Origin of the sequence: Nostoc sp., assembly GCF_036916985.1 — a bacterium.
Taxonomy (GTDB): domain Bacteria; phylum Cyanobacteriota; class Cyanobacteriia; order Cyanobacteriales; family Nostocaceae; genus Nostoc.
This window is the reverse complement of sequence record NZ_JBALFD010000027.1, coordinates 288357-346027: the sequence shown is the minus strand read 5'-3', so window position 1 is coordinate 346027 and position 57671 is coordinate 288357. Positions and strand designations below refer to the sequence as shown.

Annotated in this window: 51 protein-coding genes and 1 other RNA gene (2 of these 52 cut by a window edge); 27 read left to right on the top strand and 25 right to left on the bottom strand. The window is 42.1% G+C overall.

The genetic code is table 11. The features are described 5' to 3' along the window. The 3 genes from V7L07_RS11650 to groL all read left to right on the top strand — a co-directional run. A protein-coding gene (locus V7L07_RS11650; protein WP_335057876.1) for a HEAT repeat domain-containing protein crosses the window boundary here: on the top strand, positions 1–677 show its 3' portion. 52 nt of this gene lie to the left of the window's left edge; 677 of the gene's 729 nt are visible here — the last part of the coding sequence; its start codon lies beyond the left edge, outside the window; the stop codon is at positions 675–677. A 746-nt stretch (positions 678–1423) separates the two neighbouring features. Then, on the top strand, positions 1424–1735 hold the full coding sequence (groES, locus tag V7L07_RS11645) for a co-chaperone GroES (RefSeq protein WP_179063948.1): 312 nt from the start codon (positions 1424–1426) through the stop codon (positions 1733–1735). Between the two features lie 104 nt (positions 1736–1839). Further along, positions 1840–3483: a chaperonin GroEL gene (gene groL, locus V7L07_RS11640; RefSeq protein ID WP_335057874.1), complete on the top strand. Its 1644-nt coding sequence runs from the start codon at positions 1840–1842 to the stop codon at positions 3481–3483. 3 nt (positions 3484–3486) lie between these two features. Here groL and V7L07_RS11635 read toward each other — a convergent pair whose 3' ends face one another. After that, positions 3487–3717 carry a hypothetical protein gene (locus V7L07_RS11635; RefSeq protein ID WP_335029680.1) on the bottom strand — a complete coding sequence of 77 codons (231 nt, stop codon included), beginning with the start codon at positions 3715–3717 and terminating at the stop codon, positions 3487–3489. Here V7L07_RS11635 and V7L07_RS11630 point away from each other — a divergent pair. From V7L07_RS11630 to V7L07_RS11620, 3 genes are all read left to right on the top strand, one after another. Further along, positions 3682–4581, top strand: a complete 900-nt coding sequence (locus V7L07_RS11630) for a YihY/virulence factor BrkB family protein (RefSeq protein ID WP_335057871.1) — start codon at positions 3682–3684, stop codon at positions 4579–4581. The two genes, V7L07_RS11635 and V7L07_RS11630, sit on opposite strands and share 36 nt — an antisense overlap. Positions 4582–4669: 88 nt before the next feature. Then, complete coding sequence (locus tag V7L07_RS11625) at positions 4670–5176, top strand: DUF4112 domain-containing protein (protein ID WP_335057869.1); 507 nt, start codon at positions 4670–4672, stop codon at positions 5174–5176. 140 nt (positions 5177–5316) lie between these two features. Beyond that, complete coding sequence (locus tag V7L07_RS11620; RefSeq protein WP_335057867.1) at positions 5317–6249, top strand: alpha/beta fold hydrolase; 933 nt, start codon at positions 5317–5319, stop codon at positions 6247–6249. A gap of 763 nt (positions 6250–7012) precedes the next feature. On the opposite strand, the gene V7L07_RS11615 is transcribed toward V7L07_RS11620, so the two are convergent. Continuing rightward, entirely contained in the window at positions 7013–7552 is a 540-nt protein-coding gene (locus tag V7L07_RS11615; protein WP_335057865.1) for a hypothetical protein, read from the bottom strand. 303 nt (positions 7553–7855) lie between these two features. After that, positions 7856–8956: a D-alanine--D-alanine ligase family protein gene (locus V7L07_RS11610; protein WP_335057863.1), complete on the bottom strand. Its 1101-nt coding sequence runs from the start codon at positions 8954–8956 to the stop codon at positions 7856–7858. Positions 8957–9216: 260 nt separating this feature from the next. Between V7L07_RS11610 and V7L07_RS11605 the strand changes: the two genes are divergently transcribed. The 3 genes from V7L07_RS11605 to argC all read left to right on the top strand — a co-directional run bounded on the left by V7L07_RS11605 (position 9217) and on the right by argC (position 11803). After that, positions 9217–9762: a hypothetical protein gene (locus V7L07_RS11605; RefSeq protein WP_442936044.1), complete on the top strand. Its 546-nt coding sequence runs from the start codon at positions 9217–9219 to the stop codon at positions 9760–9762. A gap of 386 nt (positions 9763–10148) precedes the next feature. Then, entirely contained in the window at positions 10149–10517 is a 369-nt protein-coding gene (locus V7L07_RS11600; RefSeq protein WP_335057861.1) for a pentapeptide repeat-containing protein, read from the top strand. A gap of 305 nt (positions 10518–10822) precedes the next feature. After that, positions 10823–11803 carry an N-acetyl-gamma-glutamyl-phosphate reductase gene (argC, locus tag V7L07_RS11595; RefSeq protein ID WP_335057859.1) on the top strand — a complete coding sequence of 327 codons (981 nt, stop codon included), beginning with the start codon at positions 10823–10825 and terminating at the stop codon, positions 11801–11803. Between the two features lie 73 nt (positions 11804–11876). Here the strand turns inward: argC and V7L07_RS11590 are convergent, their stop codons facing one another. From V7L07_RS11590 to V7L07_RS11565, 6 genes are all read right to left on the bottom strand, one after another. After that, the gene (locus tag V7L07_RS11590; RefSeq protein ID WP_335057857.1) at positions 11877–14315 is read right to left on the bottom strand and encodes a hypothetical protein; all 2439 of its coding nucleotides are present in this window, start codon (positions 14313–14315) and stop codon (positions 11877–11879) included. Positions 14316–14339: 24 nt separating this feature from the next. Continuing rightward, positions 14340–14498 carry a hypothetical protein gene (locus tag V7L07_RS11585; protein ID WP_335057856.1) on the bottom strand — a complete coding sequence of 53 codons (159 nt, stop codon included), beginning with the start codon at positions 14496–14498 and terminating at the stop codon, positions 14340–14342. A gap of 78 nt (positions 14499–14576) precedes the next feature. After that, on the bottom strand, positions 14577–18545 hold the full coding sequence (locus V7L07_RS11580) for a TonB-dependent receptor (protein WP_335057854.1): 3969 nt from the start codon (positions 18543–18545) through the stop codon (positions 14577–14579). Continuing rightward, positions 18542–20092 (bottom strand): hypothetical protein, encoded by a 1551-nt coding sequence (locus tag V7L07_RS11575; protein WP_335057852.1) that lies wholly within the window; start codon positions 20090–20092, stop codon positions 18542–18544. The genes V7L07_RS11580 and V7L07_RS11575 overlap by 4 nt, the downstream gene beginning before the upstream one ends. A gap of 143 nt (positions 20093–20235) precedes the next feature. Next, positions 20236–20799, bottom strand: a complete 564-nt coding sequence (locus V7L07_RS11570; protein ID WP_335057850.1) for a hypothetical protein — start codon at positions 20797–20799, stop codon at positions 20236–20238. Between the two features lie 284 nt (positions 20800–21083). Beyond that, positions 21084–23573 (bottom strand): beta strand repeat-containing protein, encoded by a 2490-nt coding sequence (locus tag V7L07_RS11565; protein WP_335057848.1) that lies wholly within the window; start codon positions 23571–23573, stop codon positions 21084–21086. An 827-nt stretch (positions 23574–24400) separates the two neighbouring features. On the opposite strand from V7L07_RS11565, the gene thrC (V7L07_RS11560) reads away from it, so the two are divergent. Together thrC (V7L07_RS11560) and V7L07_RS11555 are read left to right on the top strand one after the other, a co-directional pair. Then, complete coding sequence (gene thrC, locus V7L07_RS11560; RefSeq protein ID WP_292850992.1) at positions 24401–25705, top strand: threonine synthase; 1305 nt, start codon at positions 24401–24403, stop codon at positions 25703–25705. Positions 25706–25861: 156 nt separating this feature from the next. After that, positions 25862–26137 carry a ubiquitin-like small modifier protein 1 gene (locus V7L07_RS11555; protein WP_292850995.1) on the top strand — a complete coding sequence of 92 codons (276 nt, stop codon included), beginning with the start codon at positions 25862–25864 and terminating at the stop codon, positions 26135–26137. 140 nt (positions 26138–26277) lie between these two features. Here the strand turns inward: V7L07_RS11555 and V7L07_RS11550 are convergent, their stop codons facing one another. Beyond that, complete coding sequence (locus V7L07_RS11550) at positions 26278–26631, bottom strand: hypothetical protein (protein WP_335057845.1); 354 nt, start codon at positions 26629–26631, stop codon at positions 26278–26280. Positions 26632–27366: 735 nt separating this feature from the next. Then, positions 27367–29034 (bottom strand): iron uptake porin, encoded by a 1668-nt coding sequence (locus V7L07_RS11545; protein ID WP_335057918.1) that lies wholly within the window; start codon positions 29032–29034, stop codon positions 27367–27369. Positions 29035–29392: 358 nt separating this feature from the next. Here V7L07_RS11545 and V7L07_RS11540 point away from each other — a divergent pair, with 358 nt between their 5' ends. Continuing rightward, positions 29393–31762 carry a hypothetical protein gene (locus V7L07_RS11540; protein ID WP_335057844.1) on the top strand — a complete coding sequence of 790 codons (2370 nt, stop codon included), beginning with the start codon at positions 29393–29395 and terminating at the stop codon, positions 31760–31762. A gap of 60 nt (positions 31763–31822) precedes the next feature. Here the strand turns inward: V7L07_RS11540 and V7L07_RS11535 are convergent, their stop codons facing one another. Next, on the bottom strand, positions 31823–32014 hold the full coding sequence (locus V7L07_RS11535) for a hypothetical protein (RefSeq protein WP_334708344.1): 192 nt from the start codon (positions 32012–32014) through the stop codon (positions 31823–31825). A 355-nt stretch (positions 32015–32369) separates the two neighbouring features. Next, positions 32370–32723, bottom strand: a complete 354-nt coding sequence (locus V7L07_RS11530) for a hypothetical protein (protein ID WP_335057841.1) — start codon at positions 32721–32723, stop codon at positions 32370–32372. 189 nt (positions 32724–32912) lie between these two features. Here V7L07_RS11530 and thrC (V7L07_RS11525) point away from each other — a divergent pair, with 189 nt between their 5' ends. After that, entirely contained in the window at positions 32913–34004 is a 1092-nt protein-coding gene (thrC, locus tag V7L07_RS11525; RefSeq protein WP_335057839.1) for a threonine synthase, read from the top strand. 100 nt (positions 34005–34104) lie between these two features. Here thrC (V7L07_RS11525) and V7L07_RS11520 read toward each other — a convergent pair whose 3' ends face one another. The 5 genes from V7L07_RS11520 to V7L07_RS11500 all read right to left on the bottom strand — a co-directional run bounded on the left by V7L07_RS11520 (position 34105) and on the right by V7L07_RS11500 (position 38084). Further along, on the bottom strand, positions 34105–34569 hold the full coding sequence (locus V7L07_RS11520) for a hypothetical protein (protein WP_335057838.1): 465 nt from the start codon (positions 34567–34569) through the stop codon (positions 34105–34107). 89 nt (positions 34570–34658) lie between these two features. Continuing rightward, positions 34659–35840 carry a cysteine desulfurase family protein gene (locus V7L07_RS11515; protein ID WP_335057837.1) on the bottom strand — a complete coding sequence of 394 codons (1182 nt, stop codon included), beginning with the start codon at positions 35838–35840 and terminating at the stop codon, positions 34659–34661. Between the two features lie 5 nt (positions 35841–35845). Continuing rightward, positions 35846–36472 carry a type I restriction endonuclease gene (locus V7L07_RS11510; protein ID WP_335057835.1) on the bottom strand — a complete coding sequence of 209 codons (627 nt, stop codon included), beginning with the start codon at positions 36470–36472 and terminating at the stop codon, positions 35846–35848. A gap of 109 nt (positions 36473–36581) precedes the next feature. After that, positions 36582–37061, bottom strand: a complete 480-nt coding sequence (bcp, locus tag V7L07_RS11505) for a thioredoxin-dependent thiol peroxidase (RefSeq protein WP_335057833.1) — start codon at positions 37059–37061, stop codon at positions 36582–36584. Positions 37062–37505: 444 nt separating this feature from the next. Next, complete coding sequence (locus V7L07_RS11500; RefSeq protein WP_335057831.1) at positions 37506–38084, bottom strand: NADPH-dependent FMN reductase; 579 nt, start codon at positions 38082–38084, stop codon at positions 37506–37508. A 104-nt stretch (positions 38085–38188) separates the two neighbouring features. Between V7L07_RS11500 and V7L07_RS11495 the strand changes: the two genes are divergently transcribed. From V7L07_RS11495 to V7L07_RS11465, 7 genes are all read left to right on the top strand, one after another. After that, positions 38189–38677, top strand: coding sequence for an NUDIX hydrolase (locus tag V7L07_RS11495; protein ID WP_335057829.1), 489 nt, complete (start codon positions 38189–38191; stop codon positions 38675–38677). A gap of 215 nt (positions 38678–38892) precedes the next feature. Next, complete coding sequence (locus V7L07_RS11490; protein WP_335057827.1) at positions 38893–40602, top strand: fumarate reductase/succinate dehydrogenase flavoprotein subunit; 1710 nt, start codon at positions 38893–38895, stop codon at positions 40600–40602. A gap of 108 nt (positions 40603–40710) precedes the next feature. Then, a complete protein-coding gene (locus V7L07_RS11485; protein WP_335057825.1) occupies positions 40711–41406 on the top strand; it encodes an HAD family hydrolase in 696 nt (231 codons plus the stop codon). Between the two features lie 147 nt (positions 41407–41553). Then, positions 41554–42015, top strand: a complete 462-nt coding sequence (locus tag V7L07_RS11480) for a GNAT family N-acetyltransferase (RefSeq protein WP_335057823.1) — start codon at positions 41554–41556, stop codon at positions 42013–42015. A 293-nt stretch (positions 42016–42308) separates the two neighbouring features. Next, positions 42309–42536 (top strand): 4Fe-4S dicluster domain-containing protein, encoded by a 228-nt coding sequence (locus tag V7L07_RS11475; protein ID WP_012408944.1) that lies wholly within the window; start codon positions 42309–42311, stop codon positions 42534–42536. A gap of 45 nt (positions 42537–42581) precedes the next feature. After that, positions 42582–43577, top strand: a complete 996-nt coding sequence (locus V7L07_RS11470; RefSeq protein WP_335057821.1) for a HEAT repeat domain-containing protein — start codon at positions 42582–42584, stop codon at positions 43575–43577. Between the two features lie 2 nt (positions 43578–43579). After that, complete coding sequence (locus V7L07_RS11465; RefSeq protein ID WP_335057819.1) at positions 43580–44647, top strand: Mrp/NBP35 family ATP-binding protein; 1068 nt, start codon at positions 43580–43582, stop codon at positions 44645–44647. Positions 44648–44669: 22 nt separating this feature from the next. Here V7L07_RS11465 and V7L07_RS11460 read toward each other — a convergent pair whose 3' ends face one another. The 3 genes from V7L07_RS11460 to V7L07_RS11450 all read right to left on the bottom strand — a co-directional run bounded on the left by V7L07_RS11460 (position 44670) and on the right by V7L07_RS11450 (position 47239). Then, positions 44670–45260, bottom strand: coding sequence for a Uma2 family endonuclease (locus V7L07_RS11460; RefSeq protein WP_335057817.1), 591 nt, complete (start codon positions 45258–45260; stop codon positions 44670–44672). Between the two features lie 78 nt (positions 45261–45338). Next, complete coding sequence (locus V7L07_RS11455; RefSeq protein ID WP_335057815.1) at positions 45339–46319, bottom strand: 2-dehydropantoate 2-reductase; 981 nt, start codon at positions 46317–46319, stop codon at positions 45339–45341. A 50-nt stretch (positions 46320–46369) separates the two neighbouring features. Beyond that, a complete protein-coding gene (locus V7L07_RS11450) occupies positions 46370–47239 on the bottom strand; it encodes an inositol monophosphatase family protein (protein WP_335057813.1) in 870 nt (289 codons plus the stop codon). A 232-nt stretch (positions 47240–47471) separates the two neighbouring features. On the opposite strand from V7L07_RS11450, the gene V7L07_RS11445 reads away from it, so the two are divergent. Beyond that, positions 47472–47648, top strand: a complete 177-nt coding sequence (locus V7L07_RS11445; protein ID WP_335057811.1) for a hypothetical protein — start codon at positions 47472–47474, stop codon at positions 47646–47648. A gap of 130 nt (positions 47649–47778) precedes the next feature. Here V7L07_RS11445 and V7L07_RS11440 read toward each other — a convergent pair whose 3' ends face one another. Next, the gene (locus tag V7L07_RS11440) at positions 47779–48381 is read right to left on the bottom strand and encodes a PEP-CTERM sorting domain-containing protein (protein ID WP_335057809.1); all 603 of its coding nucleotides are present in this window, start codon (positions 48379–48381) and stop codon (positions 47779–47781) included. Between the two features lie 185 nt (positions 48382–48566). On the opposite strand from V7L07_RS11440, the gene V7L07_RS11435 reads away from it, so the two are divergent. The 5 genes from V7L07_RS11435 to queF all read left to right on the top strand — a co-directional run bounded on the left by V7L07_RS11435 (position 48567) and on the right by queF (position 50410). Continuing rightward, the gene (locus V7L07_RS11435; protein WP_179064534.1) at positions 48567–48833 is read left to right on the top strand and encodes a YciI family protein; all 267 of its coding nucleotides are present in this window, start codon (positions 48567–48569) and stop codon (positions 48831–48833) included. Positions 48834–48870: 37 nt separating this feature from the next. Next, an RNA gene (gene ffs, locus V7L07_RS11430) (signal recognition particle sRNA small type) lies at positions 48871–48967 on the top strand. 25 nt (positions 48968–48992) lie between these two features. Then, positions 48993–49379, top strand: a complete 387-nt coding sequence (locus V7L07_RS11425) for a phasin family protein (RefSeq protein ID WP_334774593.1) — start codon at positions 48993–48995, stop codon at positions 49377–49379. Between the two features lie 152 nt (positions 49380–49531). Next, positions 49532–49933, top strand: coding sequence for a hypothetical protein (locus V7L07_RS11420; RefSeq protein ID WP_335057807.1), 402 nt, complete (start codon positions 49532–49534; stop codon positions 49931–49933). 63 nt (positions 49934–49996) lie between these two features. After that, positions 49997–50410 carry a preQ(1) synthase gene (gene queF, locus V7L07_RS11415; protein WP_335057805.1) on the top strand — a complete coding sequence of 138 codons (414 nt, stop codon included), beginning with the start codon at positions 49997–49999 and terminating at the stop codon, positions 50408–50410. A gap of 27 nt (positions 50411–50437) precedes the next feature. Here the strand turns inward: queF and pstS are convergent, their stop codons facing one another. The 3 genes from pstS to V7L07_RS11400 form a co-directional block, all read right to left on the bottom strand. Continuing rightward, positions 50438–51535 carry a phosphate ABC transporter substrate-binding protein PstS gene (pstS, locus tag V7L07_RS11410; protein ID WP_335057803.1) on the bottom strand — a complete coding sequence of 366 codons (1098 nt, stop codon included), beginning with the start codon at positions 51533–51535 and terminating at the stop codon, positions 50438–50440. Between the two features lie 217 nt (positions 51536–51752). Beyond that, positions 51753–53150: a cytochrome c biogenesis protein gene (locus V7L07_RS11405; protein WP_335057801.1), complete on the bottom strand. Its 1398-nt coding sequence runs from the start codon at positions 53148–53150 to the stop codon at positions 51753–51755. Positions 53151–53180: 30 nt separating this feature from the next. After that, a complete protein-coding gene (locus tag V7L07_RS11400) occupies positions 53181–53921 on the bottom strand; it encodes a cytochrome c biogenesis protein CcdA (RefSeq protein WP_335057799.1) in 741 nt (246 codons plus the stop codon). Positions 53922–54102: 181 nt separating this feature from the next. On the opposite strand from V7L07_RS11400, the gene V7L07_RS11395 reads away from it, so the two are divergent. Continuing rightward, on the top strand, positions 54103–57671 hold the beginning of the coding sequence (locus V7L07_RS11395; RefSeq protein ID WP_335057796.1) for an AAA family ATPase. Its footprint extends 3574 nt past the window's final position; the window shows 3569 of its 7143 coding nt (coding positions 1–3569); it begins with the start codon at positions 54103–54105; its stop codon lies beyond the right edge, outside the window.

Sequence of the window (57671 nt, the reverse complement as noted above, 5' to 3'; positions counted from 1 at the left end):
ACTCCTCGGAACGCCTATTAGACGCAGTTCAGGAGTTAGCGGCAGCTGGTATAGAAGAATCTGTTCCCACCCTGATTGCAGCTTTGGGCTACAACAATCCAGGGGCGGCAGTGGCGGCAGTCGATGGGCTGATTGCGATCGGGGAACCCGCAGTACCATCTCTATTGGAATTAATTGATGACTACAACTACAGTGCTAGAGCCTGGGCGATTCGTGCCTTAGCAGGAATTGGCGATATTCGGGCACTGGATACTTTATTCGAGGCAGCAAAAACCGATTTTTCCTTGAGTGTACGGCGGGCAGCTGCTAGGGGATTAGGCACTTTGCGCTGGCATCAACTACCGCCGGAGAAAGTGGAATCTGTTCAGACTCAGGTATTAGAGGCGCTATTACTAATTTCTCAAGATCCAGAGTGGGTAGTACGCTATGCAGCAGTGACCAGTTTAGAAACACTAGCGATCGCTATAGCAACCACTTTACCCGATCAAGCGTCGCGGATTACAAATCAACTTCAGCAAATACTCGATACTGATGCCGATTTGGGAGTTCGTACCCGCGTCAAATTTGCACAGCAAAAAATTCAACAGCCACAACATCAAGAAGTGTTTGCACCGAAAATAAAGCTAGAAGATGCTGATGTGTCGGAAGTGCCTTATCGTGGTGCTGGCAGACGGTGAAGCATTCATCGCCCCCTTACAATCCCCAGGCTATGAGTACTTGGGGACTTCTACAATCGGCTAGAAATTTCTAGCCGATTCCAATTGCAGAGAATACAAATTTATTTAACCACTCCAGACGCAGAGAACACAGAGTTAAGAGATTAAAGAGGAATTTTTTGAGCAAAATTTTTACTCACTTTGAAAGGGCTAATCAATCTATCAGCTATGAGAGCATTCCCCCGAAAATAGCTGTTGGGGTAATAATTTAGTGGAGTGATCGCAGATTTCATCTGGTGACAGACATATCCGAAGCTAGCAGAGATCCCAATTTAGCAACTGCAAGGACTACCAGAATCGAAATACGAATCCAATGCTGAAACAACGTCTTACTTCACTAAGCTCAAGCACTTCCAAACCGCTTGATTTTTACAAGACCATGTGACATGATACTTAACATAGCAAAATCCGGTATTTCGATAGACTTACCGGATTTTAATTTTGGACTACTTCACTGTTCATTAGATTCGTTTCATCAGAAAACTATCAACCCTTAGTTTTTGATTTGAGAAACACTAAGTATGATGAACTGTCCTCCTAATCACTTACAGCAGTTTTCATGTATCTGTCGTAAGGACACAGCAATGCTGTGCCCCTACGTGTGGTCTATTGACCTGAAAATAGCTGTAACTCCCCATTGAGTAACAATTGATCACCTAATTACACTCATTTGTCCACATGAAGAAAGTTAATTCGGAGAATTTTATATGGCCGCTATAACGTTGAGTGTATCAACTGTGAAGCCTCTGGGCGATCGCGTCTTCATTAAGGTTAGTGAGTCAGAAGATAAAACTGCGGGCGGAATTTTTCTACCTGATAGCGCCAAGGAAAAGCCGCAGGTGGGTGAAATTGTGGCAGTGGGTTCTGGTAAGCGTAACGATGATGGCACTCGTCAAGCGATCGATATTGCAGTTGGCGATAAAGTCCTTTACTCCAAGTACGCAGGCACCGACATCAAGCTTGGTACAGAAGAATATGTCCTGTTGTCTGAGAAAGACATCCTGGCAATTGTTTCATAGTCGATTGCCATTAGTTATTGGTCATTGCTACTCCACAAGCCGCCATAACCAATGACAATCGCAACTGCTCAACCTACATACTATTAAAGGGAACTAGAATCACTATGGCAAAACGCATCATTTACAACGAAAATGCTCGTCGCGCTCTGGAAAGAGGAATTGACATTCTCGCTGAGGCGGTAGCTGTCACCCTTGGGCCAAAAGGCCGTAACGTTGTTTTGGAGAAGAAATTTGGCGCTCCTCAAATCGTCAATGACGGTGTAACCATCGCTAAAGAAATTGAACTAGAAGATCACGTTGAAAACACAGGTGTAGCCCTAATCCGGCAAGCCGCTTCCAAAACCAATGATGCTGCCGGAGATGGTACTACAACTGCAACCGTTTTGGCTCACGCCATTGTCAAAGAAGGATTGCGGAACGTCGCTGCTGGTGCTAACGCCATCGAACTCAAGCGTGGTATTGACAAAGCTACAGGCTTTCTAGTAAACAAGATCAAAGAACACGCGCGTCCCGTAGAAGACTCTAAAGCGATCGCTCAAGTTGCTGCCATCTCTGCCGGAAATGATGAAGCCGTAGGTGCGCTGATTGCAGAAGCATTAGATAAAGTTGGTCGTGAAGGGGTGATTTCCCTAGAAGAAGGTAAGTCAGTCACCACCGAACTAGAAGTTACAGAAGGGTTGAACTTCGATAAGGGTTATATTTCTCCCTATTTTGCCACAGATGCCGAACGGTTGGAAGCAGTGCTAGATGAGCCATTCCTGCTGATTACAGATAAAAAAATTGCCCTGGTACAAGATTTAGTACCAGTACTAGAGCAGGTTGCCCGTGCAGGTCGCCCATTGCTGATTCTGGCTGAAGACATTGAAAAAGAGGCACTGGCTACCTTAGTAGTAAATCGGCTACGGGGAGTGTTGAATGTAGCAGCTGTGAAAGCTCCTGGTTTTGGCGATCGCCGTAAGGCTATTTTGGAAGACATTGCCATTCTTACAGGTGGGCAATTGATTACAGAAGATGCCGGTCTGAGGCTAGATGCCACCAAGCTTGACCAACTCGGTAAAGCTCGCCGAATCACCATCACCAAAGATAGTACGACCCTCGTTGCCGATGGTAATGAAGCAGCCGTGAAAGCCAGGGTAGAGCAAATCCGCCGCCAAATCGAAGAAACCGAATCTTCCTATGACAAAGAAAAGCTGCAAGAACGTTTGGCGAAGCTATCGGGCGGGGTTGCTGTGATCAAAGTTGGTGCGGCCACTGAAACCGAACTCAAAGACCGCAAGCTGCGTCTAGAAGATGCCATCAACGCGACAAAAGCTGCTGTTGAAGAAGGCATCGTTCCCGGTGGTGGTACGACCCTGGCCCATCTAGCTCCTGACTTGGAAAACTGGGCAAAATCTACCCTAGTAAATGAAGAGTTGACAGGGGCGTTGATTGTGTCTCGCGCCCTGAGTGCCCCTCTGAAGCGGATTGCCGAGAATGCAGGTCAAAACGGTGCTGTAATTGCGGAGCGCGTGAAAGAGAAGGACTTCAATGTGGGCTATGATGCAACCACCGGCGAATTTGTGGATTTGTTTGAAGCTGGAATTGTTGACCCTGCCAAGGTGACACGCTCGGCTGTACAGAATGCAGCGTCAATTGCCGGTATGGTGCTGACCACTGAGGCAATTGTAGTTGACAAGCCGGAACCAAAAGATGCTGCTCCTGCCGGACCTGGTGGTGGCGGCGGCTTGGGTGGGGACTTCGATTACTAATTGTTAATCCCTGGCGAAAGTTTTTGCGTCTTGCCTAAATCTCAAGAGGCGATCGTCCCAAATTATAACGATCGCCTCTTGTTTCATCTCATCTTTCTCATTTTCCAGCCCGTATTCTTGCGGTAAAAAGATCAATGCGATCGCTACACAAAATTTGGCACAGTAGTTAAGAAACCTAACCAGTTTTAACTCTACATTATGCCAAAGTCTCGTTTTTTCCGCTTCTTTCGCCACCTCAATTGGCACACACTCAAAAAAACTTTTGCCAGGACAATCGAAAGGCGACTTTTGGGACTTGCCTCGGAAATAGCCTTCAATGCCATGTTATCTTTGTTTCCAGCAATTCTTGCTCTGATTACAGCCATTGGCTTATTGGCAGAATCTTTGCAAGCTACCTTTAGACAACTGGCGGTACAACTAAGTCAAGTCCTACCTGAAGAAGCCTTGGATCTAATTCGTGATTTTGCCACCACAGAGATTACCAACTCCAAAAATAGTGGTTTGTTTTCTCTGAGCTTTGCTTTAGCAATTTGGACTGCTTCTGGGGCGGTGAATACCGCGATGACAGCCCTCGACCAAATTCATCAAATTCCTCCAGAAAATATGCGTCCTTTTTGGAAAGCCAAACTCGTCTCTCTGGGATTAACAGTCGGGACTATGTTGCTTTTAGTATTGGCTTCTTTCTTAGTGTTTACCAGTGATTGGCTGCTGGCAATAGTAGTACATGAAAATGCTTCTTTAATCTTCTTGTTACATCTTTGGCAGCTGTTACGCTGGCCTTTAGCTTTAAGTATTGTTGCTATCGCCTTTGGCTTCGTCTATCGCTATGGTCCAAGCAAGTGGAACTCAGGTACGCCAATGATGCCCGGAGCAATTTTAGCAGCTGTTTTCTGGGCAATATTGTCTGCCCTCTTTCGGTTGTATGTGGCGAATTTTGGCAATTATAATAAAGTATATGGTGCTGTAGGGGCTGTGATAGTTTTAATGCTCTGGCTGTCAATGAGCGCTGCTGTGCTGTTAATCGGCGATCAGTTAAACGTGACTGTGGGCGAAGATATGCGCTTAAAAGGACAGTTGCAAGCTCAAGAAAAATATTAAATGGTAAATCCCTGAAAATAATGATTGCAAAAGATCAGTAGGGGAGTAAAATATCTAACGATTCAATACAAATTTAGCGATCGCCTTCATGTCTGATTCTCCTCCTCGATTTTCGATGATTGAACCTGATGCCAAAGCACCCACCTTAAAACGCCTGCGTCAGCTAAGTCGGCTTCTGGACAATATTATTACCATTCCTGGTACAAAGATTGGTTTTGGTCTAGATCCAATTATCGGACTCATACCTATTGGTGGTGATTTTTTGGGAGTTATGTTTTCTAGCTACATCATCCTAGAAGCAGCGCGGCTGGGTGTATCTAGAGCCACTTTAGGTAAAATGGTTTTAAATGTGATCATTGATGGCTTGGTAGGCACTGTTCCAGTTTTGGGAGACTTTTTTGATTTTGCCTGGAGAGCTAACACTAATAATATCAAGCTATTAGAAGAGTACTTAAAGTTTCCCAGCCAGCAAAAGAGTGCAGACAGGTGGTTTATCTTTGCCGTTTTGGTGGGATTGTTGCTAATCTCAATTGTCTTAATAGCATTGCCTGTGATCTTAATTAGAATCCTGTGGAACGCTTTAACAGGCGGTTAAAATAATTCGTAATTTGTAATGACGCTCTCGACAAGAGGCTACGTCAACGCTTGTAATGACGTAAAATCTTAGTCTGTGCATAAGTACTGTTAAACCCCTAGAATTAGTTCAATTATGTTCAATTATTTATTGATAACGGAATGAAAGATTGGTGGCAAGCTACTTTTCCTAAAGGGCGGCAAAATCTAATTATTACTGATGCTAAAGGGTATCCTATACAAATTGCTTATGGCGAAAAAGGTAAAGGTAAACCGCTAATTTTACTACATGGCATGGGGAGTTGGAGCTACAATTGGCGCCATAGCATAGCACCATTATCTAAACATTATCGGGTAATTTGTTTTGATGCTAAAGGTTTTGGTTTTTCAGAAAAACCATTATTTCGTAGAGAACATAGTGGGCATCAAGTTATTGAGTTTAAAAGAGTTATTCAGGCATTATGTGATGAACCCGCAGTAATTGTGGCTGAATCTCTAGGGGGATTAGTTGCCCTTGCCCTTGCTCAAGAAAATCCGCAATTAATCGGGCGGCTTGTAGTAGTAAACGTACCTGTTTTTACCGAATATTTACCCCATTGGGCTATGTGGTTACTAGCCCAAACGCCTTTAGAAATAATGCAAACAATTGACTCCTTACGTCTGGCATATCTGTTTGCACCTCTATTTAGAGAAATTATGGCAATAGAAAGACGTGGGGTGTTATTTGATCCCTCAATCCTGACACAGGAAGATGTCTATTGGATCACTTACCCGTTTATTGAATTGCCTGGTACAATTGCAAAAGTTGCCGAAGAGTTACAAATAGCCGCGCAAGAAATTGAGAATTGGCAAGTAAAAAAGCCAAATATGCTCACCAAAATTCAAAATAACCTGAGTGCAATTAAGTGTCCTACACTAGTTTTGTGGGGTGATCAAGATAGTTGGTTTCCTCCGAGTCATGGTGAAAAATTGCATCAGCATATCCCCAATTCCAAATTACAGATTTTGCCTAACTGCTGTCATGATGCCTCAAGTGGTGCTTTTGAAGTGCTGAATGCAGCGATTCTTAAGTTTTTACGTGATACTAATTTTTAGAGAATAATTCAGAATTTAGAATCAACCTGAATTCTGTTTCCATAAAAAGAGAGTGGGAGGAAGCATATCAATCGGCTTTCAAACTCCCACTCTGCCATTTGCTGCTGAAGTGAACAGGAATGTATACAGACGTTGCCCGTTATTTGGGGGCTAATGCGTACTTAAACAACAACGCCCATACGCTTTAATATTCCTGTTGCAGCAAATGCAAAACCTAATTATTGATATTTTTTTGCTGAGAAAATACCCTGCAAATAATTGATAGAGATAGCTTTTTATGTTTGCCAATCACTTAGTAAATAGTATTTTACAAAAATGAATTTGCTTACGTGGTAGCCCCTGATAACAAAACCCTTGAAGTCGTTTATCTTTATACAATTTAACTTGGTTAATCGAAAGCTGGTTGCCATTTTGGCAGGTTTTTAAATTTGCTAATTGCTCATATATAACTTTTTAAAAGCTGTTAAGCAGCTATAGCAATCTGATTTGATTTCTGAATCACTCGTAGAGGAATAGGGAACAGGTAATAAAAATATAATGCAATACAGTTCAGATCAGCCCAAAACACTTGTAGAGACGGCGATTTATCGCGTCTCGAAAACCCAAAATTGTTGCCAGTAGCCCTTAACCCAAGCCTATTGTCCTATATGGCAATAAATAATTTATATATAACAAGATTCCCGACTTATTTAAAAAGTCGGGAATCTCAGCCAAGTAATTGGCAAAAAGTGTTAATTTAACGGGGTTTTACTTTACAGTAGTATTAATACTGGCGTAAAATTGCAGACAATGAACTATTTTTACGAAGATCCATCAAGTCTGCTAAAGGTTCTGTGGGCGTATCGAGGTGATGCTTGTGTTCTGCTGGTAAAACCGTCACCAGATGCTTTGCTTTCGGTTGCATCTGCATAAGGGGCATCAGTTGTGGCTGTGGCACAAAAATTGGTTGGTTCTTAGGAAGATGTGGTTCCAATTTTTGGTAATGGTTCTGTGCCAAACGTGCCTGATGGCGGTTAACCTGTTTTTGGACTTTTTGCGGTTGCTTTGTCCGGTTGAGCATTCGGAAAATGAACAAGGAACCACTACCACAACTGAGGGCGATCGCAGCCACCATCCATAAAGGTGTAGGATTAGTGTTCTCAGAGGGTGCATTAATTGGTTCTTCAACTATAACTGGGATTTTTTCTGGTTCTTCCTGTGTTATCGGGCCAGCATTACCTAAGCTATACAGCGCAAAGGCACCACCTCCCATAAACATGGCTAAAAACCCAGTTAGCAATAGCCAAGGATGATGTACAACCAAATAGATCAGAACATTCGAGCTTTTTCTTAGTCTCGATTTCCTGTTTGTCAGCTCTGGAGTAGCCCGTCTTAGTTGGGTTGGCTCGCGCTGTACATTCTGACTTTTTTCCATGATTACTTTCAGATTTGTACCCCTCTAGTCAATAAATTGTACTGGAGGAGTCAAGCATCAGGTATCCGTAACAAAAGTGTAGATTCAAGTAGCTTTTTTGTAAAATATAAGCTACCAAATCTGGCTGACTTTTGCCAAAATTCTGTATTTATTGTGACTTTTCGCTGTAAATCAGTTCGCTTATTTTCTCCATCAATTAGGAGAATGCCTTTCGAGAGCAAGTTGAATTAACCGATCAACTAATTCTGGAAAAGGAACTCCACTATGGGCCCAGAGTTGAGGATACATACTCGTTGCAGTAAAGCCTGGCAAGGTATTGATTTCGTTAATTAAAACTTCTTGTGTCGCTTCCACATAGAAAAAATCTACCCTTGCCAACCCAGCAGCATCAACAGCTGCAAAAGCCTGCAAAGCCATGTCTTGAACTTGACGGGCGATCGCATCTGGAATCGGTGCAGGTATCAGTAAATCTGCCCGACCCTCAGTATATTTAGTTTCATAATCATAAAAATCGCTGTCATAAGTAATCTCTCCAACGATAGAGGCTTGGGGTTGATCATTACCTAAAACGGCACACTCAACTTCCCTGGCGACAACACCAGCTTCTACAACTAATCGGCGATCGTAACTAGCAGCACTATCTAAAGCTGCTTCTAATTCTTGGCGCGATCGCACTTTCGCAATACCCACTGATGAACCCAAATTCGCAGGCTTGACAAAAGCAGGATAACCTAATGCTGCCTCAATGTCATCACAAAGTTTCGGAAATACGCAAGGATTAGACCAAACTTGCGTTCTCGTAATCGCCTTATATTTTACCTGTGGTAGCCCGGCTTGCTCAAAGGCAATTTTCATGGCAATTTTATCCATCCCCATTGCCGAACCTAACACCCCAGAACCCACAAAGGGAACCTGCATCAAAGTAAGTAACCCTTGAATTGTTCCGTCTTCACCATTGGGGCCGTGGAGAATGGGAAACCAAACATCCACTTGGGCAACTTGAGAGGGAGATTGCCACTTACTCAGGGTTTGGGCTTGCGGATTGGATGTCAGATTTCCCTCAGAAGTTGATTCTTCCGATTCCAGTAGCGGACTACCGGTTGCTAAAACCTTTTCGGGTGCTTCTCCCGCAAGCCAACGGCCATTTTTTTGGATATAAAAAGGCAGGATTTCGTACTTGTTAGCATTTTCCTCTGCACTTAAGGCTTTAGCGATCGCCCGTGCTGAGTTGATCGAAACTTCATGTTCTCCCGAACGACCGCCAAACAGTAACCCCACGCGCAGCTTAGTCATTTTCGGTTCCTCGACACTTCTCCAGCAGATAGCGTATCATAACCTACAAAAGTTGCCATCTTTTTCTTTTATTTCTTTTACTGTTAAGACTAGTACCGCAAGGCGGAATTCAAAATTTAAAATTCAATAGATGTTGCCCAAGGCGATTGGATTGATTCAATTTGCCCAATTCCTAAAAATAATTTCATCTTTGCCCAACCATAGAGAACCTTGACCCGGAAAACATGGCAGATTACTTGAATAAGTATCAAAAGTCTGACATGAAAACCATAATAATGAGAATTTGGACTACTACTGCTGTGCTAGCTTCTTTTTGGCTAATATCTGGAGTCATCGGTTCTGAGCCAATCAACGCTACTTCTGTTTTGGTAGAAAATGCTATATCATCTCCTGTACCAACGAATGTAAAACAGATTGTTGTCAGTAACACTGAGTTTGGGCTGAAGAGAGTTGATTCCCAAGGGAACGTTACCATTTTTCAGACAACAAAAATACCACTTCAGGAAGGAAACATCTACGGATGGCGGATTAAACTCAAAGACTACCGAGGTGAAGTGAAATGGCGCGAAGTCTTACGTTTACCAAAACCTCCAGAAACTTGGGGTACAGATAACGGTGAAGACTTCTCAATATCAGTAGATGGCACTACATCTGTAACACGCCGTACACAATCGGCTCCAGAAGGTGTAATTGAAAATTTTTGGACGATCGCTCCTGGCGATCCAGTTGGTAAGCATAGAATAGAGGTCTATATTGATGACCGTTTGATCAGTACTTTCGAGTTTGAACTGATTCCCGTTAAGTAGATGTAAAGGGCATTGGGCATTGGGCAAAACATTTCCTCTTTTCCGAGTTCCGTTAGCGGATAGCTAAGGTCTAGCCCGTGCTGAGTGGGGAATCTCACTTTTTTTCTCAGCACGGGCTAAACGCCCCGCTATCGCTAACAGCACTCCTGAAGGGCATTGGGGATTGAAAAGAGGCAGTCCCGATGAAACAAGTTTCACAGCCTTGAATGAAAGAATAACTGGGGGCTGGGGACTGGGGATTGGTATTTTTACTCAGCACTCAGCACTTTCAAGTCAGAGGGGTAGGGTGCGGGGGGCAGAGGGGAAAACTCTTCTCCCTTGCTTGCTGCTTTGTTGAACCTGAAGCTGAAGAATATCTTAGAGATAAAGAGAGGTCAACGCCACAGATGAATGCTGAAGAATTAAAAAGGCGTTTTGCCGCAGGAGAAAGATATTTTACAGCCGTCAACTTGAGTAAGAACAAGTTGATTGGAGCCTATTTGCCTGGAATCAATTTATGGGGGTCTGACTTGAGTGGAGCTAATCTAGCTAAAGCTAAACTCTGGGGAGCAGATTTAAGCAGAACTAACTTAGCCAATGCGAATTTGACTAGAGCTAATTTGAGCGGTGTCAAACTGAATGAAGCAAATCTTCGGGGAGCCAAACTAAATTATGCCAAGTTGTATGGAGCGAATCTGACTGGCGCTTACTACGATGAAAGCACACGATTTTCTAAAGGTTTTGACCCCATCAGTAGAAACATGCAGAAGGTGTAAGAGTGTTCCAAAAAATAAATGATCAAAACCCATCATTGCCTTCGCGTAGCGTCTCTTCACTTGCAATGACAATTGGGCATTTTTTTTCTTAAGCTCAAAACCTTCATGTAGAGACGCAATTTATCGCGTCTTCAAAGACCAATAACCCCTAACCCAAGCGTATTGGGTTAAAAGCGAGTGGAATAGTGGGCGAAACTAGTATTAAGTATTCTCACTTAATACTCTATCCCTTTATGGGTGGAGTATTCTGAATACTGTATTCTGTATTCTGACTCCTGATTTATTCACTCACATATCAGAAGCGCATGACTACCAAACCGAAGATTTTCATCGATGGAGAATCGGGAACCACAGGCTTACAGATTTACTCGCGTCTTAATCAACGGGATGACATTGAGTTAGTTAGCATTGAGGCATCTAAACATAGAGATGCAACTGAGCGAGCCAAACTAATTAATGCTGTTGATGTTGTCATTCTCTGCTTGCCTGATGATGCGGCCCGCGAAGCTGTTAGCTTAGTTAGTAATACTAGGGTTAAGATCCTGGATGCTAGTAGTGCCCATCGCACAGCTAAAAACTGGGTATATGGCTTCCCTGAACTAAATCCAGGACAGCGAGAGAAAATCGCCAGCGCCCAGTTTGTCAGCAATCCAGGCTGTTATCCTACAGGATTTTTAGCTTGTATCCGTCCGTTGATTGCTAAAGGACTTCTAAACAGTAACTTTCCCGTCACCGTTAATGCAGTGTCAGGTTACTCAGGTGGCGGAAAGAATCTCATCAAACAATATCATAGCTTCCATGAACAGCAAGCCGGGGCAGAGTCGCTCTATCCTTATGGCATCTACGGTTTGCAGTTTGGGCATAAGCACGTTAAGGAGATGCATCATTACTCAGGGTTAGCATCGCCGCCACTGTTCGTACCGGCAGTGGGAGATTTTGAACAGGGGATGCTAGTACAAGTGCCTTTGCCGCTGGGTACTTTGGATAATCCGCCATCAGGTGAAGTTATTCATCAAGCGATCGCAGACTACTACCAAAGTGAAAAGTTTGTGCAGGTTGCTCCATTCCAAGATTTTACTCTACTACGAGACGGAACATTTCTAGATGCGATCGCACTAAACGGTACCAATATTGTTCAGGTTTTTGTATTTGCCAATGACACTACCAAAGAAGTGTTGTTAGTTGCTCGTCTTGACAACCTGGGTAAAGGTGCATCAGGAGCCGCCGTCCAAAACCTAAACATCATGCTCGGTTTTCCAGAAGAGTTGGGATTGGCAATGAAGTAGTAGTCTGTCAATAAATAATTGATGGATAAATTACTTGTAGAGACGGCGATTTATCGCGTCTCTCTAACTAAAGCTATTTCACCTTAGCGCGGAAGCGCACAAAACCATAGGAATTAGCTGGTGTACCAGATCCAGTTGCAGCCGGTAGACTGGGAAAACTTGGGACTGTAATATTGACTACTACTGCCCCATTGCTGTTAATACCGCAGTATGATGGTGTGGCTGAGTCATTAGCTGTATAAAAATGCCCGCGATCGCTATCCGCTACATTAGTTAGATAAGCCGTAGGTGTAGTAGAACCAATAGCTAGGGCAATTCCTTGATCTGCTCCTGGCAAGCCGCCATCATTAGGAGTCATCCCATTAAAAGTATTAGGAATAAAAGTAACATTACCGGGTACTAAGTCACAAATGCGGACATTAGTTGCATTAGAAAAACCATTAGAAAGAAAGTATATAGTATATTCTAATTCGTCCCCTAGTTTGACTATCCCAGCATTAATCAATCCCCGCAAATAACCAAGTGGCCAAGGTTTATCGCTATCATCATCAGTCTCATAAAGGGGTGATACATAATTGGCAGCAGTGGTAGCAACGTCACTGCGACCATCCACAATATTGTTTAAATCCTGGTTATTGATGCGTGTGATCCGTTTAACTAAAAGTAGCTTAGGTTTACTAGTTGTAAATGGCATCGTCACAGTAGCAGGTGTGGGATCTTCTTTGCCTGCTGTATCCACACCTGCCACAGTAAATGTAACCGTTATCGCACCATCATTTGGATCTAATGTTAGCTGAGTTGGGTCATAATTACTAATAACTTGGTTCGCTGTCACAGCTATGTTGTTGTAATAAAGTATCCCATTTGTTGGCAGACTAATAATCTTGAAACTTTTGCCAACACTAAAGTTGCCATCTTCAGGATCGGTAGCTGATAAGGTAGGTACTTGCGATTTATTGGTTCCCCCTGGATTCGTTTGCAGAGATGCAGTGACGTTATTAGTATCGGGTAACTGTTCAATCCCAAAGTCCTTACTAGAGATGTTTGTGCCAGTATTAAAAGTAGCCGTCGTCAGTGGGCTAGTATTGACCCAGTTAGAGGGAAGAGATGGCGTAGGGGCAGTATTACCCACTGTGCCAGCAGTTGTACTTAAGATAATTTTAACGTTGCTTTGATTAAAGGGGACATCGAGAAAAGTGTAAGTACCATCTGCTGCGACAGGTATTGTTTTTAAAACCTTATTATTTACATCCACCAGAATTGCATTTAACAACCCACCTGCATTCGTACCTGTTTCCGAGCCAGTATTGATATTAGTAAAAGTATTATTAGCACTATTATCGGCATCATCCCAAACCCTGCCGCTAAGGAAATCATCATCATAAATCGTATAATTGGAAACGACTGTTGGGGAACCACCACAAGTTGTGGTTGAACTGGCGAAAAAACTAGTTGAAGTTTGTATGGTGAATATAATTGTCCTCACACCTTGAGGAACATTATTATTAATAACAGTAAAGGGAATGGTAAAAACACTAGTGGCATCACTACCATCGTAGTTTCCCGCAGGGATAGTGATATTAAAGGTAGATGTGCCTGATGTTGTATTGTAATCTGTACCCAAAACTGCTGTCCCACTCACGGAGATAGGAACACTTATCCCTCCAGTTGGCACTAAACCAACGATTCTGAGTTTTGGGGGGTTAGTTGTAGGGTTAGTTTCTGATTCTGCTGCACCACCTGAACTTGCTGTAAACTCAACCACAGGTTTACCAGCAAATTGGACTTCATCAAGGAAGTTACCTATAGTATTGTTCCCGCCCGCCGTGGAAACGGCCGCAAATCCTACAGGTTTATTCCCAGTAGTTCCGGTGTAAGGAACAGTGCCAGAGTATCGTACCCAACCATTTCCAGCGTTATTGTTAGTTACAGTAGGAATCGTTGCACCATTCTGCGCTACTGGTTGTGCCGTAACTGTTCCATTGCTAGTTGTTGAGAACGTCCCAAAAACAGTTGGTGCTGGATCGGTAATTAGTCCAATTAAAAAATTGGCCACATCAGCAACACTTGAACTTGAACGCCCACGATGTAGAAAAGAAAACGTAATCGTCTCATCTTTAAGGAGGCATAGATTCTGATACAACTCAGAAGCTTCCTCAGCATTTAACTCAGCAAATTGATTCCCTGCATTGGTTGCTGTGGAGGTAGCGCCAGCGCCAGATTTATCATCAAATCCTGTTGTCCAAATCTCAATAATTTTACCGGCTTGTCCATATATACCAACTGGACAAGAACTTGTTCCTTGCCTTGGGCTATGGCTTGTTGTCCAACCAATGATGAAGCTTTCATCTAGTTGAATATAACATGAAGTACCAAAAACAGGTTGCTCAAAGCTTGGATTCAGAAACGATCGCTGGATATATTGAGCTTGTGCTTGTGTAGGTTGAAGTACTAATGTTGCACCGATCAGCCCCCACCCAAAAGGATTAAATTTTTGCCATAAATTCTTCATTAGTAAATCACCATAAAATAACTTTTAAAAGATACTAATTACCCTAAGCCTAATTATTAATGATGCCTGATTCACCTCAAATAAATCTCCAGTCTCTAGCTTGCCCAAAATTGTAGATAATCTACCATCTGTATTCAGATTCAGTGTGGCGATCGCTTTTAAATAGTGAAACAAAAATTTCATTTCAAATTTAATAAATCTTGGCTATAAATTGACGATTTGTAGAGACGTAGCAGTGCTACGTCTCTACAAATAACCGTTTTATATTTCACGTTTTTGCATTGCCGTTGTTGCCGCCTTAAGTTTATTCACCAAAGTTTTCATCGCAGATTCTTGTGGCTGGCGTGGCGGAATCTTTTGCTGTCCAAAACTATCAAACAATTCGTTAAGCTTAACCGTAAAGCCTAAATATGCGCCTCCCGCAGAACGTGTTCCTGAGAAATCTCGGTCATCAACTTTACCAAACACATAGCCAGCAGAGACGCGCAGGTTAGGCGTGAGATAGTAGCCTGTTTCTACAACAAAACCTGTTTCGCTATAGCTAGACTGACTAATTACACGAGCTTCACCCACCAAATCCCAACTATATCCCAAACGATAGGTAGCTCGTAATTGTGCCAGATTCACTGTGCTAGTACCAGCTAAATCATTAGCTAAATAAGAGGTGCTATTACGCAAAGCATACTTACCATAGAATTCCCATTGCCAATTAGGAGCGTAAATTGCTTCTAAAGCAAAGGTATGGTCTTGGGAACCCGTACCACTTCCTAACAGGATGGTGTCAGGGATGGTTGAAGGATTTTGGCGATATTCATAACGCAATAAAGCATTAAATTTATCGTTATTGGGGTCGCGGTAGGCTAAACCCAGCTTGAGGTTAGCAGTATCTCCCAGTCCTGAAAGCTTTTGATTGGAAGAACCAGCTTGTTGATAACGCACCAAGGCTGTGAGAGCCGGAGAAATTTTACCCGCAACACCTGCGGTAATTACTGTATTCCCTCCACCAGAAGAAGAACGATGTTCATAACGGGCACTGGCTTGAAACTGCGGATTATCACTGTATTCCAGCCCAATGCTGTAGCTATCGCCACCATCAAATCCGATCGCAGATGCAGATTGACCAAAAGCGAAGGGTTGGGCATATTGTTGACCTGCCGCAGTTCGTCCGAAGAAGTTGCCAAATACGTGTTCGTAAGCAACATTCAGGCGTAATCCTGAAGCAATAGTCCAACGATTATTTAGACCAATTGCCCCTTGGGTAGTCATTTCGTTAGCACCACCCAAAATTGAATAACGACCGGTCAAGGTAGTATCCGATCCGAGTTTGTGTTCGCCGTTGACACTCAAGCTAGTGATGGAGTTACCCGAATATTGACCACTACTGTAAAACTGTTGGGCTAAACTGACGCTGACACCAGGAATTACTGCCCAATTCAACCCGAAGATGGTGCGGTCTGGGTAAATAGGATCTTTTTGGGAAGATAAACTCAGTTCATTTTGCGCCTGGAAAGTTAGGTTTTTAGCTAGAGGAATGGAAAAACGCGATCGCAATTGATCGGAATTACTACTCAAACTACTGTCGGGGATGCGGTCTTCCCGATGACGATGAATCCAATCCAGATCAATAGTGGCACTACCTAAACGTTGTTGAATTCCAGCAGAAATTGTCGTCAGCGAATTATCAACCCTGCTCCCAGGTATCGCATCAGAACTGGGTGCAAATAGTTCTTCAAAGGTATCTAGAGGTTGGGGAGCAATTCCAAAATTGTCTTCGTGGTCGTATTGCGCTCTGAGGTTGGTAGTTGAGTTCATTTTCGCTGTAACCTGCGCTCCGTAACGAGTTTGTCCTGGGACAAAGCTGACAGTAGCATTATTAGCAAAGCCTGTATCAGCAAAACGATAATAGGCACGGCCTTGAATTCCGTTAGCAATTTGTCCCTCAGCTTCCAACCGGTAAGCGTCACCTCTGACTCTTCCCACAACATCAGAATCATTAGTGGAATGGGCGTATTCTGCAATTAACTTACCGTTCTCACCCAGAGCAATCAGCGCATCTGCACCGTAGAGTTGAAAGTCGCGTACTCCGTGATTTTCTTGGACATAACTTGCTCCAATCCAGCTTTCCTGATTAAGCTTGCGGGAAAGGTTATATTGCAAACGACCAGCATAGATATTGCCATCAGAGTTTTGATCGTCGTATTGGTAGCTAACAACAATCCGACGTACCAATACTTGTCCAGTTTGATCGACATCGGTACGAAGCATCGGTTCGCGGAATAATAATGTACCGCGATCGTAGTCGATTTCGTAGTCTGGGCCTCGGTTAAGCTGTTTACGTTCTAATACAGTTCCAGGACGATTGAGTTCTTCTAACTCGATAAAGACATTTTCACTACCTGCTTGTAGTAGTCTGCGAGAGAGGAAGTAATAACCACTAGTACCATCGGGAGCAATGGTATCCCGTTGAAACCCCTCTAAGTGGTCGCCATAGAAACCTGTAATTTGGAGATTTCCTAAGTTGTAGTTAGCTTTAAAACCGTGGAGTTGACGGGTAATCGCAGTAAATTGCTGAGATCCCCGCGCAAATTCTTCTGTGTTATAGTCACCCCACATCGCATAATCAGGGGAAACTCCGGGGATACGAGATGAACGCTCGAAACGCAGAAATACACTGTCAATGGAAGGAGTAACGACATCAACTTTCGAGCTATCGCCGTAAACAGGATAGTTTTGCTCGTTGGATTGGTAAGTTCTAAACAGCCGATTATTACAGTCACAATCTTCGTTGAGGCTACGAGAACTGTTGTATGCACCTGTAAACAACCATTCTCCGATCGCACCAGTGGCAAATACTGCGGAATGGAAATCTAATTGCGTGCCGTTGTTTTTATCAGGAGGGAGGAAATCACGGAAACTACCGTAATAATTTGTACCTCTAGCTCCCAAACGTAAATCTATGACTCCAGTAACTAAACTCGGACGCAATGCCGTTTCAAATTGCAGTTGAGTAAAGGCTTCTAGATTGTTAGTTATAGCTCGAATTCGGACAGTTTCGGCTTTCAGTTGCGATCGCAATATCGCTGTAAATTGTCCTCCTTTCGCCTCCACTTGAAATCCGGGTTCATCAGGCTTGAAGTCTTTCCCGACCAACTCCCCAGCACTGGGTATGAGGGTGACAACAGCATCACGATTAGAGCGATTGCCACCTGCATCGAGCAGTTGACCCCGGATTGTCGCTGTAGAACGTCCATCCGCGGGGATACGAGACTCAACTGTTTCTAAAGTTAGTTGCTGCGGCGCTCCCCGCACTGCAATTTGCACTGTTGCAGGGGGTTCTGTCCCTCCAATAATTTTTGCAGAGATGGTGTTTGCGCCCTCTTTTAACGAGACACCATACCATGTCTGCGTTACTAAGTTGGTGGTAGCATCACTTTCTGTTCGTCCTACTAAAGAAGGGTCTACCAACGTGCCATTCACCCGCAATTCCACCTGACTACCAACAGGAAACTGCACAATCACCGTGCTAGCTTGGACATCTACAATACTGTCAGCCGTTGGAGTCAGGATTTTGATGGCTGTAGATATGGGGAGAGTGGGAGATACGGGAAGATTTTCATTCACCCCTTGTCCGTTCTCTACTCCTGCTATTTTGCGTAAGCCTCTAGGCAAACTTATCGAAGTTGCTGGTTGAAATGGTTGTATTTGCCTTGGAGAAGCTTGCAACTGTGTCTCGGTTTCTTTACCTCCATCATTTTTGTTCTTGATTCCAGCTACTTTACGTAAGCCTGTGGGCAAATCAACAGAGTTTGCTGGTTGAAATGTTTGTACTTCCGTCTTTTCCTCAATTTCGGCTACTTTACGTAAGCCTCCAGGTAAATCAACAGAGTTTGCTGGTTGAAACAGTTGTATTTCTGTTTCACTTGTCTGGACATCTGGAATTGAAGTATCAGTAGTTGGTGCTAAAGAAGTGGAAGAAAATTCATCAGATGGAAACTGCTGCTTAGAACTTTCCAAAAGATGGGGAGACTTCAAAGCCTCTCCCCTGCTCCCTGCTCCCTGCTCCCTTGCCTCTTCTTCAACACCCTGCGGAGGTGAATTAGGGAAAAGGAGATTTTCACTACTGATTTCAGCTTTGACCATAGCAGGATACAAAACCAGGCAGAGAGCTACTGGCATTACCCCCATCAATTTCAGGTTAAATATAGTTGCACAGTGCAGTCTGGGTTTCATTTCTTGACTGGCTCCTGAAATGTGGGGGTGACAGCGAAGTTCATACGTACCAAGCCACCAGGCTCTAAATGCACCAAGCGAGATTGGCTATTTCGTTCGCGGAATTTTTCGTTATGAGCTAGGGTGTAACCAGGTACACTGCTCAGGTCTAGTACACCTGTGTGGTATCCAGGTAAGGCATTAGCTAAGGAGAACAAACCATTAGGATCTGTAGTGATGCGGTTTCCGTCCTCCAGAAAAATTACTGCATTTGGTATCCCCGGCTCATCAGCTTGTTGTTCACCGTCAAAGTTTTTATCAACAAACACTCGACCGATAATCGTGCCACAGTCAGAAAGGATTCCTGAACTAATTTTCAACTGGTGTGTTGCAGGGCCATCCTTGGTGCTAAAACGATTATCGGCTCGTTGAGCATTAACGATCGCACTGTTGCGACCAGTCCCACGCAGCGCATCAGGTGTTAGTTGAGCAGCGTAGGCAATATTCAAGACTTTCTCTGTGGGAATGGTTACATCTGTGCGGAATGTCACTGTGTTCCCATTGCGTTCTGAGGTGATAGTGACGAGTTGACCATCTACCTCTCCCCGCACAGATTTCGGTAAAAAATCGAATCCTAAAGGTAGGTTGTCGGTGACAAATATATTATTCAAACCAGCATCAGCGAGATTTTTGACTGACAGGCGGTAGATGACTGTATCTCCAGGTTCAGCAGCAGCGCGATCGCTTGTTTTGATAATCTGTAACTGATTGGCTTGACACAGATTTGTAGTAAATTCAAAGGCTAATAAATCCAGTCCCACAACTTCTGCATTGGGAACTAAAACAATTGTTTGCTCTACTCTGGTTTGGCCTGTGAGACTGATTGGTTGACCATCCAGAGAACTAGCAACATATCGCACAATATTATTACCTTGTGTGCCAGTGCTACCAAGGATTTCAATCTTGATCCGTCGCTGTCTGTAGATAGAATTTGGTGGCGGATTAACTACAAAAATGTAGGTTCTACCTGGATCGGTTTGACCCTTATTCGGATCGAGTAGGAAATTGTAGACACCCGCAGGGTTATTCGTAACGAAGTAGGGGTTACTATTCTCGGTATTTGGCGATCTACCACCAGGAACATTGTTATTAGGAATATCTGGTAACTCTGTTCGAGTCAAAGCAACCAAGCTACCTAATTCTGTCCCTGTTGGATCGCTAGAGTTAGGTTCATATACCCCAACTGAAAAACCTGTATAGTCAGGTAAAATTGTGCCAGCGCAACCTAAGATCCGTCCTAAAGGATCAACTAATGGGGTTGGACTGGCATTGATCTGACTAGAACTTCCTTGATATTGATTATTATTAGCTGAATCTGTATAAGTATAAGTAGCTTGATTTATTAATGGCGAAGACGCAACTAGATTATTAGTCTGTTGCGCGATCGCTGGTATAGATATAGTAGTATGCAAAAAACTTCCCAAAAGAACACTAGCTGTTAACCGTCGCCACCAGCCACCGCTAGAAGTAATTTGCTTTTGGTTTTGAGGACGGCTCACTGAACACATCTCCTGTGAAATGTCAAGCTTGTTGTTAATAAAAGCACTTATTTATTTGTGGAAATCCAGTTAAGCCAAAACCCTTTAAAAATCTTGTTTCCAGCTTCCATCTCGAGATATAGTCACAAAGACGGCGTATCCCCGCGTTCCAATCAGCGCACTTGGGTTTGATAAGTCGCTTTGACTGTTGTCTTCGCTGCAAGTGAGGGAATCTGCAAACGGATATGGGTGTAAGCACTGGCTGGTGCTGGTTTTGTTTCCACTTTGCCGTTAGGAAGGGTAACTTTCACGGTGGGATTTTCGACAAAGCTACGTCCGCCATCAATGCTGTAAATAACTTTGGCATTGTTGGCGACATTGGTAGAATTCAGCACGTAGACCATTCCTTTCGGGATAGGTTGATTAAACGTCAAATTCTTCACTGGGCGATCGCTCTTATTTTCACCACTCAAGGTATATCGCAACACATCTCCTGGTTGCACCACAACTTGACCTTTCAAAGGTTCCCATTTCTGAATTTGCTTACCCTGCTGATCCTGTGCTACTACTTGCTTTTCTGCTTCTAAGCGCAATTGAATTTGCCCTTGAGTTTTGATATTCTGAGCAACAGCACTTTCTAAATGCCATACATTTGCGATTCCCGGAATTTGACCGACAAATGGGACTGTAGCAATGAGAACAAATGCTCCTAAACCTGCAAGAGAAACACACTTCATAATAAATAACCTCAAAAAATTTCCAGAATCTTGATTGTTGATTTATCCAGGACTTACGCAAAATCATGAAAAAACGAACCACAGAGGGCGCAGAGGACACGGAGAAATAAGAGTTTCAGAGAGTTCTTGCGTAAGTCCTATTATCTTTCCCTGCTTTTGCGAATAAAGAGTCACTCCCCTCTTTGCTTCCTGTTTAGAGGTTGGGGATAAGGTTAACTAGTTGCGGCGGATCGCTCTCTTAGAATCTGCGAACGTCACAACCCCCAATCCCCAATCTCAAGGAATTAGTTCACCTTGCGTTGGAAGGTAAATGTTCTTTGAATGCCCGGTGCGATCGTTCCAGTTACGGTATTTACGTACTTAGCAACATCAGTACTTGCTGTAGTTCCAGTTTGATCGATACCAAGGTTACTAGCTGGATTACCATTGAAGAATTGAATAGTTGAAGCTCCAGAATCTTTAGCTGAACCAACAATGTTGCTAGTATCAATTTGAGTGTTATTGTCGTTGTCTAGCGCCCAGTTGTTGGGGGTTTGCGTACCATCTTCAGTAATCACAACTTTGTTAGCATTCAAAATTACGTTCCCGCTTCCAGCTTGAGGATCAGAAATATTGCTGTACTGAATTTGGTACTCAATAATGTTTCCTGGTGCAGGCTTTTTCGGATCGATACTGAATGTGCCATCATTCCCCTGGACTACAGACCCAGTTCCTTGTAAGACTCGCGACACTTTCAGCAGTTTCAGGAAGCCAGTATACACGCGATCGATGGAGATGTTGTTAACCTCACCAGTATCAACTACACCATTATTATTAGTGTCAATAAAGGCAGTAATGGGTACTGGGAAGCCCTTATTGATATCAGTCGATAGTTTCGTACCAGCTGGTAGGTCAACTTCTACACCATAATTTACACTGCTTCCAGCAGCAACACCAGAGATTTTAATTGGTGTGTTATTGGCTGCCAGGGTGAAAGTTCCAACGTTATTGGTGATGCTGTAAGTATAGACAGCAGATTGACTGTTATAGCTAACAGTCACCTTTGTACCATTGGGCAAATCTGTAGCTGTAGCTGGTACTGTTGGTACTATTGTAATGTCGTTAGGGTTAGTCCCACTATTCTTAATTGTGTTAGTGAAACCAACTGATTGTGGGTCAAGTGTACTACCAGGTGATGTGTTAGGAGGAACAAAAGAGGATTTGTTTGTGAAGTCATCGTTATTATCTGTTGGGCCAACAGCATCCGGTGCATTATTCGGCCCGTTTAAAACTGAGTTTGCTTGGGCGACTGAAACCGTGTATACGTTGACATTTCCTATAACAGAATTACTACCTTGGTTGTTATTACCTGTGTCAGTTTGATTGGCGGGAACTGTACCGGGATAATAGCCAGAGTCTACTGTAGTAGGAAAGGCTCCACTAGTGGGGTTGATGTTATCTGGATTTTGATCGCCTGAATCGTCAAAGAGTAGAGGACTATTTGGATCTCCAGCAGTTTTACCGAACACTTGAGCGATATTGTTAACATTTGTCGCTGTCGTTCCTGTGATTCCAGTGGTCTTTACTTGTACTGTAAAACCTGTAACGGTTGTCCCAGTGGCAACTGAAGAGATAGAGTTAGGATCGTTAATAAAACCAACCCGTTTAACTACGCCACCTGTTACATTCGCACTGTTAGTTTTCCACAAAGCCTGATCGGCATTTGTAGTTGTAGGATCTTCACCAGCGTAAACCACTATCCATCCTGAAGGAGCGGTTGGGGTTCCATTAAGAGTTGTTGATGCTGGAAGTGCATCAGAAACTAAGATGCGAGTAACTGGATTACCGTCTACATTGATGGTTGTACCAGCTAAAGCTGCGGGTGTTAGCCCACGATTAGTTACGTCGTTACTCTCAACTCGCAAGCTTAAACCATAAGTCAGCACATCATCATTGAGTACGGAAGTGTTACCAGCGTTATAGCCTGTCCGAGTTTTGAGTATTGTGGCTAGAGCAACAGTTTTAGCTGTGTTACCTACTTGAATTTGCTGGGTAATACTAGATTCTCGTGTACCGTTAACTGGTGTGCCAGGAACTTCCCCGCCACCTGCGTTATCAGGATTATCTACAGTATAAACGTCACCACCATCAGGACTCCGCAGTTGGTTTTGGGCATCACCAGGAGTGTTACCAAGGGTAACTTTAATTATGTCACCCGATTGAGCGCCAGTCTGTACAGTTACCGGCACACGTACCAACACAGTACCACTAACCGGAATTGAGGGTGTATCTACACCACCGGCTGTTACGTTTGTCCAAGTTGCACCACCATCTGTACTATATTGCAATGTGCCACTAGCTGGTGTTACCCCATTTTTATCAGCAGGAAGTACACCAGAAACCGTACCAGGCCCAGTTGTTGTTGCTTGGTTGGGAATATGGAATTTGGTGGGGTCGTTACCTACGTTTGTTAGGGTGTACGTGTAGGTTAGTAAATCGTTAACTCCAACAGTGCCACCATTATTATCTGTAACACCCGACGCTGTGACAGTAATACCCGCAACCTCTGCTACAGTCACGGTGACAGTGTTAGAGGTGGAATTTATAGTTGTCCCTGGATTGTTGGGATCTTCGTAGGTTGCTGTCGCAGTGTTACTGATAGATGTACCCCCAGTAGTTCCGTCAGCTAATACAGGTGCGACAAATTGGAAAAGGCTACCAGTTAATAATGCTGTTGCTACTAGAGATTGGTAAACTTTACGCTGCTTGTTGACAGATTGATTTCGATTTACCATAGAAGTAGTTTGTTTGTTTGCTGAACTTGTATCTTGGATTTTGAGACAGGATAAAGTTCGGCAATTCCTTAAAGAACTGCCGATTATAGCCCCCCAAAGCTTCAATCTTTCAGGAATGCCTATTTAAGGAGTTAAATTATTGACACTCCTAGCCGTACTGAGGCAATAACCAGAAATAATTTGTCTACTTGTTTTACGCTTACCCTTGAATATCAAGGCTGGCAATTGCAAATATATGTAATTTATTACTGTGTTTTGCTAATTTATCGATGTATATAGCAATGTAGCTTTTAAAGCAAAAAAAAACTTCAGTGTAAATAAGTAACTTCTCTTGCTGTGAATGAGTCCATCAAAGCTGAAAAATTAGCTTTATTTTGGCAACACACATAGAAATTTTAATGGTTGAACTCAGATTCTAGAAAGACTAAAACCTATATTTGAAAACGCTTTCGAGTTTTGGCTGTTAGAAATCTGTATTACTCTGTGGAGTTATTTAGATTAAAAATTTGAAATTTAACTAAGCGATCTAGATCGCTTAAATAAGATGATTTTTGAAATAAATGCAATTTAATCATAACTATGATGCAATTTAGTCATAGTTGTTAGCAGTATTAATCCTGAGTATTCTTGGCTATTTTCTTTTTTTTTAACATCACTAGTGTAAGTATAAGTACTAATTACAGGTATTACTGATATTAAAGTTTTACAAGAATCATTCCGTTCAACACTAAACATACCCGACTATTTTTATCGGGTATGTTTGACTGGTATTTTTGCTCGTGTTAGTATCAGGCGACAGTCGACAGACAAACAGGGAAAGCTAGTTTATGACTCAGGCAATTACAACCCAAACCCAAACCAGCACTGCCTACTTTCAAGCCTTGAAGTGTAAGGAATGTGGTGCAGAATATGAACTCAAGGCCAGCAATGTTTGTGAGTTATGTTTTGGGCCATTAGAAGTTAAGTATGACTACAACGCCTTACGTCTGACTGTCACTCGTGAAACAATTCAAGCTGGACCCAATTCTATTTGGCGCTACCGTCCCTTTTTGCCTGTCGCAACTGATAATGTTATTGATGTGGGAACGGGGATGACTCCCTTGGTTCGTTCCCACCGTCTTGCCCGTCGCCTGGGTCTAAATAAGCTTTATATAAAAAATGATGCTGTGAATATGCCCACCCTGAGCTTTAAGGATCGGGTGGTATCAGTAGCCTTGTCTAGAGCGCGAGAGTTGGGTTTCACTACTGTTTCTTGTGCTAGTACTGGTAATTTGGCAAATTCTACAGCGGCGATCGCAGCTCACGCCGGTTTAGACTGCTGTGTGTTCATCCCCGCAGATTTAGAAGCCGGTAAAATTATCGGTAGCCTGATCTACAGTCCTACCCTGATGGCAGTCAAGGGCAACTACGATCAAGTAAATCGTCTCTGTTCGGAAGTTGCTAATACACATGGCTGGGGTTTTGTCAACATCAATCTGCGTCCTTATTACTCTGAAGGTTCTAAGACGCTAGGTTTTGAAGTTGCGGAACAACTAGGCTGGGAATTACCCGATCATGTTGTTGCTCCTTTGGCATCTGGTTCCCTGTTTACAAAAATTTATAAAGGGTTCCAAGAATTTATCGAAGTCGGTTTGGTAGAAAACAAGAGCGTTCGTTTCAGTGGCGCTCAAGCTGAAGGTTGTTCACCCATCGCCCAAGCCTTCAAAGAAGGACGCGACTTTATTAAGCCAGTTAAACCGAATACAATTGCGAAATCGCTAGCGATCGGCAACCCAGCAGATGGTATTTATGCTGTGGAGTTAGCTCAGAAGACTGGTGGTAACATTGAATCAGTCAATGATGCAGAAATTATTGATGGCATCAAGTTGCTGGCAGAAACCGAAGGCATCTTCACAGAAACGGCTGGTGGTACAACCGTGGCCGTGCTGAAAAAACTGGTAGAAGCTGGCAAAATTGATCCAGATGAAACTACAGTGATTTACATCACTGGTAATGGTCTGAAAACTCAAGAAGCAATCCAAGGCTACGTTGGCGAACCCTTGACTATTGATGCGAAACTCGATAGTTTTGAACGTGCCCTAGAGCGATCGCGTACTCTAGATCGCTTGGAATGGCAACAAGTCCTCGTTTAAGTAAAAGTTAGGAGTTAGGAGTTAGGAGTTAAGAGTTTTTTTATTCATAACTCTTTACTTTACTCCTCACATCTCACCCCTTACAGATGACTCCTCACTCTTAACTCTTCACTCCTAACTCTTCACTAACTCCTCACCCCTTCACTTTGTACTTCTATGGCTGTAAAAGTTTTAGTTCCTACAACTCTTCAGAGTTTTACTAATAATCAAGCTACTCTAGAATCCACCGGCAGCACTATTGCTGAATTGTTAGATTCCTTAGAAAAAAGCTTTCCTGGTATTAAATCTCGATTGTGCGATGAACAAGGTAAGTTACGTCGGTTTGTAAATTTTTACGTCGATAGCGAAGATATCCGTCATCTAGATGGTATTAATACAACTCTTAAAGATGGTGATGAAGTAAGTATTGTTCCAGCTGTCGCTGGTGGTTAATACAGAGAACCCCAAATCAGTAGAAACCTGACGATACAACTCTTTGAAAGATTACCCCATTCCCAGTCTCAGACTGGGAATTCTCATCAGTAGGCTGCCGCCTCCCTTACTTGCGGCAGAGACGCTTTTCATTTTGCTAACTATGCAGTAATCATCTGAGAAAGTCTTTGTCGCCAAGACTCATTGTCATCGATAGTTAAGATAATCCGTTTGTAGGATTCATCTCGCAATTGAATCGTTAAATAATTTGTCTCTCGATTTACATACCAAAACTCTTTACCACGGTTAGTGTAATAAGTTCCAGCCTTAATCACTCCAGGAATAAAGCTACCAGGGGCACGCAATTCTCGCCAAGAACTTTGGGGTTCGGCTGTCGTAACTTGTTCAATATGGGCTAGTGATATTTGCCAAAGTTTATTCAAGCGAACAGCTAGCAGTTGCTCTTGAAACGTAAATTCTATCTGCAATTTATCATCAACTATACTTAGGTTCATGATGAATTTCGTTGCCAGTAATTTTTTCTCTAGTATTACCTACAAACATCCGATCATAATCAGTATTTGATGGGGATTGGCAAGTGCCAAAATTATTCACTAGAACTGTAAAATCAACGACAAGCATTCCCAGTCGTAGACTCTGAACGAGACAATATCTAAAAGCTTGTACTAGGCTAGTTTTCGCGTTAAGTTGACACCAATGACATCTTGTCCGCCCTGATAATGCATTTTATTGGTAAGCATTTGGCAATTTGGCAGATTGTAATTAGAGTATTTTGATATATTGCAGAAATTACCAAGATGTTTTTACTTATTATACAGAGGACGGGCTAACACCCGTCTTTTTTGTTACTGATTAGCATTTTGGGATTAAATTACAATCAAGTAGTTGTATGACTATCTTTAACATCTATATTAATATGCCTTGACTTATGGCAGATTAATTTTATATTATAGGTATTATTTTATACCGAGTAATTCATTATCAGGTTTCAAGATATTTGCACACATCCTATAGGAAGATGCCCTATGAATAGAATAATGGGTAAATTGACTTGGGATGTTGTTATGCACTGGATTTATATAAAGGTTTGGTGGTGAGCCAAACCTTTTTTATATCTATTTACAATTGGGTATGAGGCATTACAAAATAGATTTTCATTGTTTTTGTAAGCAATTAGGTATAAGTCTCCGTTAAGACTTAAGTTCTGTAAGATTTATCTGCAAGCAGAATTAAAAACTGAAAGTACTCCGCAAAATACCGATAGTAACTGAATCACTATCTGGTGTGTTACCAGGCTGGATAAGATGAATTATTCCTGGTGTAATGCTGATATTATCTGATAATTGGAAGCGATAAAATGCTTCAATTTGGGTAGTTGTTCCTGGTTGTCCACCGGCACGTCCTAAACCTGTATTGATAAAATCAGGGACATTATTCCCTATAGGTAAGTCGCTACTGGTGATTTTAGGAGGTTGACCTACATAAATTCCCCCCAAATTTCCTTTAGCAAATAAATCAGGGAAATTCAAAAATACCATGTAATTTGTTGTCTCTACATTTCCCGGTTGCCCAGGAATGTAAGATTTAGTATAACCACCCCATGCGCCTGCGCTAATTCGGGGAGAAATTTGCCAAGTTAAAGTCGCACCCACGGCGTTGGTTTGCAGGGGTGCTGATTTTCCAGTAGTGGTATTAACCGTAGTTAAGCATTCATCACCAACAAAGGTTAGTAAACAACCATCCGAAGCGTAATTATTAACGTAGTACAAACTTAAATCTAGAGTATCAGTTGGTGTCAGCAGCAATTGCACACCTGTAGTAGTAGTTCCATCAAATAAACCGCTATCTTTACCGGGATTTCCTGGTTTATAACTAGTATAAATTGCCTGCAAACTAGCGCGTTTAGCAAATTGCCAATCAATAGCTATACCGCCGTGACCGTATCCCATATTTAAAATTGGGTTTCTTTGGGCAAAATAAGACAACGGCCCAGTTGCAGCACTTTCTACCCGATTGGGGCCTCGGAAAGCAGCTGGCATACTTACACCTTCTGTTCCCACCATTACTGCTAATTTATCTGTCACCAGCCAATGAAAATTGAGGTCACTTACGATTAAGTTACTTGTAGGAAATTCGTAGCCAAGTAAAACATCATTCCGAGAAACACTATTGGTAAATCTAGGTGTAGTTTTCCCTTTACCGTCTAGAAGACCTGTAAACAAGTAACTAGTGGGAGTGATTTGACTAGTTAAATATAGCTGCGCCAGAGATATAACATTAGTGTTTGTCCCTGCATCATTTGTATCTTTTTGTCCATCTCTAGGATTAACATCACCACGATTGCTAGTCCGTCCTTGAATGCCAACTATCAGTAGTCCACTGAGTTTGGTTGTTGTTGAGAATTGGTTGGCTGCAATTTCGGTGGTTTTGGCTTCTAAACTATCGACACGACCCCGTAAAGTTGCTAATTCCGGGGCAAATTCTGACTGCAATTTTTGTAATGTTGCTAAATCTTCGCGAGTCACTAAATCGTTGGTGGCTGTAGTGATTAATTCGTTGACTCTATCTAAACAAGCATTCACACCCGCAGCAAATTCATAGCGAGTTAAGGCGCGATTACCGCGATAGCTGCTATCTGGATAGCCTGCAATACAACCATAGCGTTCTACCAAAGACTGTAGTGCTTGGAATGCCCAATCGTTGGGTTGTACGTCTTTGAGTTGAGATACCGATGTAACTTGCGCCATCGGTTCATCTGGGGAGAGGGAGGGAGATGAGGGAATAATATTATCACTCTTAACTCCTGACTCCTGAATAGTTTCTGTATTTATGTACTCTTGTGCTAGTACTTTTTGTGCAACTCCATTTACTCCTGCAATAAGTAACCATGCAAGCATCCATGTTTTGCAATGATTGCGGCTAATAAATCTACCTTTCAATTTTTTACACTCTGCTCACATACTTAAGTGAAGAGTGTATTCGCGATCATCTAGTGTTCACATGAGGAAATTTACGGATTTTGTTCCAAATTAGACTTAATGCTTCTAGGCAACTTCTGCAAGGACGAGTATAACAGGGTATTGGGGATTGGGGACTAGGGACTGGGGACTGGGTACTGGGACTGGGGACTGGGTACTGGGACTGAGGACTGGGGACTGGGTACTGGGTACTGAGGACTAGGAAAGAGTTTTCTCAATCCCTAATCCCCAATCCCTAATCCCCAATCCCCAATCCCCAATCCCCAATACCCAATCTATGGCAAATCGCTCACGCAAGCTGACGCCAAAAGCCTCGAAACTAAATAAAACTCGTGCTGGTGCAATGAAACGTGTCGCTAAAAATCCCCAGAAAAAGCTAAAACGGGGAAGTTGGTTGTCGTCAATGTTAGCGATGTCTACGACGGGCTGCGCCTACGCAATTCTGTTCATTAGTGCTAGTCTAATAATGGCTTTTGCCTGGATTAGCGTTCTCTTCATATTCAATCCAGATCGGGTAAGCTGGCTAAATAAAATTTTACCTGCATGGGCACAAATCCCCCTTGGGAAGCACGAACGTCCCCAAACTCTCAAACAAATTCAACTCGATTTGAGTAAAGAAAACCAAATATTTGGGGAACCTCTGCCTTTAAATCAAAATACGGAAACCTCATTTTTACTGCCAGTTTTTCAACAGCGTGCTAATTGTCAATCTGATTGTAAAGAACTTGTGGAACTCAGGGTTTACGAGCTATCAGTCGAGTTAGAGTTTAAATCTGAGTCAGAAAATTACTACTATTTAGCGACTCAATTACCTATAACTGGCCCAGAGGAATCTTCTGTAACTTCCCCCTGGCTTGATGAGACATCAGAATCCCAAGATATCAGCATTCCCTTACCTTTAACTCAAGTGCAACGCTTTGAAGGTGGGACACCATCACCAGGAGTTTGGTTTAATTTGCGGGGTCAACGCCATCAAGAAACTGGTGCGTTCGCCTACGGTCAAGTCGTATACTACAATCCAGAACGCAGGAATTTACTACAAATGCTGTCTTGGACTAGTCCGAATGGACAATTGCCCAAATGGCAGCAGGTAACTGGTGATAGTACCAAAGAATTAGTTGTTGATCAAACAGTAGGTTTAGAACCGCACTTACAGGTTTACCAAGTCAAGTCTCTGAAATTATTCCTTAAACCAATTCAATTAGAGGAAATTACCCTCAAATCACCAGCCCTCAAGGATTATGGATACCAAAACGCCCTGTCAATTGCCCGTAGTGGACTGTGGACACCAGCTTTTGAATGGTTAAAATTTATCAAGAAACAGCGCAAAGGAGTTTTGCCAGAGGCGGCGCAAGCCCAAATGGATTTGATTCGCTTGCATTCCCAATTGACTCAAACCCAAGCCCAGAAAATTTGGGCTAGTCCTAGTCAACAGGTGTTGGCAGATTTGATTGATGGTAGCTGGGGAAAAGCTTTACAGGTGTTTGAAGTGTCGCCACATAATTCCCAAGAAATAGCGACTCTACTGAAAGCTGATAAAAAACGATTGTGGAATCGGATAGTGGCGGCGTTGCGGGTGAACCCAAATAGACGAGAGGTACAAGCTTGGTTTGCTTTGATTTTAGCGGTTCAACAGGGAGAAGGACATGCTAATTCTTGGTTAAAGGCGCAACCAAAAATTACCAAAGAAAATCTTGATTATATTCAAGGTCTGTTAGCAAGACTCAATGGTGAGATTACAAAGTCACAAATATCTAGTCAGATTGTTGGTACGGTGCAGCCAATCACTCAAGTTACTAGCAGTGAGTGGCTGCAAGCAAATTCTACCGCCGACCTGAAACTCACGGATAATCAAGTTTGGTATCAAGTGGAGGTGAGTGCATTTAATGACGGTAAACGCTGGCTAAATTCCCCTTTTGAGAATTTGAACCCACCTAAAACTGACGCCGCCAAATTTTTTTGGAAAACTTTGGGAATCACTTCTGACCCTGAAATCCAGATTGTGGTCTGGTTGCCTAATGGAGAACAACAAATTAGTATAGCTGCTATCAAGGCAGTGCAACTACGGGGTAAAGTTTTGCGCCTATTAGCTGCTGGCCCAAAAATCCCAGAGAATAAAAATGATGTTCTTCAACCCAAACCTTTAGCCCTGACCAATGCAGCATTGGAATGGGTGCAACCATCTCCCATTACTCTACGAGAACTGTATCAACAAAATCCCCAAGGGGTGAAGGTAATATTATCGAGTGTGTGGCAATCTTTGCAGGAATCTGGCGAAATTCTAGCTGGTGCTATTCCTACCTTTGAGGAGATACAGGAAAAGTTGGGTGATTGGCCGGTTCAAGTAGTTGATTTAACAAATAACGCTCAACCAGAAATAATACTGACTATCTCACCAGAAGCAATAGCATCTTTGAATCAGTCTAAACCGGGAATTTCGGCGGAAAACACAGAGCAACGCCGTGACCGAACTATAATTTTGTCTGATAGCAATGAAGTTATTTACACTGATTTTACAGGAAATGACTTACAAAGACTCTCTGCGATCGCCAAGCTTTCGGGCGTGCAATCTCTAGCTTTACTGGTAGAAAATGCTCATAACTACAGTTTAAAGCGCTGGTCGGATAAAAATCAGCGCTTTGAATAGCACGCCCTCCATTCAAATTTAGACTAGAAATGGACAAGGCGATCGCTCTACAAAATAGACTTATTCTTTTTGGTTAGTTTCGGCTAGACGTTGGTGTTTTAGGTTTTCTAACTGCTGCAACAGGGAATCTACCTCTGCTTGTAAATGCATCAATTTAGCTTGCTGATCGTCTTGGTAGTAAGACTTAGTTAACTTACTGACCCAACTAGTTTGGGACTCGCAATCGGAAACACTAGATAAATAAGTAGGCATCGTTAATTAAATCCACAATTTAACTCACACCATTAGAAATATTATAATAATGCTCTTTTGAGCTTTATTAAATTATTGTATATTTTCAATCAATTACTCTAATGGGTTTTCGGTTCAATCATAAGAGACGGTGATTAGAATAGCTGGGTTCCAAATAAAACATCGACTAAAACGTGCGAAGCTTCCATCCACTCGACGTTACTTAAAACTATTTAATTTGCTTGGCTGTCAATTATGGCTGTACTAATTATTATGATCGTTTTTAGGGAATTTACGCAAGAAATTATATGTAGACTATATCAAGAATTACGCCAAATTATGAAAAAACGTACTTGCTGACGCGTCTCAACTTCAGCTATAACTCCTTTAAAACCTCGTTCGCACTCTCTAGACTGGAAACTAGACAATCTCTAAAAACTTGAACAGAGACATCTATGTATATTTCCGCAGTGAAAAATAAGAGTTTCAGAGAGTTCTTACGTAAGTCTGATTTGTAAAAACACACCTTGCCTTGGCGAATGGTAATGATGCCTCCGGCACGCCAAGGGCGAACGCGGCTATACAGACAAAACCCACCTCCGTGGGTTTCAAATTCTTTGAGTCCGCGTAGGCGGACGAAAGTTTGTGTAGCCGCGATTTCTAATCGCCTGGTATTTTTGCTAAATTTGTTGAACTTAAGGTTGCTATGGCGGTTATGATAAACTGACATTCTAAATAAAAAATAAAAACACCAAATTTAACGCCTGCACCACAAAAAATAATATTCTTAATTGAATTAAGGGACTCATAACTGGGAACTGGCAAAGAAAAATTCACTTTCTTCCTCTTACCCATTCTGCACTTCCCGTTCTCGCCCTCTCTAAATATCCAATCCTTACATTAATAAATTTTAAATCCCGTGACTTTGAGCCTGTCTGTTGCTACATCTTATCGCCAACCCTGGCCTGGACTGATAGAAGCCTATCGCGAATACTTGCCTGTCAGCGAAAACACACCGATTGTGACTCTGTTGGAGGGTAACACGCCTCTCATCCCAGCGCCAGCGATCGCAGAACGTATTGGCAGACAAGTACGGGTTTTTGTCAAATATGACGGTCTCAATCCCACCGGCAGTTTCAAAGACCGGGGAATGACTATGGCAATTTCCAAGGCCAAGGAAGCAGGGGCAAAAGCAGTAATTTGTGCCAGCACGGGTAACACCTCAGCCGCCGCCGCCGCTTATGCCAGACGTGGGGGAATGAATGCCTTTGTACTGATTCCCGACGGTTATGTGGCGCTAGGCAAGTTGGCACAAGCGTTGCTATATGGGGCAGAAGTATTGGCAATTAAAGGTAATTTTGACCAAGCCCTAGAAATTGTCCGCGAGATGGCTGAAAGCTATCCAATCACTTTGGTGAATTCAGTCAATCCCTACCGCCTAGAAGGACAGAAAACAGCAGCTTTTGAAATTGTCGATGCCCTGGGTGATGCCCCAGACTGGTTATGTATTCCCGTAGGCAATGCGGGAAATATCACAGCATATTGGATGGGATTTTGTCAATATCATCAAGCGAGAAAGTGCGATCGCTTACCCCGAATGATGGGATTCCAAGCAGCAGGTGCAGCCCCCTTAGTACACGGTAAGCCAGTGGCGCATCCCGAAACCCTAGCGACAGCAATTCGCATTGGCAACCCTGCTAGTTGGGAGTTAGCGATCGCAGCCCAAACCGCCAGTCAGGGAAATTTCCACGCCGTTACCGATGCCGAAATTCTCGATGCTTATCGACTTTTAGCAGCATCAGAAGGTATCTTCTGCGAACCTGCTAGCGCCGCTTCTGTCGCTGGCTTGTTGCAGGTGAAAGACCAAGTTCCCACAGGGGCGACAGTAGTTTGTGTCCTCACAGGCAATGGTCTAAAAGACCCGGATACGGCCATTAAACACAATCACAGTCAATTTCAACAAGGTATTGCAGCAGAATTGGGCGCAGTAGCTAAGGCAATGGGATTTTAGGGTATTGGGGATTGGGTATTGGGGATTGGGTATTGGGGACTGGGTATTGGGGACTGGGCAATAATCAATAGTTTTTCTTACCCTGCTTCCCCTGCCTCCCCTACTCCCCCTTCTCCGCCGCCACTGCTCGTTCGCGTGTCAAGCTATCAATAGCATCGCCCAAGGCAGTAGTTAGGCTATTGCGGCTTTGGGCGTGGTTATCTTGCTCAGTTTTCAAAGCTTGCAAAAGGCGATCGCGTTCTTTGATCGCAGCGATGAGTTTAGCTTGCAAGTCCTCGACAGATTTTAGCTGCTCTATTTCTTGTTCGATAGCTTTGATTGTTGTCCCAGTTTCCAGCGTCCCTGTTTCAAGATCTTGGAGTTTGTGCAAATCTGCCTTGAGAGATGCGATCGCCTGTTGGGAGAGTTGGGCATCTGTGCGGCGTTGTTCTGCTTCTGTGTTATAAAGTTGACGCCATTTTTGGGCACTTTCCCAAGCAGCATCGCGCTCGTGTTGCAGGAATGCCATTTGCTCTTTGATTGTCTGGATTTCTGTCAACCACTGCTGTGTTAAATCTTGATTCATAAATTAATAGTCATCGGTCGAGAGTCAACAGTTATTATTCTGCTATCCCAGATTGCTTTATGTCTCTATATCTGATGAGCTTTCCATGCTTAACGTTTATTTTGTAAACTTTGAATGGTAGCGATCGCATGTTTTGCCACAATATCAATCTCTTCTTCTGTATTAAACCTGCCAATACCAAACCGCACTGAGGCATAAGCTAGCTGTTGGGGATGTCCCAGTGCTGTGAGAACATGGGAAGGTGCAGTATTTGCCGACGAGCAAGCAGAACCAGAAGATATGGCCATTACTGGCTGTAATCCTAGTAAAAGTGCGGCTCCATCTACTCCCTCAACACTGATACTCAAGTTTCCCGCCAATCGTTCTTGAGGATGTCCATTGAGATGAATTCCCTCAACTTGCGAAAGCTGTTCCCACAATCTGTGTCTTAATTGGGTGAGGCGTTGGTTTTCTGTTGCTTGTTCAGCCAAAGCGATTTCTACAGCTTTCCCAAAGCCGACAATTTGCGGTGTATACAATGTACCAGAACGCATTCCTCGCTCATGTCCGCCGCCGTGCTGCTGGGGAGCGAGTTTTACTCTGGGGTCGCGTCTGCGGACGTATAGCGCTCCAATGCCTTTAGGCCCATATACTTTATGGGCTGTTAGTGACATCAAGTCAATTTTCATCGCTTGCACATCCAAGGGAATTTTACCAATAGCTTGGGCTGCATCGGTGTGGAAAATGATATTGCGATCGCCTCCAACAGCGCCTAGCCCCTCGCGGCATATTTCTCCAATTTCTGCTAAAGGCTGTAACACGCCAATTTCATTATTTGCAGCCATCACCGATACCAAAATCGTTTCAGGACGTAAAGCCTTTTTTAACTCAGTTAAATCAATCAATCCATCTTTTTTTACAGGGAGAATAGTAATTTCAAAACCGAGACTTTTTAAATAATTACAAGGATCAATAACTGCACCATGTTCCGTGGCAACAGTGATAATATGCTGACCTTTTTTAAAATAAGTTTCGGCAACACCTTTAATAGCTAAATTATTTGCTTCTGTTGCACCACTGGTAAAAACAATTTCTTCTGGAGTAGCGTTGATTGCTGCCGCTAAAATTTCTCGCGTTTGCTTAACAGCGGCTTCTGCTTCCCAACCATAAACATGACTAATACTTGCTGGGTTGCCAAATTTTTCTGTGAAGTAGGGGAGCATTGCTGCGAGTACCCGTTCATCTATAGGTGTAGTAGCGTGACCATCAAGGTAGATAGGACGAAGAGACATAATTATTAACTCAAACTTTGACTTAGTTTTCTTAAAATTCTGAGAACTTGATATAATTCATTTTCTCGCTTAGATAAAGTGAATTTATCAGACAAAGCATACTTCGGTTTATCTTGCTTTATCAGCTTGATAAATTGAAAATCTTCTCCATTAGTTACACATCCAAACACAGGTTTGTCTGGATTATGATTGCCCAACATATAAGCCAGTGCTTGGGGTATGGCTGCTAAAATAGAAAAGCTAGCTCTTTTCGATTCAATTACTAACAGCCACAATTTTTCTTTAATAACCAGAACATCAATGCGCCCTCTGATAATTTCTTCTTCATCCTCTAAGGCAATTTCTAGAGATTCTTCAGTAGTCAGAAAAAATGGTTCACGATAGAATCCTGCCAAGTCTAATAAAGGAGATAAAACTACCATCTTGACTGCATTCTCTAAGATTGGTGGATATTTAACCAATCTCATAAAATTAGTTTTAACTCTATCTAGATATTGTTTTTCTATATCTGTGATTTCTGACAGAGTTTCAAACCACTCTGTAAAAAAATCTTCACCTTCAGTTTGTTGTAGACCAAATCTTGCTTCTAAATAAGCAAGGCTAACATTGTGAGCTTGGATGACTTCAACCATAATTATTTCAAGTTGCGAAAAGTCTAGTTTCTTTCTTCAATCATCATATCGGCAGTTTCTAGAGCAATTTTATGTAGGATTGCTGTCACTATACTTATATCCAATTGCGTTACGTAGCAGCTAATTCCCGTAATTTAGTTAAAACTGCCTGAGCATGACCTTTGGTTTTTACATTAGGCCAAGCATAGACAATAATTTTATCAGGTGAAATTAAAAAAGTTGAGCGGGCAACACCCATATATTCTTTGCCCATAAATTTTTTCAAGCGCCAAGCGCCGTATGCTTCTATCAGAAGATGTTCTGGGTCACTCAAGAGGGTGATTGACAGGTTATGTTTGCTGATAAATTTACAATGGGACTTACCCGAATCTGGACTTACGCCTAAGATTTTCGCTCCTAATGCGCTGAAGTCTTGATACAAATCGGTGAAATCTTTCGCTTCGGTGGTACAGCCAGGGGTGTCATCTTTGGGGTAAAAATAGAGAACAATCCACTGACTGCTGAGATCGTCGAGAGTGACCGAATTGCCATTTTGATCGGGAGTAGAGAAATCTGGTGCTGGTTGTCCGACTTGGGGAATGTTGCTCATGATGGGGATGTGAGAGATTGTGTAAGCGTAGCCGGTCGTATCTTAGATACTGATGTCATAAAATTGAAGAAAATATGACAAAAAAAGTGAAAAATTCCGCATCAAAGCTATCGATAACAAGTGCAAAAAATCTTGCCCTGGCGAATTATATGAGACTGTTGGTCAATTCACGGTGGGTTTGACCCCTCACCCCTAAAACATTGGTTTGGCGTTGCTTTCCCGCCCTGAAATAAATTTCGGGCTAATAGCTCAAGTCCTTTGAAACGGACTAAAATCAGACTAATGAGGAATGATGGGTTAAATCCGCTATTAATTCGCCGACAGTCTCATATAATTCGCGGCTACACTGGCATTGTCCGCCTCCGCGGGTTTTAAATTCTTTGAGTCCGCCTACGCGGACGAAAGTTTGTGTAGCCGCAATTTCTAATCGCCTAGTATATTTGCTTAATTAAGCTTTAGCAATATTTTTGTTAAATTATCACCTAACTTTTCAATAGATTCTTGCTGTTTAGGATCTTTCAACGTGCCATCAGGATTGAAGGCTTCGTAAGCTTTGGGTACGGCTATCTGGTCGGGAAGTACCAAAACTTTGATGTTTCCTAAAATAGACCGCAGGTGAACCAACCCCCGCAAACCACCAAGGGCACCAGGGGAAGTACTCAAAATGGCAGCAACCTTACCTGCGAAAGCTGCTAATGGTGCTTCATTTGGGGCTGGACGGGATGCCCAGTCAATGGCGTTCTTGAGAACTGCTGTGAGTGAACTGTTATATTCTGGCGAAGCAATCAGCAATCCTTGATGAGAAATCAGCAAATCCTTGAAAGTACGGGCGTTGGTAGGTAGTCCTTGTTGAGCTTCCAAATCTTCATCAAACAGAGGTAAAGGCAAATCGCGGAGGTCTATATAAGTAACTTCTGCGCCTGCTGCTTTAGCGCCAGCCGCCGCGATTTTTACCAGTTTTTTGTTGTAAGAATCAATCCGAGTGCTGCCAGCAAAGGCGAGGATTTTGGGTGTAGATGCCATAGTTTTAGGTTGAATGCGAAGGATTGGCTAGTTCAGCTGCATTATCCTGTTTTCAGGCGATCGCTATTTGCTACCTTTAGAGTTTCTTTAGAAACTTTCTCGTTATGGCAAATTGGTCAGACTCCTATCTCGGCAAGTTACGACAAGTTGTAGGCGATCGCCTACTTCTGATGTTTGGCGCACGCGTGATTATCGAGGATAGCTTGGGGCGGGTTTTATTGCAAAAGCGAAGTGATTTCAAAATTTGGGGGCTACCTGGCGGCTGTCCAGAGATAGGCGAATCTGCCGAAGAATGTTCAACACGAGAGGTTTTTGAGGAAACTGGTTTAACAGTTAAGCGTTTTACCGCTGTGGGATTTTCTTCTAACCCAGCCTATGAAACTGTAACCTATCCCAATGGCGATCGCGTGCAAAACTTCATTTTGATTTTGCGAGCCGTTGAATGGTCAGGCAGTCTCGCTTGCTTAGATGGAGAATCGCTGGCGCTGGAATTTTTTGATTTGGCGAACTTACCTATTTTAATGCCAAACGATCGCCCTGTTTTAGAAAAGTTTCAGGAATACAAGAAAAGCGGCGAATTTCAATTGTTCTAAAAATCTAGTGATTGAGATTTTAAGTACTACATTGTAGAGGCACATATTTATGACCTCTACACATTTTTTTACGTCCCATAAAGGACTTTTAAATCAAAAAATACCCGACAATATTGAATAATTTATTTGTTGTAAATCCCGAAAAATGTTAAAATACAGTAACTTGCTAAGTCTACCGTATTTTGTGCAAAAACCTATAAAAAATACTTGATATTATGAATATCAATACCCAGTGGATCAAAACAGATGTACTCGTCATTGGCGGTGGTACAGCAGGAACAATGGCAGGCATCAAAGCAAGACAAGCCAATCCTGATGCAGATGTGCTGATTTTAGAAAAGGCTAACATCCGTCGCAGTGGTGCGATCGCAATGGGTATGGATGGCGTGAATACCGCAGTTATTCCCGGTCATTCCACACCAGAACAATACGTGCGCGAAATCACCCTAGCAAACGATGGCATTGTCAACCAAAAAGCCGTTTATCAAACAGGCAAATTAGGTTATGAAGTCATCCAAGAATTAGAAAGCTGGGGTGTGAAATTTCAAAAAGATGCTCAAGGCAACTATGATTTAAAACAAGTGCATCGTGTGGGTAAATATGTCTTACCCATGCCAGAAGGTAAAGACCTGAAAACAATTCTTACCCGTCAAGTCAAACGCCACAAAGTCAAAGTCACGAACCGCGTTATGGCAACCCGTGTATTAGTCAAAGCCGGACGTGCTATTGGTGCAGTGGGATTTGATGTCAGAAACGGAGATTATATAGTCATTCAAGCGAAAGCAGTCATCCTGTGTACAGGTGCTTGTGGCAGATTAGGATTACCTGCTTCCGGCTATCTCTACGGCACTTATGAAAATCCTACCAATGCTGGAGATGGCTATTCAATGGCTTATCATGCAGGTGCAGAACTTAGTAATATTGAATGCTTTCAAGTTAATCCTTTAATCAAAGATTACAATGGCCCCGCCTGTGCCTATGTTGCTGGGCCTTTTGGCGCACATACAGCTAACGCTGAAGGAAATCGCTTCATTAGTTGTGACTATTGGAGTGGTCAAATGATGTTGGAAATCTGGAAAGAATTAAATTCTGGAAAAGGGCCAGTCCAACTCAAAATGACCCATCTTGATGAAGATACAATTGCAGAAATTGAATCCATATTGTGGGCGAATGAACGACCAAGTAGAGAACGCTTTCATCAAGGCAGAAATGAAGATTATCGCACTCACGGTGTAGAGATGCACATTTCCGAAATTGGCTTATGTAGTGGTCATAGTGCCTCTGGTGTGTGGGTGAATGAAAACGCTCAAACAACCGTCACAGGTTTATATGCAGCCGGAGACATGGCTAGCGTTCCCCATAATTACATGATTGGGGCATTTGTTTTCGGTCGCATAGCTGGAACTCATGCCATTGAATATATTCAAGATTTAGATTTTATCGAACCAGATACAGATTTTTTAGAAGCTGAAAAATCCAGAATTTATGCACCTTTAACTCGCCCGAATGGTGTACCCCATACTCAGGTAGAATATAAATTAAGACGCTTAGTTAATGATTATCTGCAACCACCAAAATCAGGTAATAAAATCGAGATTGGTTTAAAACATTTTGTCCAATATCAAGAAACATTAGATTTAATGGGCGCTCGTGATCCCCATGAATTGATGCGTAGTCTAGAAGTTCACTTCATTCGTGACTGTGCAGAAATGGCAGCCAGAGCATCATTATATCGTCAAGAAACCCGTTGGGGTCTTTATCATTACCGCTTAGATTATCCAGAAAAGAATGATGAGGAATGGTTTTGCCATGTCAATTTAAAGAAAGATGAATTAGAGCAAATGATATTATTTAAGCGTCCTGTAGATCCTTACATTGTGGAAGTAGATGCAGTCAAAGAAGTCTATAATGTTGCCGTTAAGTGAGAGGATGTTTTAAAAGTTTTGGGCGAAATGTAGGGTGTGTTGTCGCGTAGCGCAACGCACCATCAACAATTCAATAACTTTTCTAGAATACAGCCTAAGATCATAAAAATGGGTTATGAAGCAATAATTTTTGATCTCGATAATACACTGTTGAATTTTGAGCTATGTGAACGCCAAGCTATTCTGGGAGCGCTTGAAGATTGTGCAATATCTTTAGATTTAAATGGAGTCAGTGAGACTAATTTTCTTCAAGTCTTTGAAACTTATAATTCCCAGTATTGGAGACAGCGAGAAACCTTTTCTCCTATTGAGTTAATCGAGATGTCTTATCGAAGTACACTTGCTCAATTAGATATACAAACAGATCAAATCAGCAATCTCGGTGAAAGTTACTGGCATATTTTTAATCATTTTGCTGTGATGGAATCTGATGTAAATGAAATGCTAACTGTTCTCGCACGCAATTATCGTTTGGCTGTGATTACAAACGGGTTTGTATCAGCGCAACTACCGAGAATGCAGGCTGCTGGAATTGAGCATTTTTTTGAGGAAATTGTAGTTTCTGAAGCAATTGGTTTTGCTAAACCATCTCCTGAGATATTCCATTATGCATTATCTAGGTTAAATTTAACACCAACAGAAGTTCTTTACGTTGGAGATTCTCTAAAGCACGACTATGCAGGAGCAACACAAGTCAATATTGATTTTTGCTATTACAACAGAAAAAATCAAAATTTGCCACCAGAAGCAAAACCAAAGTTCATCATAAGTGAACTATTAAATTTACTAGGATTGTTTAACTAACAGGTTTTTGATTTCTTCATCTCAAGTTAGGGATAATGGACGAAAAAGTATGGCGATATTCAAATTTTGACAGAGATTGATATAGGTTATCGTTTTATCCGTGCAACGCTGGATAACTAAATTATTGTAATTTTAAAAAATTAAATTATGACAAACAAAGTTAGTGTAGGTGATAGAATTAAAATTAGACACGCTGAGATTAAAGATGTAGACAGAATTGCTAGTCTTTGCGAACAACTTGAATATTCTGTGACAAATCAACAAATAGAGCAGCGCCTTACTAAAATTAAAAATAACAATGCTCATATTGTGTATGTTGCAACTTTAGAAGATGAATATGTAATAGCTTGGGCACACGCTCATATTTGTGACTCAATAGTTATTCCGACTCCAGCGATTATTTTGGGATTAGTTGTAGATAAAGATTATCGTCATAGTGGAATTGGACGTTGTTTAATGCAGCAAATTGAGCAGTGGGCTTCTCTGGCTGGATGTGATAGTGTTCTGTTACGTTCTAATATAAAACGCAAAGAAGCTCACTTGTTTTATGAAAAAATTGGCTATACCAATATCAAACAATCATTTACTTTTAATAAGAAATTGATTTAGTGAAAAACATGCAGTTAATTAATATATTTAACACTCACCATCTGCTTGGTGATTGTCTGCGATTTAAACATTTGAATGAACTACGTCATATACATCTAATACCATTTCACTTTAATAATAATACAAATACGCTGGTAAGGGCATGGCAATGCCATGCCCCTACGATAAATCTATATGTATCAGGATTTTCGTGAATTGGTATAAACAACTTACAATCGTGAGATAATTCATGCAAGCTTATCCCATTTATTTGACCAATTAGCAGTTTCAGTACAAAATCAGGGAGAAATTTTATGGCTTTAATCAATCAAAGAATAGATGTTCCTGTGATAGTTGATGAATCGAAATGTCTAGAAAAATGCACAGCCTGTATTGAGGTTTGTCCCTTGGATGTATTGGCAAAAAATCCAGAGACGGGGAAAGCTTATATGAAATATGATGAGTGTTGGTTTTGTCTACCTTGTGAAAAAGAATGTCCAACGAATGCAATTACTGTACAAATTCCGTTTTTGTTGCGCTAGTTGTGTGCAGTGACAGAAGAAGTAATTATTTCTAGAGGATTCAAAATGTCTGCAAGTAATAATTTGGAATTAAAGCAATGGTTGGAAATGTTGCGATCGCCTGATATAAATGATCGGATAGTAGCTGTCAAAACTTTGCAGCATCTAGGCGATGATGACACAATAGATGCTTTAATTATCGCTTTGAAAGATGAAAATGTTACTGTTCAGAAAATAGCCATATCTGCCCTTTGGGAAATTGCTAACCCTGTGGCAATCCCGGCTTTAATTGAAAGCCTTGCTTCAGCAGATATAGATATTCGCACTGAAGCTGCATCAGCATTAAACGAGTTAATTACACAAGACGAATTGTTACTTTTGCTAGATAAACTTCAAAGTAATGATGTAAATCTTCAATTAAATATTTTGGTGCTTTTGCGGAAAATACATGATATTCAATCTTTGCCATATATTTTGCCATTTTTAGAATCAAAAAATTCTGAGTTAAGAGAAGCAGCCGTTACGACACTGCGATATATCAATCAACTAGAAAAATGTCCACAAGCTTTAAATTTAATCTTTGATGAAGAAGCAAGTGTACGTCGTGCTGCGGCTTTAACTTTAGAACATTTACAAGATACAGAAGTGATTACAATCCTTTGTCAAGCACTCACAAATGATAGTGACTGGCAAGTTCGCCGGAATGCAGCTAAATCTCTGACTATTCATGCAAATAATCAAGCGATTTCCGCATTAGAAACAGCTTTAAATGATGAACATTGGCAAGTGCGGAAATCAGCAGCACAAGCTTTGCAAAAAATTCCAGATATTCAAGTTATGCCGAGATTAATTCAAGCCTTAACAGATGAATATGCCGATGTACGGAAAGAAGCTGCGATCGCACTTGGAAATTTAGCTCATCCTGACGTTATTAACCCCCTGCAACAAGCCTTAGATGACCCTGATAAAGAAGTGTCCATCCAAGCGCAACGGGCAATTCAGAAGATTCAAAGCAATAGTCTCAAGGGAGCAATAAATAACCAAGAGAAAGGCTTCTCCTAATTATGTCTGACCACCAATCCCCCTTTCAGCATTCGGAACAAGAAGTAAAACCAGATACTAATCCCCATCAGCAAGAAGTCATCCAACTTCTGAAACAGGTTATCGAACCTACCTTAAAAAATGATATCGTTAGCTTAGGAATGGTACGAAATCTCCGCATAGTTGATGACTATGTTTACTTGCGTTTATATATCGGTTCCCATCAGCAGCAATTACAGACAGAAATTCAATCTAGATTATCATTTTTAACTTGGTGTAAAAAAACTTATATTCAAATTTGTACAATTCCTGGTGTTAAAATCACTCTAGCAGTTTCTAGCGGCAAAGGTGGCGTAGGTAAATCAACAACATCTGTGAATATAGCCGCTGCCTTAAGATTACAAGGTGCAAAGGTTGGGCTACTAGATGCTGATATTTATGGCCCTAACGTACCGCAAATGTTGGGTTTAGGACAAGCTGAGATTCAAGTAATTCATACTCCTACAGGTGATAAGTTTTTACCTCTAGAAGTTCAGGGAATTAAGCTAATGTCAGTTGGTTTACTTGTAGAAGAAAACCGTCCTTTGGCATGGCGTGGCCCTGTGTTGCATAAAATTATCACTCAATTTTTGCAAGATGTGGAATGGGGCGAATTAGATTATTTATTAATAGATTTACCTCCCGGTACAGGTGATGCTCAAATCACAATTATCCAAGAAAGCCCTGTTTGTGGAGTAATTATCGTGACAACTCCTCAGCAAGTAGCGATCGCAGATGTCCGACGTAACATATATATGTTTCGCCAAGTCGGTGTTCCCGTCCTTGGGATCGTGGAAAATATGAGCTATTTAATCTGTGGTAATTGTGGCGCACGCACGCCAATTTTTGGCAGTGGTGGCGGCGAAAAACTCGCAGCAGAATTACAAGCGCCACTGCTGGGGCAAATTCCGATTGATCCCGATATTTGTAGCGGTGGTGATACTGGAAATCCGATTGCAATCAGGGATCGCACTTCGCCTGCAAGTGAGGTTTTTGTCCAAATTGCCACTGCGCTTAACGCAACTTTTACCAATTCCAGACAACCTGATTGAATTGGGGATTGGGAATTGGGGACTAGGGATTGGGAATATTCTGTCCAGGCGTCAATACTTGAGCTGCGGTCAAATTTAGCATTGGAAAAGTTACTGACTTAATAACGTCTGTTCCTTGAAACACGGCTTCTTCATACAGTCCATCTACCAGAGTCAGCAGGGTAATTCGGGCTTGAGTAGCGTCAACAATCCAATATTCAGGAATACCTCGTGCTGCATACTCAGAACGCTTATAGCGATAGTCTCTATCCTCATTTACCTTTCCTGGAGAGACTACTTCAACCACCATTACTGGAGGAGGCATATCTGGAGTGATTGTAGCCCGTCCTCCTGCGATCGCTTCTAATAACTCTTGTGTCAAGATCATCAAGTCAGGCAGTCGCACACGAGTCCGGTTGCCGATAACCACAAGTTCTGTATCTTTATGGCGGATAAGTTGAATTGGGACAAACTTGAGAAACTGTGAAAGTAGATAGAGAGAGATTAAGTTATTTCTATCGCTTTCCGGTGGCATTTCAACCAACTCTCCATCCACAAGTTCGTACTTAACGTCTGTGCCATCATCGTAGGCAAGATATTCAACCAGAGTGAGTTTATCGACTGCTGTGGTCATCAACTTTTTTGCTTAATTATCACTCCATAACTTATATTTTACCCTTGATAAGTCTTTCACTGAACATGATATAAAACGTCAAATCTTGACTTTAGTCGCTTCTAGCAGCTTGACGCTGGCATAAATAGCATCAATATAAGGTGTGGGAATTTGAGTGAGTTTTCCCAATTCTGCCACTGCGCCAACAATCGCGTCTATCTCCGTAGCGCGTCCAGCTTCAATATCTTGTAGCATCGAGGTTTTATGAGCGCCAACATTTTCTGCCCCATTGATTCGCTGTTCTAAAGTGATGCCAAACTTTATACCCAAGTTTTCTGCGATCGCTTGAGTTTCAGTCATCATTTGCCGCGCTAATTCACGGGTGAGGGGATAGCGACAAATATCCTCTAGAGTCGCACCAGTCAGGGCACTAATAGGATTAAAGGCCACATTCCCCCACAACTTGATCCAAATTTCCGTGCGAATTTGATTGCGGATTGGGGCTTTGAATCCTGCCTGTTTTAAAGTCTGTGCTAATAATTGGATGCGTTCTGTTTTAGTGCCGTCGATTTCACCGAGAGTAAAGCGATCGCCTTCAATATGTTTAATTACACCTGGTTCAATTATCTCAGTTGCCGGGTAAACTACACAACCGATGGCGCGTTCAGCACCAATACCAGCTTCAATAATCCCATCTGGGTCAACAGATTGAATTCGCGTACCTTCATACTCACCGCCATGCTGACGAAAATACCACCAAGGAACGCCATTTTGGGCTGTCACCACCATTGTGTGAGAATTATAGAGTGCAGGTAGAAGAGGTGCGATCGCAGGTACACTATGAGCCTTCACAGTTAAAATTACTACATCCTGTGGCCCTGCTGACTGAATATCGCTAGTTGCCAAAGTCGGAGTAGCAATTTGGCTAGAACCGTCTGCCATGAGCAACTTCAGCCCATTTTTTTGAATTGCCTCCAAATGAGAACCACGCGCAATCAGGGTTACTGCTTCACCAGCCAGTGCCAGTTTTGCCCCTAGATATCCACCAATTGCACCCGCACCAACAATACAGATTTTCATTTTGTCAAAAGCTTATGAGTCGTGGAAGACAGTATCCAGTTGCTTTTACCTCAAACAGCTACGCTTTGCAGGGCTGATAGTAGGTCTTGATGAACAGATTTTGAGGCAGCTACGATCAATCCAGGCAGACTATAGTTTTTACAAGTATGCAGTGGTGGTAAAGTCGAACCGTCGAGAGTAGTCAAAATCCAGCCAGTCTCTTTCGCAATAAAAGCGAGTGCAGCACTATCAAGAAATTTGCCCGATTTGATGACTGCTCCACTCAAGTCGCCACTAAGAATACCATTAAGATTGGGAATCTGAATATCACTAGAGTAATCGGTCGCTATATCGATTACTTTATATCGATCTTTTAGTAAATGAGCAATAGAATTCATTCCCCATCCCAACAAAATAGCAGGTTGGGCAGATGTTATATGTAATGGGGCACAGGCTTCTAAGCTCATCTCCAACGTCCCTTTAAAAGCACCTTCACCTCGAAGGGCGTAAAAATAAATGTTTTGGGCAGGAGAAATAGCAATTACTGCTTCAAAGTCATCCGAATTTAGAATACTGAGAATAATTTGGTAATTAGAATGTCCATCCATATAAAACTTCGTGCCATCAATCGGGTCGAGTGTAACTAAGTAATCACCTTCTGAACCGAGTTCGGTAGCCCGAAAATACTTGGTATTATTAGAACTTTCATATTCTTCACCATAAAAGCGAATATCTGGAAAAGTGGCCAGTAATACTACTTCTATTAGATTTTGAATAGCTACATCTGCATCAGTAAGGGCGGCAGCAAAAAAGTTTTTTGCTTGTTCTTTAGCAGGAAGTGCAGCAATTTTTGGTTGCAGAAAATTGGCATAGGCTGCTGCCACTTTGAGATGAGGGAGTAAAGTCTCTAAAATTAATCGAGTAGTTGGTGTTGTGGACATTGCAGCAAACTCCTTTTAGAAATAATCTACCGTTGGCAAAGCGATAGAATTCTATATGTACACAAAGTTACGGTATCATTTGGATGCAATGATACTACCGTTACTATATTACTTTCATCTGTATGTCTCAAAGAGCCTACAGAGAAATCGCAATTTTTATCGTAAATTAAAGGTTTCAGATCGAACGTCAACACTTAGTACAGCATTTCATTAATTTATAGCTAATTAAATTTTGCAATACCCTACAATGCCAATGCGTCGGGTTGCATTGTCAATGCGTCGGGTTGCATTGTTAATGCGTCGGGTTGCATTGTTAATGCGTCGGGTTGCATTGTTAATGCGTCGGGTTGCATTGTCAATGCGTTGGGTTGCATTAAAAACGCTACGCTTTTACGCAAAACTGCTGTAGCTAAAGTTACCCTACAAAAAGCAAGCTACAATCGGGCTTTAAACTCCCATCTGAAACTCTCTTATCTACAAGACGCTACGCGTAACTTGCTTCCCTGTAAGAGTAGAGTTTTGAATTATTATTGATGGTTTTAGGAAACTTTTTCGGGCTTCTTCTGAGTTAATTTGGATAGCTTATGACGTTTGAGTATTGAAGGTGCGCCCAGAGTGCCAAGGATGAGTAAGCTAAAGATAGAAGTGGATTCAGGGATGGTGATGATGCTTGCAGAAAAACTAATGGGTAACTGACTATCTTCCAATCCCAAATTTTCAAACCCTGGTATGATTGGCGGCGCAGAAAAAACCTCTAAATAACCTGGTGTCGGCAAAAAACTCGCGAAAAATGGATTAGAATAGTTCCCTCCCGAAGTGGAATACCCAAAACCATCACCTGTTAACTGCTGAGTATTAAGACTAATTAAATTATCAACATTATAAGGTTCGTTGCCTGGTATGGGAGTTCCAGCGGGTTGCAGACCAGTAATTGTTTCACCATTTCGTGTACCAGTAATTCCAGAGATCAGGTAAAAACCCAAATCGTTAGGGGTGTCATTAGTGGTCAGAGTACCGTTTGCTGCTATGCCGGTACCAGAATAATTCCAGTTCCAATTTAAAGCAGAGGCGGTTTGCATTTTCCCGAAAGCTAATCCAGATACGGTGGTGAAGGCTATGGCAGATAGAGCTAGATTTTTCATGGAAGTCGTTAGTGCGATCGCGGATCTTCTAGAATTTTCCCATGTATTGTACGGAATCCCCAGTGACTAAAACTTGTTGTCCTGGATTTGACAGCCGCACTGTTTATTTTATTTTGATCAAAATGCTACTCAAAAACAGTCATAACTAAAGCAGCAAGTCCTTTGTAACTGGAGTTAAGAAGCTAATGCCGTGGTTTGTAAAAATTGAAGAAGGGAAAGTTGATAAACCTACCTTTGACCAATATGTACCTGCTCACAAAGCCTACATTCAGGACTTAATTGCTAAAGGACACAAAGCGCGAACAGGCTATTGGGCGGAACAAAGAGGCGGGATGTTGCTGTTTGAGGCAGCTTCCAAGCAGGAAGCAGAAGCGATTGTGGCTGACGATCCTTTGGTGCAACACGGTTGCGTCAACTATCAGCTTTATGAATGGCGAATTGTTATGGAATAACACACACTTACTGACTTTTCATGTTATTCTTTTAGAAGACCTGGATCTATGCGATCGCAACACCCAAATCTTGTCAGAACCGGAAGGTAGCAGCAACACGGGAGGCTTGTGGTAGGCGTAGTCTCCGGGTCGCCCTATTTTTAGGAGCCTTCAGCAACAATGCCTGGTTTTGGAGATATTGTTCAAAAAGCTTTTTACCTCGGTGTTGGATTAGCTTCTTACGCAGGTGAGAAAGCAGGGGGAAAATTAGCCCAAGTGCGATCGCAAGTCCAAAAACTGGCAGATGAAATGGTTGCAAAGGGCGAAATGAACACAGAAGAAGCCCGCCGCTTCGTTGAAGAGATGATGAAGCAAGCCCAACAGGCTCAACCATCTGCTGAAACCTCTGAAAAAACACCCCCTTCTGAACCTCGTCGCATTGAAATTTTAGAGGAAGATGAAGAACCAACGGTGAAAGAGGTATCAAATGATGAGAATGTAGATAAATTACGCCAAGAAGTGCTAAATCTACAAGACGAGTTAAAACGATTGCAACGCGACCAATAGCATTCTTTATTTGGAATATTATTAATAAGTGGCATTTTGACATGACACTTCGGATAGAAACTTGATAAGATACATTGCCTAGTGTGTATTTTAGTGCTTCAAGCCAGATAACACAAAGCGTCCTGTTTATAGCCTGCAAAGGTGTCAAGTTTATGGAACAGTGGCAAAAAGATTTAGCAGAAATCGTTGAAATAGTGGCTGAAGAAGTAGAGCGTTTCTTCCTGGGAATGAGTGAAGTGGTAGACGCATTTTTTGAGCTAACGGAAGAAGTCACCGAGCAAGTACATAATAACATTGTTACTGAAGTCGATCAGTATTTGCAGGATTTTGCTGAACCAATGATGGAAGCTTACTGGGAATTGGAAGACATTGTTGCAGATGTAGATCCGGGTTTTCCTTATTTAGTTGAACCCACAGCCGAAAAAAATCCTGCCTGCATCGGTTGTTGTCATTACCACGGGCAAGTATATGGTGGTAATTTGTTAGTTTGTGGTATGCATCCCCACGGTTGTGAAGATGAGAATTGTCCAGATTGGGAGAAGGAAGAGTATTGAGAGGCAGGGGGCAGGGGGCAGGGGAGTAATTACAAATTACAAATTACAACTAAAAATTAACAAATGACAACTGATAAATTATCTGAAAGTGTATCCCAGGCAAGCCAAGAAATGAAGTATGGCGAACGCGACATTGCAGAAGGTAAACTAATTACCTTTCCGAATCCGCGTGTCGGGAGGCGATATGACATTAGCATCACTTTGCCGGAATTTACTTGTAAATGTCCGTTTTCCGGTTATCCTGACTTTGCGACAATTTACGTTACTTATATGCCTGATGAACGGGTAGTGGAATTGAAGGCGCTTAAGCTTTACATTAACAGTTACCGCGATCGCTACATTTCCCACGAAGAATCTGCCAATCAAATTTTGGATGATTTTGTGGCTGCTTGCGATCCGTTGGAAGTCACGGTGAAAGCAGATTTTACGCCTCGCGGTAATGTACATACTGTGGTTGAAGTGCGTCACCAAAAGTAATATCATCACTGATGAGCGCTGATGGCATTAATTGGCAATCTTCTTTGCCGCAGATTGCACTTGAAGCACAACTTTTTTAGACAAAGGAATATACCCAAGTTCCAAACTGGATTTTTGCCCGTCAATCACCGCCCAATCAACAAAGTTTTTCAGCGCTTGAGCTTTGACTCGGTTTGGATATTGCTGATAAGTTAAAAGCCAGCTGTAAGTAACGATGGGATAAGATTGGGCATCGGTAGGATCGGTGATAAAAGCAATTAAGTTATCGGCGGGTAATTTCACTGCTTCTAAAGTTTGAGCTACAGATTTTGGTGTCGGCGCAATATAATTACCAGATTTATTTTCTAAAGCAGCCACAGGAAGTTTATTTTGTTTGGCGTAAATATACTCTACATAGCCAATAGCTCCGGGTATTTGTTGAATTAGGGCGGTAACACCTTCATTACCCTTGCCACCAATTCCTACTCGCCATGCTACAGATTTACCAGCCCCAACTTTGCTTTTCCATTCGGGACTTATGGCGCTTAGGTGTTGCGTTAACACGCTTGTAGTCCCACTACCATCAGTTCGGTGTACAACCTGAATCGGTAAATCGGGTAAACTTACTCCTGGATTAGCTGCGGCTATTCTAGGATGATTCCAATTTGTAACTTTTCCGAGAAAGATATCGACGTAAACTTGGCGTGGTAGCCTGAGAGCAGTTGGTACATTGACTTGAGGTGACTGCTGTGCAACTGGTTTGAGGTTATAAGCCAGCACAATAGAACCGGCTGTTAGAGGTAAAGCAATCACTCCCCGTTTGATTTTGCCTGCTTGTTCATTTGTAATTCCCACATCACTAGCTGCAAAGTCCACAGTACCTTCGATGAGTTGTTGCACTCCAGCACTGCTCCCTATAGCTTGATAGTTAATTTGTACATCAGGATGTTGCTGGTTATAATCTGCAAGCCAGCGCTCATACAAAGGTGCAGGAAAACTTGCCCCAGCACCAACGAGAGAAATATGTTTGATGTTTCGATTATTAGCAGTACAAGAAGTGATATTTAATAAAACAGCGATTAGGGGTAGAAGGTAAACGCGTCCCTTAAATTGAAGTTGAGCAGATATAGAAATCTTTTGTTCCAATGTTGAATAAATACCTCTAGAAATTTTCTAATTAATTGTAAATAACTTTGAAACGCAGAGGAGCGCAGAGGTTAACGCATAGGCGCTTCTCTACGAGATGCTACGCGAACGCCTTCCCGCAGGGTAGGTACGCAAAGTCATCCTCGGCGTTACTCTGCGATTTCCTTCTCTGCGAGACGCTGCGCGAACGCTAATGCGAATGCGCCCCTGGAGCGTTTCAAACTTCAATCGCCGCCTCTTTCTCCTCACCTTTTGGCTGTGAACTCAGCCGATCTAAAATATCTAAAACCTCTTGTTCAAAAGCAACTTGAGCGCGATTAGTTTTGCCACCAATATACAAGCGATCGCCTTTTTGTAATGCCCAGATTTGTGAGTGAGAAAAGTAACTCATCACCACACCCAGCATCAGCAAGCCAAACCCTGAGTAAACAATTGGAATGCCTGGATCGGCTTTAATTTGTAAGCCTGTGCTACCAATGACATCCAAAATTTTCAGCTTCACACCATTTATTTCGGTGTACATCCCAGCGCGGACTGTATCAACGAGTTTGCCAGTGGCATCATAAATTAATACCATCCCTTGCAAGTCTTTCGCTAACAGGGAGACACCCTCGCTCAAATCCGGTTTAGTAGGAACCCAGGTTCCCCAAATGCGCCCGTTACCGTTGGTGTTCAATTGCGCCATCGGTAGCTGAAAAACGGGGCTGTTGTTAAATTGGACGCGAACGCCTGCAATTCCCCAATCAGTTTGATAAAAAGTTATGCCATGATAGCGCAGAGGTTCGTTGACAAAAATCTTCTTGTGGTCAATTTCCTTTCCCTGATTATTCAAGACAGACAGATCAGAATAAAATTGATCGATGCCACCAGATGGAGTGTAATCAATCCAAAAACGATTGACTCGCACAGACCAATCTTTCGGGATTTTTGCAGCTAAAGGCCCAGCATCGACAATATTTGTCACTTGAAATGTATCGCCACTAGCAACCATTTCCTGAGCCAAAAACCCAGTCATCGCGCCCCAAATTCCCCCTAGCAAAATAGCGACGATGCCAATATGAACGATAATTGGGCCGATGCGTCCGACTATTCCCTTGCGGGCGTAAAGGAGATTTTCTTTTTCTTGATTTGGAAAAATTTTATAGCGGTGTTTCTGTAATATTTGGCTGAGAGAATCTAGGGAACCAGTATCTAGTTCTGTACTTAAAGCTAATTTTTGAAATTGTCGTGGTTCTTCGTAATATTTCCAGCGCTGGGCAGCTTTTAAGGCTGGTAACTGCCGGGTAAATGAACAAGCAGTTAAGCTAGTACCAAATAAGATAAGTAATGCCAGAAACCACCAGGTACGATATACGTGGTCCAATCCAACTACTTGAATTACCTTCCAAGTTAAGAAACCAAATAAAGCTGGATGTTCTGGGTAGTTGGCTTGGTAAAATCCGGGTGACTGACCTTGTTCAATGACAGTACCGGTGGAGCTAAAGATTGCAATCAATAGCAGTAGTGCGATCGCTAATCGTAAGTTAGTCAGTACAGGCAAAAGCTCTTGCCGTAAGAACTGCCCAGGTATTGCCCACCATTTTAATTCTTTTGCAGCTGAATCTTCTAAAGTCATTACGTGTAAAATCTAACAAAGGTATTGATATTAAAGACTGCCGAGGGGAATTCGAGAAATTAAGGAAAATACACCGAATCCTACCAATAGTGCCCCACTAACTGGATTAATCCAACCAGACCAGCGACGCAATTCTAGTAATTTTTTAATTGAAGCTGTAAAAGTACCCGCCAAAATCAACGGTGCTACATAACCGGCTGTGTAAGAAAGTAGCAAAACAGCACCTAAAATTAAGTCTTGTGTATTGGCAATCCAACCTAGTAAGCTGGCTAAAACAGGCGTGCTACAAGGGGATGCAACTAAGCCAAAAGTCAGTCCCAGTAAATAGGAACGCAATCCTGTTGGCAAATCTGGCGAAATCCAATTCGTTTCATTCAAGGATGGAAACTGTAAAGGCAGTGCTTCTAATAAGTTCAGCCCCATGAGAATGGCGATAATGCTGACGATAATCGGCAAACCAATTCCCACTTGTCCGTAGACTTTTCCAACTAAACCTGCTATAATACCTAGCCCTGCTAGTGTAGTGGCTAAACCCAAAGCAAACCAAGTTGATTGGGCAGCAGCTTGCAAGCGGCTTTTGGCTTCATAACCGCCGATGTAACCAATGGTAATTGGCAGCATGGAAAGCATACAGGGTGTGAGACTGGTGAGCAAGCCAGCGCCAAAAATGATACCAATACTCATCACGCTAAGGTGCGTCAGTTGGTTAGAAACAAGGCTGTTGGCAAATTGTTCTAGTTGATAAATTTGGGTTTGCAGGCGATCAAACATGGGGAGCTTCTGAGCGGGAAATGCTTACTCTGCTTGAATTGTAGCTTATTTTTGTCTGTTGAGTCTGTAGAAGTGATTATCCGTACCTGATATCATCTAAATTTTATCTGCCCCAAGAAATGTATCTAAAATACAATTAAGCTCGGATTATCCCTGAAGAAACACGGCTGGAGTATTTGGCATGATGATTGCATTACCCGGATTTAAAATTGTCACTTTGTTAAAAGCAGGGGTAAAAGCAGTTGTATACCGTGGAATTAAGGTTGAAGACCAGTGTCCGGTAATTATCAAAGGGCTACGTCCAGAACAGTGTACACCCAATAATATTGAACAACTTAAACATGAGTATGCGATCGCACAAAGGTTAAATACCACAGCAGCAGTCAAAGCCTACGCCTTAGAGATGCACCAAGGAATCCCCTATTTAATTATGGAGGATTTTCAGGCGCGATCGCTCGACCAATTTCTAGACCAATTTCAACAACCTGTGCCGTTTTTGAAGATTGCCATTGAAATCACCAGTAAACTCGCCCAAATTCACACTTGTAACATTGTCCACAAGGATATTAAGCCGCAAAATATTTTAATCAACCTCGAAACTAATCAGGTAAAAATTGCCGATTTTGGAATTGCTGCTTTCATTCCCTACCAGCAGCAAATAGTTAGCAGTTCCAGTCGCATTGAAGGCAGTTTACCTTATGTGTCACCTGAGCAAACCGGGCGAATGAATCGAGGGATTGACCATCGCAGCGATTTGTATTCGCTGGGAGTCACCTTTTATGAGATGCTCACAGGTCAGCTACCATTTCAAGGTAAAGACCCCTTAGAGTGGGTGCATTCTCATATTGCTAAATCTCCACTATCCCCAAACAAACTGAACTCTGATATTCCTCAAATGCTCTGTGAGATTACCATGAAATTGATGTCGAAGGTTGCAGAACAGAGATATCAGAGCGCTTTAGGTTTGCAATTTGATCTAGAAAAGTGTTTGAAGCAATTAGAGACAACCGGAGAAATTCAATCCTTTGTTTTGGGTGAGCAAGATATCTCAGAACGCTTTCAAATTCCTCAAAAATTGTATGGGCGAGAACCAGAGATTGACAAGCTTTTGCAAGCATTTGAGCGAGTTGTGAGCCAAGGGAAACCAGAACTCGTATTAGTTTCGGGCTATGCTGGGGTTGGTAAATCTTCTCTGGTGAAGGAGATTCACAAACCCATTGTTAGAGAACGTGGGCTTTTTATCTCTGGCAAGTTTGATCAGTACAAACGAGACATTCCTTATTCCACTATTGTTCAAGCTTTTAAAACACTTGCTCGACAAATTTTAACTAAACCGGAAGAGCAACTTTCTACCTGGAAACAGGAAATAAAAGCAGCTTTAGGGAACAATGGTAAGCTAATCACAGATGTAATTCCAGAAGTTGAACTAATTGTTGGAGAACAGCCTCCTATCCCAGAGTTGGGACCTGCCGAATCTCAAAACAGATTCAACTTGGTATTTCAGAACTTTATCAGCGTCTTTGCTCAAAAAGAACATCCACTCACTGTTTTTTTAGATGATATGCAGTGGGCAGATATCGCTACTTTGAATTTAATTGAAACTATTATTACTGGCTCTAGTATCCAGTATCTCTGCTTCATTTTGGCGTATCGAGATAACGAAGTGGATGTTGTACATCCATTTAATTTGATGATAGAGAAGGTTCGGCAGTATGGGGCAAAAACGACCGAAATTCTGCTGATACCGTTAAATCTTGTCTATGTCAATCAGTTAATTGCCGATACCTTGCATAGTTCAGCAGAACAAGTAGAACCTCTGGCTCAATTGATTATCCAAAAAACTGACGGTAATCCTTTTTTTGTCAATGAGTTTCTGAAAACATTGCATCAAGAGAATCTACTGAATTTTGACCCTCCTCAATCCCCTACCCCCCTTTCATCCCCCCTTGGTAAGGGGGGACAGAGGGGGGTAAAAGGAGGGTGGCAATGGAATCTAGCTGAAATTGAAGCCCAAGGTATTACAGATAATATTGTCAATCTGATGATTGGGCGGATGCAAAAACTTCCAATTGCAACTCAACAGGTGCTTAAGTTAGCCTCCTGTATCGGGAATCGTTTTGATTTAGAAGTTTTGGCATTGGTTGGAGAACAGTCTATTGAAGAAACGGCAAATGCACTTGTTGAAGCAATTTTAAGAGGATTAATTATTTCCATTGAGTCAGATGAAAGTGTTCATAAAAACTATCGTTTCTACCATGACAGAGTTCAACAAGCTGCATACTCCTTAATTGCCGATGAATCAAAGTCGGCTGTTCACCTGAAGATTGGGCAGCTTTTGCTGAAGAATGCGAATGCTGAACAAGTGAACGAGCAAATTTTTGATTTAGTCAATCAACTCAATCTCGCGGTGGATCTAATTATTGAACAAACAGAAAAAAATGAATTGGTGCGATTGAATTTAATCGCTGGTAAAAAGGCAAAAGCTTCTACAGCCTATACTCCTGCTAAAAGATTTTTTAGCGTTGCTATGAATCTTTTGGGTGAGAATGCCTGGTTTGAACAATACGAACAAACATTTACTTTGTTTAGAGAACAGGCTGAGTGTGAATTCTTAACTGGAAATTTAGAGCAAGCAGAAGAATTATTTGATCTATTATTGCTGAAAGCAAAATCTCATATAGATAAATCTAATATTTATATGCTGCAAATCAGACTCTATCAAGTTGCAGGTAGATATGAAGAGGCGCTGATATTAGGATTAGAAGCTTTAAAACTTTTTGGGGTGAGATTCCCTAATACAAATGAGGAAGTAGAAGCTGCGATCGCAATTGAGAAAAACCAGGTATTAATAAATTTAGGTGATAGACAAATCTCTGATTTAATTAATGCTGCGGTAATCCCAGATCCAAATATTAAGACACTGATTAGTTTGTTGACCACTTTGGGGCCACCTACTTATCTCGGTAGACCCGATCTCTTTCCCTTAGTCGTACTTCAAGCTGTTAACTACTCTCTCAAGTTTGGGAATACGGAAGATTCTTGTTTTGCTTACAGTATGTACGCGATGCTGTTGGTTTCCATCTTCCATGATATTCCCACAGGTTACGCATTTTCTGAGATGACCATTCAATTGAATGAAAAGTTTCATGACTTGAAACTTAGAGGAGTTGTTTTACACATTCATGGAAGTCATATTAACGTTTGGTGTAACCATATTGCTACCGATATTCCGTTTTTAGAGCGGGGATTTATCGGTTGTGTGGAAGCAGGTGATATAACGATGGCAAACTACAACGGCTATCAAGGCTCGTGGCAAATTATCCAGTTAGGATATCCGCTTGCAGATACATACAAATCTCTAGAGAAATATACTACATTTGCCCGTCAGTCGAAACATGAAGCTGTTTATCAGACAATCAGATTACAGCAGATGCTCCTGATGAATCTGCGCGGGCTTACTCATCACAATCTGACTCTAAGTGATGATAGTTTTGATGAATCACACGCTTTATCTGTAATTACAGATGCAGGTTTTGTCAGTGGGATTATTTTTTATCACATTATCAAATTAATTATCTTTTTTACATATCGACAATATACAGAAGCATTGAAATCTGCCTTAGAATTATCCAATTTGCCAGTTACGACACTGGCATTACCAATTGAAACAGATTACATTTTATATTACTCGCTGACTCTCACGGCTCTTTATCCAACAGTATCTAATCAAGAGCAAGAACAGTTTTTGCA

Coding starts and splice junctions, on each gene's coding strand:
- groES (WP_179063948.1), top strand. CDS start 1,424: ATGGCCGCTATAACGTTGAGTGTATCAACTGTGAAGCCTCTGGGCGAT.
- groL (WP_335057874.1), top strand. CDS start 1,840: ATGGCAAAACGCATCATTTACAACGAAAATGCTCGTCGCGCTCTGGAA.
- V7L07_RS11630 (WP_335057871.1), top strand. CDS start 3,682: ATGCCAAAGTCTCGTTTTTTCCGCTTCTTTCGCCACCTCAATTGGCAC.
- V7L07_RS11625 (WP_335057869.1), top strand. CDS start 4,670: ATGTCTGATTCTCCTCCTCGATTTTCGATGATTGAACCTGATGCCAAA.
- V7L07_RS11620 (WP_335057867.1), top strand. CDS start 5,317: ATGAAAGATTGGTGGCAAGCTACTTTTCCTAAAGGGCGGCAAAATCTA.
- V7L07_RS11610 (WP_335057863.1), bottom strand. CDS start 8,956: ATGACTAAGCTGCGCGTGGGGTTACTGTTTGGCGGTCGTTCGGGAGAA.
- V7L07_RS11605 (WP_442936044.1), top strand. CDS start 9,217: ATGAAAACCATAATAATGAGAATTTGGACTACTACTGCTGTGCTAGCT.
- V7L07_RS11600 (WP_335057861.1), top strand. CDS start 10,149: ATGAATGCTGAAGAATTAAAAAGGCGTTTTGCCGCAGGAGAAAGATAT.
- argC (WP_335057859.1), top strand. CDS start 10,823: ATGACTACCAAACCGAAGATTTTCATCGATGGAGAATCGGGAACCACA.
- V7L07_RS11590 (WP_335057857.1), bottom strand. CDS start 14,315: ATGAAGAATTTATGGCAAAAATTTAATCCTTTTGGGTGGGGGCTGATC.
- V7L07_RS11585 (WP_335057856.1), bottom strand. CDS start 14,498: ATGAAATTTTTGTTTCACTATTTAAAAGCGATCGCCACACTGAATCTG.
- V7L07_RS11580 (WP_335057854.1), bottom strand. CDS start 18,545: ATGAAACCCAGACTGCACTGTGCAACTATATTTAACCTGAAATTGATG.
- V7L07_RS11575 (WP_335057852.1), bottom strand. CDS start 20,092: ATGTGTTCAGTGAGCCGTCCTCAAAACCAAAAGCAAATTACTTCTAGC.
- V7L07_RS11570 (WP_335057850.1), bottom strand. CDS start 20,799: ATGAAGTGTGTTTCTCTTGCAGGTTTAGGAGCATTTGTTCTCATTGCT.
- V7L07_RS11565 (WP_335057848.1), bottom strand. CDS start 23,573: ATGGTAAATCGAAATCAATCTGTCAACAAGCAGCGTAAAGTTTACCAA.
- thrC (WP_292850992.1), top strand. CDS start 24,401: ATGACTCAGGCAATTACAACCCAAACCCAAACCAGCACTGCCTACTTT.
- V7L07_RS11555 (WP_292850995.1), top strand. CDS start 25,862: ATGGCTGTAAAAGTTTTAGTTCCTACAACTCTTCAGAGTTTTACTAAT.
- V7L07_RS11550 (WP_335057845.1), bottom strand. CDS start 26,631: ATGAACCTAAGTATAGTTGATGATAAATTGCAGATAGAATTTACGTTT.
- V7L07_RS11545 (WP_335057918.1), bottom strand. CDS start 29,034: ATGCTTGCATGGTTACTTATTGCAGGAGTAAATGGAGTTGCACAAAAA.
- V7L07_RS11540 (WP_335057844.1), top strand. CDS start 29,393: ATGGCAAATCGCTCACGCAAGCTGACGCCAAAAGCCTCGAAACTAAAT.
- V7L07_RS11535 (WP_334708344.1), bottom strand. CDS start 32,014: ATGCCTACTTATTTATCTAGTGTTTCCGATTGCGAGTCCCAAACTAGT.
- V7L07_RS11530 (WP_335057841.1), bottom strand. CDS start 32,723: ATGTCAGTTTATCATAACCGCCATAGCAACCTTAAGTTCAACAAATTT.
- V7L07_RS11520 (WP_335057838.1), bottom strand. CDS start 34,569: ATGAATCAAGATTTAACACAGCAGTGGTTGACAGAAATCCAGACAATC.
- V7L07_RS11515 (WP_335057837.1), bottom strand. CDS start 35,840: ATGTCTCTTCGTCCTATCTACCTTGATGGTCACGCTACTACACCTATA.
- V7L07_RS11510 (WP_335057835.1), bottom strand. CDS start 36,472: ATGGTTGAAGTCATCCAAGCTCACAATGTTAGCCTTGCTTATTTAGAA.
- bcp (WP_335057833.1), bottom strand. CDS start 37,061: ATGAGCAACATTCCCCAAGTCGGACAACCAGCACCAGATTTCTCTACT.
- V7L07_RS11500 (WP_335057831.1), bottom strand. CDS start 38,084: ATGGCATCTACACCCAAAATCCTCGCCTTTGCTGGCAGCACTCGGATT.
- V7L07_RS11495 (WP_335057829.1), top strand. CDS start 38,189: ATGGCAAATTGGTCAGACTCCTATCTCGGCAAGTTACGACAAGTTGTA.
- V7L07_RS11490 (WP_335057827.1), top strand. CDS start 38,893: ATGAATATCAATACCCAGTGGATCAAAACAGATGTACTCGTCATTGGC.
- V7L07_RS11485 (WP_335057825.1), top strand. CDS start 40,711: ATGGGTTATGAAGCAATAATTTTTGATCTCGATAATACACTGTTGAAT.
- V7L07_RS11480 (WP_335057823.1), top strand. CDS start 41,554: ATGACAAACAAAGTTAGTGTAGGTGATAGAATTAAAATTAGACACGCT.
- V7L07_RS11475 (WP_012408944.1), top strand. CDS start 42,309: ATGGCTTTAATCAATCAAAGAATAGATGTTCCTGTGATAGTTGATGAA.
- V7L07_RS11470 (WP_335057821.1), top strand. CDS start 42,582: ATGTCTGCAAGTAATAATTTGGAATTAAAGCAATGGTTGGAAATGTTG.
- V7L07_RS11465 (WP_335057819.1), top strand. CDS start 43,580: ATGTCTGACCACCAATCCCCCTTTCAGCATTCGGAACAAGAAGTAAAA.
- V7L07_RS11460 (WP_335057817.1), bottom strand. CDS start 45,260: ATGACCACAGCAGTCGATAAACTCACTCTGGTTGAATATCTTGCCTAC.
- V7L07_RS11455 (WP_335057815.1), bottom strand. CDS start 46,319: ATGAAAATCTGTATTGTTGGTGCGGGTGCAATTGGTGGATATCTAGGG.
- V7L07_RS11450 (WP_335057813.1), bottom strand. CDS start 47,239: ATGTCCACAACACCAACTACTCGATTAATTTTAGAGACTTTACTCCCT.
- V7L07_RS11440 (WP_335057809.1), bottom strand. CDS start 48,381: ATGAAAAATCTAGCTCTATCTGCCATAGCCTTCACCACCGTATCTGGA.
- V7L07_RS11435 (WP_179064534.1), top strand. CDS start 48,567: ATGCCGTGGTTTGTAAAAATTGAAGAAGGGAAAGTTGATAAACCTACC.
- V7L07_RS11425 (WP_334774593.1), top strand. CDS start 48,993: ATGCCTGGTTTTGGAGATATTGTTCAAAAAGCTTTTTACCTCGGTGTT.
- V7L07_RS11420 (WP_335057807.1), top strand. CDS start 49,532: ATGGAACAGTGGCAAAAAGATTTAGCAGAAATCGTTGAAATAGTGGCT.
- queF (WP_335057805.1), top strand. CDS start 49,997: ATGACAACTGATAAATTATCTGAAAGTGTATCCCAGGCAAGCCAAGAA.
- V7L07_RS11405 (WP_335057801.1), bottom strand. CDS start 53,150: ATGACTTTAGAAGATTCAGCTGCAAAAGAATTAAAATGGTGGGCAATA.
- V7L07_RS11400 (WP_335057799.1), bottom strand. CDS start 53,921: ATGTTTGATCGCCTGCAAACCCAAATTTATCAACTAGAACAATTTGCC.